General features: G+C 70.5%; 54 protein-coding genes and 1 pseudogene (2 of these 55 running past the window's edge). 11 read left to right on the top strand and 44 right to left on the bottom strand.

From position 1 onward, the window contains the following. The 17 genes and pseudogenes from EAO75_RS47070 to proS form a co-directional block, all read right to left on the bottom strand. On the bottom strand, positions 1–313 hold the beginning of the coding sequence (locus EAO75_RS47070; protein WP_261989160.1) for a tyrosine-type recombinase/integrase. Its footprint begins 2330 nt before the window's first position; 313 of the gene's 2643 nt are visible here — the first part of the coding sequence; the start codon lies at positions 311–313; its stop codon lies off the left edge, out of view. After that, positions 310–1503 (bottom strand): tyrosine-type recombinase/integrase, encoded by a 1194-nt coding sequence (locus EAO75_RS06645; protein ID WP_261989159.1) that lies wholly within the window; start codon positions 1501–1503, stop codon positions 310–312. Before EAO75_RS06645 ends, EAO75_RS47070 begins: the two co-directional genes overlap by 4 nt. A gap of 125 nt (positions 1504–1628) precedes the next feature. Next, positions 1629–2615, bottom strand: a pseudogene (locus EAO75_RS06640) (YifB family Mg chelatase-like AAA ATPase); the annotation flags it as partial. A gap of 1 nt (position 2616) precedes the next feature. Then, positions 2617–2979, bottom strand: a complete 363-nt coding sequence (locus EAO75_RS06635) for a YraN family protein (protein WP_147994025.1) — start codon at positions 2977–2979, stop codon at positions 2617–2619. Positions 2980–3086: 107 nt separating this feature from the next. Then, positions 3087–3395, bottom strand: a complete 309-nt coding sequence (locus EAO75_RS06630; protein ID WP_003965949.1) for a DUF2469 domain-containing protein — start codon at positions 3393–3395, stop codon at positions 3087–3089. A 56-nt stretch (positions 3396–3451) separates the two neighbouring features. Further along, entirely contained in the window at positions 3452–3964 is a 513-nt protein-coding gene (locus tag EAO75_RS06625) for an NUDIX hydrolase (protein WP_147994024.1), read from the bottom strand. Beyond that, complete coding sequence (gene lepB / locus EAO75_RS06620; RefSeq protein WP_147994023.1) at positions 3954–4730, bottom strand: signal peptidase I; 777 nt, start codon at positions 4728–4730, stop codon at positions 3954–3956. Before lepB (EAO75_RS06620) ends, EAO75_RS06625 begins: the two co-directional genes overlap by 11 nt. Positions 4731–5039: 309 nt before the next feature. Then, positions 5040–6005: a signal peptidase I gene (gene lepB / locus EAO75_RS06615; protein WP_147994022.1), complete on the bottom strand. Its 966-nt coding sequence runs from the start codon at positions 6003–6005 to the stop codon at positions 5040–5042. Further along, positions 5893–6984 carry a signal peptidase I gene (gene lepB, locus EAO75_RS06610; protein ID WP_147994021.1) on the bottom strand — a complete coding sequence of 364 codons (1092 nt, stop codon included), beginning with the start codon at positions 6982–6984 and terminating at the stop codon, positions 5893–5895. Before lepB (EAO75_RS06610) ends, lepB (EAO75_RS06615) begins: the two co-directional genes overlap by 113 nt. Beyond that, on the bottom strand, positions 6977–7705 hold the full coding sequence (lepB, locus tag EAO75_RS06605) for a signal peptidase I (protein WP_147994020.1): 729 nt from the start codon (positions 7703–7705) through the stop codon (positions 6977–6979). Before lepB (EAO75_RS06605) ends, lepB (EAO75_RS06610) begins: the two co-directional genes overlap by 8 nt. Positions 7706–7768: 63 nt before the next feature. Continuing rightward, positions 7769–8119 carry a 50S ribosomal protein L19 gene (gene rplS / locus EAO75_RS06600; protein ID WP_147994019.1) on the bottom strand — a complete coding sequence of 117 codons (351 nt, stop codon included), beginning with the start codon at positions 8117–8119 and terminating at the stop codon, positions 7769–7771. 133 nt (positions 8120–8252) lie between these two features. Beyond that, positions 8253–9086 (bottom strand): tRNA (guanosine(37)-N1)-methyltransferase TrmD, encoded by an 834-nt coding sequence (trmD, locus tag EAO75_RS06595; RefSeq protein ID WP_147994018.1) that lies wholly within the window; start codon positions 9084–9086, stop codon positions 8253–8255. Further along, on the bottom strand, positions 9086–9637 hold the full coding sequence (rimM, locus tag EAO75_RS06590) for a ribosome maturation factor RimM (RefSeq protein ID WP_147994017.1): 552 nt from the start codon (positions 9635–9637) through the stop codon (positions 9086–9088). The genes trmD and rimM overlap by 1 nt, the downstream gene beginning before the upstream one ends. An 85-nt stretch (positions 9638–9722) precedes the next feature. Next, positions 9723–9962, bottom strand: coding sequence for an RNA-binding protein (locus tag EAO75_RS06585; RefSeq protein WP_003973401.1), 240 nt, complete (start codon positions 9960–9962; stop codon positions 9723–9725). Positions 9963–9964: 2 nt separating this feature from the next. Next, a complete protein-coding gene (gene rpsP / locus EAO75_RS06580; RefSeq protein ID WP_147994016.1) occupies positions 9965–10384 on the bottom strand; it encodes a 30S ribosomal protein S16 in 420 nt (139 codons plus the stop codon). Positions 10385–10736: 352 nt separating this feature from the next. Continuing rightward, positions 10737–11333, bottom strand: coding sequence for a hypothetical protein (locus tag EAO75_RS06575; RefSeq protein ID WP_147994015.1), 597 nt, complete (start codon positions 11331–11333; stop codon positions 10737–10739). Between the two features lie 261 nt (positions 11334–11594). Further along, positions 11595–13010, bottom strand: coding sequence for a proline--tRNA ligase (gene proS / locus EAO75_RS06570; RefSeq protein ID WP_147994014.1), 1416 nt, complete (start codon positions 13008–13010; stop codon positions 11595–11597). A gap of 199 nt (positions 13011–13209) precedes the next feature. On the opposite strand from proS, the gene EAO75_RS06565 reads away from it, so the two are divergent. Then, a complete protein-coding gene (locus tag EAO75_RS06565; RefSeq protein ID WP_147994013.1) occupies positions 13210–14067 on the top strand; it encodes a class I SAM-dependent methyltransferase in 858 nt (285 codons plus the stop codon). Here EAO75_RS06565 and ftsH read toward each other — a convergent pair. From ftsH to EAO75_RS06535, 6 genes are all read right to left on the bottom strand, one after another. Further along, entirely contained in the window at positions 14064–16001 is a 1938-nt protein-coding gene (gene ftsH / locus EAO75_RS06560; protein ID WP_147994012.1) for an ATP-dependent zinc metalloprotease FtsH, read from the bottom strand. The genes EAO75_RS06565 and ftsH overlap by 4 nt on opposite strands. 121 nt (positions 16002–16122) lie before the next feature. Beyond that, a complete protein-coding gene (ffh, locus tag EAO75_RS06555) occupies positions 16123–17676 on the bottom strand; it encodes a signal recognition particle protein (RefSeq protein WP_147994011.1) in 1554 nt (517 codons plus the stop codon). Positions 17677–17760: 84 nt separating this feature from the next. After that, complete coding sequence (locus EAO75_RS06550; protein WP_147994010.1) at positions 17761–20208, bottom strand: [protein-PII] uridylyltransferase; 2448 nt, start codon at positions 20206–20208, stop codon at positions 17761–17763. A 24-nt stretch (positions 20209–20232) separates the two neighbouring features. After that, entirely contained in the window at positions 20233–20571 is a 339-nt protein-coding gene (locus EAO75_RS06545; protein ID WP_003997576.1) for a P-II family nitrogen regulator, read from the bottom strand. After that, entirely contained in the window at positions 20568–21911 is a 1344-nt protein-coding gene (locus EAO75_RS06540) for an ammonium transporter (RefSeq protein ID WP_147994009.1), read from the bottom strand. Before EAO75_RS06540 ends, EAO75_RS06545 begins: the two co-directional genes overlap by 4 nt. 338 nt (positions 21912–22249) lie before the next feature. Further along, positions 22250–23743, bottom strand: a complete 1494-nt coding sequence (locus EAO75_RS06535) for a hypothetical protein (protein ID WP_147994008.1) — start codon at positions 23741–23743, stop codon at positions 22250–22252. Positions 23744–24200: 457 nt separating this feature from the next. On the opposite strand from EAO75_RS06535, the gene EAO75_RS06530 reads away from it, so the two are divergent. Next, on the top strand, positions 24201–24857 hold the full coding sequence (locus EAO75_RS06530; protein ID WP_147994007.1) for a bifunctional DNA primase/polymerase: 657 nt from the start codon (positions 24201–24203) through the stop codon (positions 24855–24857). Between the two features lie 97 nt (positions 24858–24954). Here the strand turns inward: EAO75_RS06530 and ftsY are convergent, their stop codons facing one another. Next, entirely contained in the window at positions 24955–26166 is a 1212-nt protein-coding gene (ftsY, locus tag EAO75_RS06525) for a signal recognition particle-docking protein FtsY (protein ID WP_147994006.1), read from the bottom strand. Between the two features lie 105 nt (positions 26167–26271). Here ftsY and EAO75_RS06520 point away from each other — a divergent pair, with 105 nt between their 5' ends. After that, complete coding sequence (locus EAO75_RS06520; protein ID WP_147994005.1) at positions 26272–27243, top strand: LLM class flavin-dependent oxidoreductase; 972 nt, start codon at positions 26272–26274, stop codon at positions 27241–27243. A 38-nt stretch (positions 27244–27281) separates the two neighbouring features. Continuing rightward, a complete protein-coding gene (locus EAO75_RS06515; RefSeq protein ID WP_147994004.1) occupies positions 27282–27659 on the top strand; it encodes a hypothetical protein in 378 nt (125 codons plus the stop codon). Positions 27660–27768: 109 nt separating this feature from the next. On the opposite strand, the gene EAO75_RS06510 is transcribed toward EAO75_RS06515, so the two are convergent. The 4 genes from EAO75_RS06510 to EAO75_RS06495 form a co-directional block, all read right to left on the bottom strand. Continuing rightward, positions 27769–29184 (bottom strand): sugar porter family MFS transporter, encoded by a 1416-nt coding sequence (locus tag EAO75_RS06510; RefSeq protein ID WP_147994003.1) that lies wholly within the window; start codon positions 29182–29184, stop codon positions 27769–27771. A gap of 230 nt (positions 29185–29414) precedes the next feature. Continuing rightward, complete coding sequence (gene smc / locus EAO75_RS06505) at positions 29415–32969, bottom strand: chromosome segregation protein SMC (RefSeq protein WP_147994002.1); 3555 nt, start codon at positions 32967–32969, stop codon at positions 29415–29417. A gap of 253 nt (positions 32970–33222) precedes the next feature. Further along, positions 33223–33426, bottom strand: a complete 204-nt coding sequence (locus tag EAO75_RS06500; RefSeq protein WP_030048901.1) for a hypothetical protein — start codon at positions 33424–33426, stop codon at positions 33223–33225. Between the two features lie 382 nt (positions 33427–33808). Continuing rightward, a complete protein-coding gene (locus EAO75_RS06495; protein WP_147994001.1) occupies positions 33809–34090 on the bottom strand; it encodes an acylphosphatase in 282 nt (93 codons plus the stop codon). A gap of 152 nt (positions 34091–34242) precedes the next feature. On the opposite strand from EAO75_RS06495, the gene EAO75_RS06490 reads away from it, so the two are divergent. Next, a complete protein-coding gene (locus EAO75_RS06490; RefSeq protein ID WP_147994000.1) occupies positions 34243–35394 on the top strand; it encodes a CAP domain-containing protein in 1152 nt (383 codons plus the stop codon). Positions 35395–35472: 78 nt separating this feature from the next. On the opposite strand, the gene EAO75_RS06485 is transcribed toward EAO75_RS06490, so the two are convergent. Further along, positions 35473–35823 (bottom strand): hypothetical protein, encoded by a 351-nt coding sequence (locus EAO75_RS06485; protein ID WP_147994313.1) that lies wholly within the window; start codon positions 35821–35823, stop codon positions 35473–35475. A 279-nt stretch (positions 35824–36102) separates the two neighbouring features. Beyond that, positions 36103–36693, bottom strand: coding sequence for a flavodoxin family protein (locus EAO75_RS06480; protein WP_147993999.1), 591 nt, complete (start codon positions 36691–36693; stop codon positions 36103–36105). Positions 36694–36815: 122 nt separating this feature from the next. Here EAO75_RS06480 and EAO75_RS06475 point away from each other — a divergent pair, with 122 nt between their 5' ends. Continuing rightward, positions 36816–37217 (top strand): winged helix-turn-helix transcriptional regulator, encoded by a 402-nt coding sequence (locus EAO75_RS06475; RefSeq protein ID WP_147993998.1) that lies wholly within the window; start codon positions 36816–36818, stop codon positions 37215–37217. Here EAO75_RS06475 and mutM read toward each other — a convergent pair. The 8 genes from mutM to recG all read right to left on the bottom strand — a co-directional run bounded on the left by mutM (position 37190) and on the right by recG (position 44446). Then, the gene (gene mutM, locus EAO75_RS06470) at positions 37190–38050 is read right to left on the bottom strand and encodes a bifunctional DNA-formamidopyrimidine glycosylase/DNA-(apurinic or apyrimidinic site) lyase (protein WP_147993997.1); all 861 of its coding nucleotides are present in this window, start codon (positions 38048–38050) and stop codon (positions 37190–37192) included. The genes EAO75_RS06475 and mutM overlap by 28 nt on opposite strands. A 94-nt stretch (positions 38051–38144) precedes the next feature. Then, complete coding sequence (rnc, locus tag EAO75_RS06465; protein WP_147994312.1) at positions 38145–38930, bottom strand: ribonuclease III; 786 nt, start codon at positions 38928–38930, stop codon at positions 38145–38147. A gap of 19 nt (positions 38931–38949) precedes the next feature. Next, positions 38950–39123, bottom strand: a complete 174-nt coding sequence (rpmF, locus tag EAO75_RS06460) for a 50S ribosomal protein L32 (RefSeq protein ID WP_015657589.1) — start codon at positions 39121–39123, stop codon at positions 38950–38952. 2 nt (positions 39124–39125) lie between these two features. Then, positions 39126–39773: a YceD family protein gene (locus tag EAO75_RS06455; protein ID WP_147993996.1), complete on the bottom strand. Its 648-nt coding sequence runs from the start codon at positions 39771–39773 to the stop codon at positions 39126–39128. A gap of 137 nt (positions 39774–39910) precedes the next feature. After that, a complete protein-coding gene (locus EAO75_RS06450) occupies positions 39911–40978 on the bottom strand; it encodes a cell division initiation protein (RefSeq protein ID WP_147993995.1) in 1068 nt (355 codons plus the stop codon). A gap of 67 nt (positions 40979–41045) precedes the next feature. After that, positions 41046–41555 carry a pantetheine-phosphate adenylyltransferase gene (gene coaD / locus EAO75_RS06445; protein WP_147993994.1) on the bottom strand — a complete coding sequence of 170 codons (510 nt, stop codon included), beginning with the start codon at positions 41553–41555 and terminating at the stop codon, positions 41046–41048. Further along, positions 41552–42139 carry a 16S rRNA (guanine(966)-N(2))-methyltransferase RsmD gene (gene rsmD, locus EAO75_RS06440; protein ID WP_147993993.1) on the bottom strand — a complete coding sequence of 196 codons (588 nt, stop codon included), beginning with the start codon at positions 42137–42139 and terminating at the stop codon, positions 41552–41554. Before rsmD ends, coaD begins: the two co-directional genes overlap by 4 nt. 99 nt (positions 42140–42238) lie before the next feature. Next, positions 42239–44446 (bottom strand): ATP-dependent DNA helicase RecG, encoded by a 2208-nt coding sequence (gene recG / locus EAO75_RS06435; RefSeq protein ID WP_147993992.1) that lies wholly within the window; start codon positions 44444–44446, stop codon positions 42239–42241. A 190-nt stretch (positions 44447–44636) separates the two neighbouring features. Between recG and EAO75_RS06430 the strand changes: the two genes are divergently transcribed. Both EAO75_RS06430 and EAO75_RS06425 read left to right on the top strand, forming a co-directional pair. Next, positions 44637–46472, top strand: a complete 1836-nt coding sequence (locus EAO75_RS06430) for an HSP90 family protein (protein ID WP_147993991.1) — start codon at positions 44637–44639, stop codon at positions 46470–46472. Beyond that, on the top strand, positions 46472–49414 hold the full coding sequence (locus EAO75_RS06425) for a tetratricopeptide repeat protein (protein ID WP_147993990.1): 2943 nt from the start codon (positions 46472–46474) through the stop codon (positions 49412–49414). The genes EAO75_RS06430 and EAO75_RS06425 overlap by 1 nt, the downstream gene beginning before the upstream one ends. Before the next feature lie 13 nt (positions 49415–49427). On the opposite strand, the gene EAO75_RS06420 is transcribed toward EAO75_RS06425, so the two are convergent. Continuing rightward, entirely contained in the window at positions 49428–51116 is a 1689-nt protein-coding gene (locus EAO75_RS06420; RefSeq protein ID WP_147993989.1) for a DAK2 domain-containing protein, read from the bottom strand. 250 nt (positions 51117–51366) lie between these two features. Between EAO75_RS06420 and rpmB the strand changes: the two genes are divergently transcribed. Beyond that, on the top strand, positions 51367–51552 hold the full coding sequence (gene rpmB, locus EAO75_RS06415; protein ID WP_003993230.1) for a 50S ribosomal protein L28: 186 nt from the start codon (positions 51367–51369) through the stop codon (positions 51550–51552). A 99-nt stretch (positions 51553–51651) separates the two neighbouring features. Here the strand turns inward: rpmB and thiD are convergent, their stop codons facing one another. After that, the gene (gene thiD / locus EAO75_RS06410; RefSeq protein ID WP_147993988.1) at positions 51652–52443 is read right to left on the bottom strand and encodes a bifunctional hydroxymethylpyrimidine kinase/phosphomethylpyrimidine kinase; all 792 of its coding nucleotides are present in this window, start codon (positions 52441–52443) and stop codon (positions 51652–51654) included. After that, entirely contained in the window at positions 52440–53408 is a 969-nt protein-coding gene (locus tag EAO75_RS06405; protein WP_147993987.1) for a thiamine-phosphate kinase, read from the bottom strand. The genes thiD and EAO75_RS06405 overlap by 4 nt, the downstream gene beginning before the upstream one ends. Positions 53409–53614: 206 nt before the next feature. On the opposite strand from EAO75_RS06405, the gene EAO75_RS06400 reads away from it, so the two are divergent. Together EAO75_RS06400 and EAO75_RS06395 are read left to right on the top strand one after the other, a co-directional pair. Then, a complete protein-coding gene (locus EAO75_RS06400; protein ID WP_003997603.1) occupies positions 53615–53848 on the top strand; it encodes an Lrp/AsnC family transcriptional regulator in 234 nt (77 codons plus the stop codon). Positions 53849–53868: 20 nt separating this feature from the next. Continuing rightward, positions 53869–54375, top strand: coding sequence for a DUF3515 domain-containing protein (locus EAO75_RS06395; protein WP_147993986.1), 507 nt, complete (start codon positions 53869–53871; stop codon positions 54373–54375). A gap of 15 nt (positions 54376–54390) precedes the next feature. On the opposite strand, the gene EAO75_RS06390 is transcribed toward EAO75_RS06395, so the two are convergent. The 3 genes in view from EAO75_RS06390 to EAO75_RS06380 are tightly spaced (at most 58 nt apart) and all read right to left on the bottom strand, a layout consistent with a single transcriptional unit that may run on beyond the window. Continuing rightward, entirely contained in the window at positions 54391–55548 is a 1158-nt protein-coding gene (locus tag EAO75_RS06390; protein WP_147993985.1) for a D-alanine--D-alanine ligase family protein, read from the bottom strand. A 58-nt stretch (positions 55549–55606) separates the two neighbouring features. Beyond that, a complete protein-coding gene (locus EAO75_RS06385) occupies positions 55607–56617 on the bottom strand; it encodes an NAD(P)H-dependent glycerol-3-phosphate dehydrogenase (RefSeq protein WP_147993984.1) in 1011 nt (336 codons plus the stop codon). Next, positions 56614–56838: the end of a lysophospholipid acyltransferase family protein gene (locus tag EAO75_RS06380; RefSeq protein WP_147993983.1), read on the bottom strand. It continues 558 nt past the right edge of the window; only the last 225 of its 783 coding nucleotides appear in the window; its start codon lies beyond the right edge, outside the window; the stop codon is at positions 56614–56616. Before EAO75_RS06380 ends, EAO75_RS06385 begins: the two co-directional genes overlap by 4 nt.

Below are 56838 nucleotides of genomic sequence, written 5' to 3'. Positions count from 1 at the left end.
GCGTCAACGGCTCGGCCGTGCGCATGAAGTCGACGAGGGTGCCGCCAGCTACGCGGGCCTTGCGCCACTCGATGATGTGGTTGGCGCAGAGCGAGCACGCCGGTTCCTGGGCCCGCTCGCACTGCGGGACCTTGCAGATCCACCCGTATGCCTCGTGCTCCTCCGGGATGCGGATCACGTCCTGGCGGAACAGGGCGGCGTCGAAGCCCGGCGCCGCCATCAGCGTGTGCAGAACCTCCAGGCGATCGCCCGTGGTCCGGCTCGGCTGATCCGGGGTGATGACGGGCAGCAGGTTGCGGGCGGGTTCGCTCACGCCTCCTCACCCCAGACCGCCTTCAGCGCGGAGGTGAACTCCGTGGAGTGCATGTCGGGGTGGCCGTAGACCTCTTCGACGGTCTGCACCGACGCCCAGTTGCCAGCCGCCTTGGCCACCCAGCTGTCGTTGTCCGTGACGTCGAGGATCTTGTTGGTTGTCGTGTGCCGGAACGCGTGCGGCTTGATGCGGCCGGGCAGGTCGGCCCGCTGGCCGGCCCGCCGCAGCATCCCGCGGGCCGCGTCCGCCGTCCACGGCTCGCCGATCCGCGGCCCGGACAACTGGATCAGGAGCATGCCGTGCCCCGTCGCGTACTTCGCGTACTCGCTCGTCATGTACTTGAAGTAGGAGCTGACCATGGCCGGGCTTGCCCGGTAGATCTCGCCGCCGGTAATCACGCCGTCGGTCGTCTGCCAGTCCTCCTTCTTCTTCGCCTTGGCTCGGTTGGGGTTGGTCTGCCGGTGACAGACGTGGACGTGCGGACTCTTGCACTCGCCGCAGGCCGCGTTCTCACGCAGGTGCAGGTCGACCAGGTGCAGGCCAGCCAGGCCGCCGATCCGCAGGGCCGTGTCGGACAACCAGGTCACGACCATCTCGTCGCGGGCGGTGTTCACCGCGCGCATCAACTCCAGCCGGGCATTGTCCGGCAGCATCTTCGGGTGCCGTCGACGGGTGCCTTGCCGTGGTGCCAGCGGATTCGACGGCATCGAGTTCTTCACGTGCCCGAAGAAGGACCTGTTGCGGTCCGCCTTGGTGGGCAGCCGCTCGACGTCCAGCGCCTCACGCAGCTCGTCGTTGATGCCGCGCTTCACGCACTGGTGCAGGTAGAAGCCCTTCAGGACGGTCGCGGAGATCGACAGCGCCGAGGTGCCGTACGGGCGCTTCGGCGGTACCCGCCACGGCGTCCCGTACGGCATCGGCACCTGCGCCCCCACCGCACCCTGATAGCGGTGGAGGTCCATGATCGTGATCGTCTCTGTGGTCAGGCCCTCGCGGACGCGCCACCGAAGGTGGTCAACGAGGTAGTAGGCGTAGGTCTCTTGGGAACCCGAGCCCTCGTAAAGGCGCAGATAGCTCTCCGACTCCTCATCGACCGAGCAATCGGGGCAGACGATCCCGAACGACCAGCTGCCGTCCGTCCGTCTGATTTTCTGCACCCGCAGGTCTTCCAGCACCAATGTGCTTCGCACCAGGCATTCCTTCCGCTTCATCCTGTACAGGGCGAACAGAAGCAAACTGCTAGCTAAAGACCTACGTGACGCGGCCGATGGGCGTCTCAACGAGGGACACGAACACTTCGTTAGTGGTCGCTAAAGTCCAGGAAGAGGACACCACGATGGGCGAGCGACACCGCGCCGGGCCGTGCGACGGCGGGGCCACCGCCGACGAGCGCCTGCATCGTCGCCGAGTGATGCGGGGCGCAGTAGGGGGCCACGTCGATCAAGGGCTTGCCCGGAGGCAGCAGTCCCGCCACCGAGTGCACCGCGGTGACCTCCAGCGACTCCGGCCTGCTGAGCAGGGGCAGGATGGCCGGCAGCCGCTCCGCGAGCATCGTCTTGCCGGCCCCGGGCGGCCCCTCCAGGAACAGATGATGCCCACCCGCCGCGGCGACCTCCACGGCCGTGCGCGCCGAGATCTGGCCCACCACGTCGGCGAGGTCGTGCCCGTGGTCGGACTGGACCGCGCCCATGCTGTGCATGCCCGTGGCCGCGCCCGTCCCCGGTACGCGCAGTCCCGCGAGCAGCGGATCCGGGCGGCCCTGCTCGTCGGGTGCCTCGTCGGGTACGGGTTCGTCGGCGAGAACGGCGATCAGCTGGCGCAGGCTGCGCACGCCCAGGACGGACACACCCGGCACGAGCGAGGCCTCGGCGGCGGCGCACTCCGGGACGACCACCTGCTCGTATCCGGCGTCCGCGGCGGCCAGCACAGCGGGCAGGATGCCCCGGACCGGTCGCACACGTCCGTCCAGGCCGAGCTCTCCGATCATCACGATGTCGGCGAGGACCCTCGGATCGATCCGCTCGGCGGCGCCGAGGACGGCACAGGCCACCGCCAGGTCGAAGCCGCTGCCCGCCTTGGGCACCGACGCCGGGCTGAGCCCGACGGTGAGTTTCTTCTGGGGCCATTCACCGCCCGAGTTGACGACGGCCGCCCGCACCCTTTCCCGGCTCTCCGTCAGACTCTTGTCCGGCAGCCCCACCAAGGTGAACGCCGCCACCCCCGGCTCCAGGTCCGCCTGGACCTCGACGACGACCCCTTCGACGCCCACAAGGGCCACCGAGCACGTACGCGCGAAGCCCATGTCAGGCCACCCCCCGCGCATGCTCGACCACGGGCGCGCCCCGGCCGGGCAGAACGATGCCGACCAGGTCGATGCGCACGCCCCCGGGTGGAGCTCCTCCGTGAGCATGGATCCAGCGTTCCGCAAGGCCTCGCAGACGCTGCGCCTTCTCGGGCGTGATCGCGGCCATCGGATGCTCGAAGCCGCCGGTCCTGCGGGTCTTCACCTCGCACACGACCAGCACGTCACCGTCCATGGCGACGATGTCGATCTCTCCGGTCCTGCCACAGCGCCAGTTGCGCTCGAGAACCGTCATCCCGGACTCGACCAGCCGCCGCGCGGCCAGCTCCTCGCCGTACCTGCCGAGTGCACTGCGTGCGTTCATGTCGGCACCACCTCCGGCGCCAACACTGCAACCCGCTCAGCGAGCTATTGGATCTTGGTGGACAAGTCCGCGACTGTGGATAACTTCCTCACCCCCGCGGGTGAGCGTCATCCGCCCGGGAGCTCCAGGTCACTCTTGTTGAGCTCTTCGATGTTCACGTCCTTGAATGTGAGCACCCGAACCTGCTTCACGAACCGCGCCGGCCGGTACATGTCCCACACCCAGGCGTCCGCCATGGACACCTCGAAGAACACCTCTCCCTGGACCGAGTGCACCTGCATCTCGTAGTCGTTGGTCAGGTAGAAGCGCCGCTCAGTCTCGATCACGTACTTGAACAGACCGACGACATCGCGGTACTCCCGATAGAGCTTGAGCTCCATCTCGGTCTCGTACTTTTCGAGGTCCTCGGCGCTCATGGCATGTTCCCCTTCAGCCGTGCGATCCCACCATTGTGCGCCAGTCCCGTCAGCACCTAGACAATTTCGGGGTCAAGGGTCACGGGCCCGGCGGGGGGACCTTCGTCGAGCAGCCTGCGCAGCAGCTCGGCGAGTCTGGTCGGATACACCGTCTCATGCGCTCGGGCAAGTTCCTGACACGTCCACCAGCGCGCACCGGCGACGCTGCGTCGCTCCAGCTCGGTGAGGCCCACGGCCCGGGTCGCCGTCTGCGTCGTACGCGCCAGGTAGTACCACTCGTCCTGGTCCCAGCGGCGTCCCGCGAACGGGAACGAGCACCTCCGCCTCCACAGCATGGGGCCGAGTTCGACCTCCGTGATGCCGGTCTCCTCGGCGAGTTCCCGCAGCGCGGCCTCTTCGCGCGTCTCGTCGCCCTCGAGGCCCCCGCCGGGCGTGAACCACCAGTCGTCGGCCGGATCCTCCGGCTCATGGCCATGCAGGAGCAGGATGCGGTCGTCGGGGTCGAGCAGTACGACCCGGGCGACCTTGCGCAACCCTTCGTCCTGCCGCTGCGCCGCCTCAGCGGGCACTCGCGGGCTCCGTCCGCGCGCGGGAGCGGCCGCCGAGCCGCTGTGCGACCGGGCCGTACGCTCCGCCGGCCAGGACCAGCACGCCGCCCACCACGATCAGCGCGAGAACCGTCCGCAGCGGTCCGGGCGTCGACAGCGCGCCGAGCTGCTCGAAGCTGGTGGGGCGCTCCAGCATGCCGTCCATGGGCCATACGACGGCGTCCACCCTGGCCGAGACGGCACTGCGCGCCACGGTGCCGCTGGCGGCGTCCGTGAGGTGGGCGGCGGAGTCCAGCGAGCCGCTGCGCTCGTCACCGAGCAGGAAGAGCCTGCCGTTCGGAACGGTCACAGTCGGGAAATTCTGGATCTCGGCCAGGCTGTCCTCGGCCAGATACGGTTCGTCGATCTGCTTGCCGTTGACGGTCAGCTTGCCGTCCGTGCAGCAGCCGACCGTGTCACCGCCGACCGCGACCACGCGCTTGACGACGGGCGCGTTCGTCACCCAGGTCTTGTCGGTGAAGACGACGACATCGCCACGGCGAATCTCGTCGCCGTCGACGCGCTGGGCCAGCACCCGGTCACCGGCTCCGATCGTCGGTGCCATCGAACTGGTGGGCACGGTGTACGGCCGGTAGAGCACCGCTCCCCAGGCGAACCCGCCCAGGAACAGCACCAGGCCCAGCGCCACGGCCAGGCCGGACAACCGCTGCCCGGTCCGGCTGCCCGCCGGGCCCCTGCTCGCGCCACCGTCACGCGGCGCCGTACGTGTACTGCTCTCGCCACCCATGGATCCGCACCCTACCCGGCGGTACCGACACCGGGCAGCCCCTCCCGGGCACCGAGACCACCGGCTCGGCAAAGCTTTCGCCAGCGCGGGACGCCAGGCGGAGCCGGGTGCTGGGCGAGACGACAGCCCGCCTCTCGCCACTCGGTGACGGCCGGCCAGGGAAGGCGCCTCCTGAAAGGCCCCGCCCGGACGAGCGCGCCCGGAGCGGTCGGTTCAGGAAAGCGCGTCCCGCAAGGCACGCCCGCAGGAGCCGGGTCCGCAAGAGGCCCCGCCCACGCAGGCGCGCCCTTGGAGACCCGCGTCCGGCGGTCAGCGCGTCTCAGCCGCCGCGACCCGGCGCCGCCGCCACAGCACCAGCGGCACCGCACCCGCAAGGGCAAGCCCCTGCGGCGCGACCGTGAGGGCTGCGGAGCGGGCGTTCAGGTTCTGCTCGAAGGTGTCCGGGACCGGCAGGGTGTCCCAGCGGTTGATCGGCCAGGCGATCACGATGGCGCGGCCGACGACCTTGTCGACGGGGACCATGCCGTGGTTCGTGTCGGCCTGGTTGTAGCGCGAGTCCCGGGAGTTCTGCCGGTGGTCGCCCATGACCCAGATGAAGCCCTCGGGGACCTTCACCTTGAACTGGCCGCCCTGATCGTCCTGGCTGCACGGCGTGTTGCCGGGGTAGACGTACGGCTCGTTCAGCGCCTTGCCGTTGACCTTGAGCGGGCCCGTGCCCTTGCACTCGACGGTGTCGCCGCCGACGCCGACGACGCGCTTGATGAGGTCCTTCTCCTCCGCGGACGGCATCAGACCGATCCAGCTGAGGAAGGTCTGCAGGGCGTTGGGATCCGGAGTGGGCTCGCCCGCCAGCCAGTTGTCGGGGTCGTGGAAGACGACGACCTCGCCGCGATCGGGCTCGGAGCCGAACCAGGGGGTGAGCTTGTCGACCAGGACGCGGTCACCCTGCTGGAGGGTGTTCTGCATCGAGTCGGAGGGGATCGAGAACGCCTGCACCAGGAACGTCTTGATCAGCAGCGCGAGGACCAGCGCGATACCGATCAGGATGGGCAGCTCCTTCCAGAAGGAGCGTTGCTTCTTCGGCTTGGGGGCAGCCCCGGGCCCCTGGCCGTCGGTCGGCGGCTGCCCGCCGGACCCTGTGCCGTCGCCGGCCGCTCCGGGGTCATTCCCGGAGGTCACGGCGCCGTCCGCGGCCGGGTCGGCTGCTTCCACGGGGTGTCCGCGGTGCTCCTCGCCGTCGTGCCCGGACCGTGCGCCAACCGCCACATCCCCCACGCCAACTCCTCACTCTGTGCCGCTGCCTGCCCCATAGACGACGCAGGCCCACCACTCCCATAACGAGCGGGAGTTCCGCAGGGCTCGGGAGCTGGATCGTTCCGTTCGAATCGTCGGGAGCAACCCTATGCGACAGCTGGGGAGCGGCGGTCGACCCGGTCGCCGAGTCGGAGACCGAAGCGTAGGTATTCGGCTCCTCCAGGTCGGTCATGTGACCGAGCGGCCAGGCGATCCACATCGCCCGTCCGACCACCTCGTCCTCGGAGACCGTGCCGCCGTAGTCCTGGTTCTGGTGGGCGCGGGAGTCCGCGGAGTTGGCCCGGTGGTCGCCCATCACCCACAGCCGGCCCTGCGGGACGGTGATGTCGAACTTCGCCTCGGAGGGGGCGTTGCCGGGGTACAGATAGTCCTCGTTCAGGGGAACGCCGTTGACGGTGACCCGTCCCTGCGTGTCACAGCACTTGACCCGGTCGCCGCCGACGCCGACGACGCGCTTGATCAGATCCTTCTCGTCGTCCGACGGCAGCAGGCCGATGAAGGTGAGCGCCTCCTTGACCTGCTTGACGACGACGGGGTCCTCCTTCTTCACCGTCGTCTGCTCGTCCTGGAGCCAGCCGCCGGGGTCCTTGAAGACGACGACGTCACCGCGCTGCGGCTTGGAGCCGAACCAGGGCGTGAGCTTGTCGACGAGGACACGGTCGCCGATCTGGATCGTCTGCTCCATGGAGCCGGAGGGGATCACGAAGGCCTGGACGAGGAAGGTCTTCAGCACGAGCGCTATGAGGACCGCGACGCCGACGAGAAGGGGTATCTCCTTGATCGCGGAGCGCCTGCGGCGGCGCTTGACCTTGCGCTGGAGCTTGCGCCGCTCCGCGCGCGTGCGACCGCCGGCGGGGCTGGCGGCGCGCCGGGAACCGGTGGGCAGCAGATCCTCGGCGGGGCTGCTCGGGACGCCGCGCGGTTTGCCACGGTTACCCATGGACCCCCTCCGCTGCGGGCACGCGCGCGTAGGCGTCGGGACGGTGCAGTCGGGTCCAGTGCGCGGTCGGCCATACGATCCAGTCGGCGCGGCCGACGACCTCGCCGACCGGGATCATGCCGCCGCCGGGCGAGCCCAGATGGTCGCGGGAGTCTCTGGAGGCGCTGCGGTGGTCGCCGAGGACGAACAGGGACCCGTCGGGTACGACGACGTCGAAGCGCACCGTGGACGGGCTGTCGCCGGCGTACAGGAACGTCGACTCGTCGACCGACCGGCCGTTCACCTGGATCCTCCCCTCGTTGTCACAGCAGACCACGTGGTCTCCCCCCACACCCACAACGCGTTTGATGTAGTCGGCATCCCCGAAATACCCGGTTCCGTCGAACACCACAACATCACCGCGCCGTGGATCGGCACCGAAACGGTACGCCAACTTATTTACGAGAACGCGGTCCCCGATCCTCAATCCGGACTCCATGGATCCGCTGGGAATCTCGAACGGCCGTACCACGAACGTGTTGAGCAGCAGCAGAAACACCAACAGGACCAGCAGGGTCAGACTGATCCGTCCGCCCGGCAGCCACTCGGTGATGCGCTCCGTGATCCGCGACACCAACGCGAAGCGCGACCGTCCCTCCTGGCCCTCCGGGTCCGAGATCGCCTCGGAGTCGGAAGGGCGGGAGGAGCGGTCGCGCTCCGTCGGCTGTGCTTCGGTGTCCATCGAGGCCAGATGCTATCCGGCCCCGCTGTGGACCCCGCGGGGGCGAGCCCCCTGAAGGCGCGCTCAGTTCTCGCGCTTCTCCTTGATCTTCGCCGCCTTGCCGCGCAGCTCGCGCAGGTAGTACAGCTTGGCGCGGCGAACGTCACCCTTGGTGACGAGCTCGATCTTCTCGACGATCGGAGTGTGCACCGGGAAGGTGCGCTCGACGCCGACGGAGAAGGAGACCTTGCGGACCGTGAAGGTCTCGCGCACGCCGGCACCCTGGCGACGGATCACAACGCCCTTGAACTGCTGCACACGGGAGCGGTTGCCCTCGATGACGCGGACGTGGACGTTGACCGTGTCGCCGGGACGGAAGGCCGGGACGTCGCTGCGCAGCGACGCGGAGTCGACGATGTCGAGCAGGTGAGACATTTCGTCTGCTTTCTTCGCCCATGCCACAGGTCAGAGGCGGGAGGTAGGTGTTCGTGAGGATGCTGTCCGCGTCGGGGCGGGCGTCGTGTCCCCCTGTGGCAKGGGCGCACGCCGGACGGCGCACAACAGCGGCCTATTCTTCCATGCCCTCGGTCCTGCGCCAAAATCGGCCGAACCGCTCCCCCTCCGGGTCGGGCATCCAGCCCAGGATGGAGAGCATCTCGCGGTCCTTCTTGTCGAAGGCCTTGGGGTCGCAGCGCTCGATGAGGTCGGGCCGGTTGGCCGTCGTACGCCGCAGGGCCTCGTCGCGGCGCCACCGGGCGATCTTGCCGTGATGACCGCTGACCAGCACCTCCGGGATGTCCCGGCCGCGCCACTCGGGCGGCTTGGTGTAGACGGGGCCCTCCAGGAGGCTCGCCATCGCGCCGGGCGCGAAGGAGTCGTCCCGGTGGGACTCGGCGTTGCCCAGGACGCCGGGCAGCAGGCGGGCCACGGCCTCGGTGATRACCAGTACGGCCGCCTCCCCGCCGGCGAGGACGTAGTCGCCGATGGACACCTCGTGGACGGGCATCCGGGTGGCGTACTCGTCGATGACGCGGCGGTCGATGCCCTCGTAGCGGGCCGGCGTGAAGATCAGCCAGGGCCGCTCGGACAGTTCGACGGCGAGTTCCTGGGTGAAGGGGCGGCCGCTGGGGGTGGGGACGATCAGGGTGGGCGCGCCGGAGCCGCTCTCGTAGCCGTCGGCCAGGACGGAGTCCAGCGCCTCGCCCCAGGGGTCGGTCTTCATGACCATGCCGGGGCCGCCGCCGTACGGGGTGTCGTCGACCGTGTTGTGGCGGTCGTACGTCCAGCCGCGCAGGTCGTGCACCTGGACGTTCAGCTGCCCACGCGCGCGTGCCTTGCCGACCAGGGAGACGTTCAGGGGCTCCAGGTACTCGGGGAAGATCGTGACGACGTCGAGCCTCATCAGCTCTCGTCCTCCGCGTCGCGCGCCGAGGCGATCTCCGCGCGGTCGTCGATCAGACCCGGGGGCGGCGTGATGACCGCGCGCTGCTGCTCCAGGTCGATCTCGGTGACGATCGCCTCGACGAAGGGGATCATCACCTCGCTCCCGTCGGGCCGCTCCACGATGAAGAGGTCCTGCGAGGGCAGGTGCGAGATCTCGGTGATGCGGCCGACCTCGACTCCGTCCTTCGTCACCACGTCGAGGTCCATGAGCTGGTGGTCGTAGTACTCGTCCTCCTCCTCCGGCAGCTCCTCCGGATCGACCTCGGCGATGAGGAGGGTGTTGCGGAGGGCCTCGGCGCCGGTGCGGTCCTTCACACCCTCGAAGCGCAGGAGAAGGCGTCCGCTGTGGACGCGCCCGGTCTCGATGGTGAGGGGGCCCGTGGCGGCGGGGTCCGTGAGGAGGACGGCGCCCGGGCCGAGCCTGAGTTCCGGCTCGTCCGTACGTACCTCGACGGTGACCTCGCCCTTGATGCCGTGGGCGCGGCCGATCCGTGCGACTACCAGCTGCACTGTGCTTGCTCTCCTGTCGGACGACTACGGGCCGGGGACGGCCCAGTGGCCCTCCCCGGCCCGAGCCGGTGCTGTGTGTTCGGCGTCAGCGGACGTGGTCCACGTCGACGAGGTCGACGCGGACACCGCGGCCGCCGATGGCGCCCACGACGGTGCGCAGAGCGCGTGCGGTGCGGCCGTTGCGACCGATCACCTTGCCGAGGTCGTCGGGATGGACCCGGACCTCGAGCACGCGTCCGCGGCGCAGGTTGCGGGATGCGACCTGCACATCGTCAGGGTTGTCGACGATGCCCTTCACGAGGTGCTCGAGAGCCTCCTCGAGCATGCTCAGGCCTCGGCCGACTCGGACTCGGCCGCAGCCTCGTCCTTCTTCTCCGCCTTCTTCTTCTGGGTGATCGCCTCACCCTTGCCCTCGTCCTCGCCGCTGAGGGCCTCGAACGACGGGCGCGCCTTCTTCGGCTCGGCAACCAGCAGCGGAGCCGGGGCGGGCTCGCCCTTGAACTTCTGCCAGTCGCCGGTCTTCTTCAGAATGGCGAGGACGGGCTCGGTCGGCTGCGCGCCGACACCCAGCCAGTACGCCACGCGCTCGGCGTCCACCTCCATGACCGACGGGTTGTAGGTCGGGTGGTACTTGCCGATCTCCTCGATCGCACGGCCGTCACGGCGGGTGCGGGAGTCGGCGACGACGATGCGGTAGTGAGGCGAACGGATCTTGCCCAGACGCTTCAGCTTGATCTTGACTGCCACGGGAGTGGGTTCTCCTGGTTTTGACGTGGTTGGGCACGGCGAGACTGCCGCGTGGGGTTGCGGTACCCGAGTGCCCGATGGACGCGTCAGCCGGAGGCGAGAGGGTTCCTGTGCGGCTGTCGAGTACAGCTAGCCATTGTGCCACACCCTGCGGGTCACTCTTGGCCGAGGGGTACGGCAACTGCGCCTGGGCATCACTGAGGGGCACCCGGCGCGAAGGGTGCCCTCGGCGGGTTGCGCGCCCCGGCGCGACGGGGTGCCGTCTCACATACGAGTCCGCGACGGCACCCTCGCCATCGACGCCACGTGCCGAACCGGCAGCCACGAGATGCCGGTGTCCGACGGGACGCCGCTACGCCGCTCCCACGACCTCCGGGATCCGGAACGGCTTGCCGCAGCCGCCGCACACGATCGGGGCCTGGGCCAGGACCGAGGGGACGACGCGGACGTTGCGGCCGCAGTCGCAGACCGCCTTGACCCGGACGCCGCCGCCGGACGAGCCGTGGCGGGCGGCCGGGCCACGGAAGGTCCGGCTCGTGTCGGCGGAGGTCGCCGCGGTGTGGGCCTTCAGGGCGCGCTGGAGGCGTTCGATGGTCGGGCGGTACCGGCGCTTGGCTTCGGGGTTGAGCGTGACCAGGGAGAAGCCGCTGCTCGGGTGCGGCTCCTCGGGGTGGTCGAGGCCCAGCTCCTCGGCGATCGCGAGGAATCTGCGGTTGTGGTAGCGGCCGGCCCGGGAGGTGTCGCGGACGCCGCGCGAGGCGGCGACGCCATGGACTGCCTCATGAAGCAGTCGCTCGAAGGAGAGCTCGTGACCGCAGGCGGACGACGACTCCCCGATCAGGGACTCTGGCGCGGCGAGATCCGGCAGCTCGGGGTGGTACCGCTGAATATCGGCCCACGCCTGCGCCAGTTCTGCGGCGAGAACAGGTGGTGTCTGTGTCGTGCTCACGTAATGACAACGAGCCGGAGTGCCGCTGTGTTCCGATTCCGGGCCATCCCAAATAATTTGCACGTACCCGTCAGTTGCGAATGATGCGCCCGGACGAGGGCGGGTGCGCTGATCTGCGGAGAAGCCTCACAGCTCATACCAAGCCGGTGCGTAGTCTGACGTACGCCCCGGCACGTACGCCCTGTCCACGCGCCGGTGTGGCTGTGGTCCGCGGATGCGCAAGAGGCGTTTCGGTCGCTCTCGTTCCACACAGGCGTCATCTCAATAAGCGCGCGCGACGACGGCGACGTTACCGGGTGCGTCGTCGGCGTCCGGCACCGACCCGTCCTCGGCGACCAGACACCGTACGGTCACGGCCTGCTCGGCCAGCCTGGCCTCGCCTTCTTCGCCGAGCGTGGCCCACGGGACGCGTGCCCAGCCGCCGGCGGCCGCCGCCTCGAGCGCTTCCTCGACCGTCGACACGTCCGACGTACGGGATTCGCGGCGCTCGCGGGACTGACGCAGCAGCAGCGCCTGGTCCTCGTCGAGGATCGTGGGGAGCAGCCCGGTCAGTGCGTCGAGCGGGACCGGTTCCTTGCCTCCCGGGATCCGGCGGGCCAGCATCGCCGTGCCGTTGTCCAGGTCACGGGGCCCTACCTCGATCCGTACGGGCACGCCCTTGAGTTCCCAGTCGACCGCGCGGCGCCCGAACGGCGTGTCCGTGCGGTCGTCGACCTGGACGCGGATGCCCGCCGCGGCCAGCCGGGCGCCGATCTCGCGGACCTTGGCCAGAACCGGCTCGTCCCCCTTGATCGCCAGGACGACGGCCTGGATCGGCGCGAGCCGCGGCGGCACGCGTAGTCCGTCGTCGTCGCCGTGCGCCATGATCAGGCCGCCGACCATGCGGGTGGAGGAGCCCCAGGAGGTCTGCCAGACGTACTCCTCTCGGCCCTCCTTCGACAGGTAGCGGGTGTGGAAGGCCTTGGCGAAGTTCTGGCCGAGCTCATGGCTCGTGCCCATCTGGAGGGCCTTGCCGTCGCCCATCATCGCTTCGAGGGTGAGGGTGTTGACGGCCCCGGCGAAGCGCTCACTGGCGGTCTTGCGGCCCAGGACGACGTCGATGCCGAGGACGTCGACCATGAAGTCGGCGTACACCTCCTTGTGGATGTGCGCGGCGTAGTCCCGGGCGTCCTCGTAGGTGGCGTGCGCGGTGTGGCCCTCCTGCCAGAGGAATTCGGTCGTGCGGAGGAACACGCGCGGGCGCATCTCCCAACGCACCACGTTCGCCCACTGGTTGATCAGCAGCGGCAGGTCGCGGTAGCTCTGCACCCACTTGGCGAAGTAGTCGTTGATGATCGTCTCGGAGGTGGGCCGGACGACGACGGGCTCCTCCAGCTCCTTGCCGCCGCCGTGCGTGACGACGGCGAGTTCGGGGGCGAAGCCCTCGACGTGCTCGGCCTCCCGCGTCAGATACGACTGGGGGATGAAGAGCGGGAAGTAGGCGTTAGCGGCACCGGCCTGCTTGATGCGGGCGTCCATCTCGGCCTGCATCCGCTCCCACAGCGCGTACCCGTACGGCCGGATCACCATCGTGCCGCGCACCGGACCGTTGTCGGCGAGCTCGGCCTTGTTGATCAGGTCCTGGTACCAGCGCGGGAAGTCATGTGCCCGTGGCGTAAGAACGAGTGCCTTTGCCATGGCCAGATGGTACGGGCCCATGTTGCCGGAATGTGAATTTCCGCCACGGACGCAGAGAACCCACAAGCCGGGCCCCGAGACCCCTGGACGCGACGTCGGGTGCGGAGTTTCCTGGCATACGGGGGAGCGTGAGCGCCTCGTCACAGGGCGCTACGACATCGGGCACAGTGACAACTCTCGTCGGAATGGGGCGCTTTACATGACACCTACGCTCGTGCGGCAGCACCCACCTCACGCGGGCGCGACGCCCCGTGTGGACCTGTGTGCACGCGCGCGTGACTGGTCCGAGATCCAGGAGCGGATGCTGGTTCCGCTCTACGAGGCCGTCTACGAGCGACTGGAGGTGGGCCCGGGCACCCGGCTGCTGGGCCTCGGCTGCGGCAGCGGACTCGCCCTTTTGATGGCGGCGTCCAGAGGCGCGGCCGTCACCGGCGTCGAGTCCGACTCCCCCGAACGGCTGAGGCTCGCCCGGCAGCGGCTGCTGCCCGAGGCGTGGGGCACACGCGCGCGTGCCGAGACCCGGCTCGTCGAGGGCTCGCCCGGGGACGCGTCCGACGCACGGACACCCGCGTACACGCTGGTGACCGCGTTCGAGCCCATCGGGTGCCTCGCGGGTGACTCGGAGGGCCTCGGTGAGACGCTCGCGGCCGTCACTGCGCTCGCCGAGCGGGGGGCGCCGGTGGTGCTCGCCGGCTGGGGTCCGCCGGAGCGCTGCGCCACGTCGTCGGTGCTGCGCGTCGCCACCAAGCTGGCCGATCCCCTGCGCAGCACGGGCAGTTGGCGTCCGGCCCTGCGTGACGACCTGGAGGAGGTCGCCCAGCGTGCGGGCCTCAGGCCCGACGGTTCCGGGCGGGTGGCCTGCCCCTTCGGGTACGCGGACGTCGACAGTGCCGTACGGGGCCTGCTGTCGACGGGGTTGTTCGACGCGGCGGTCTCCGCGACCGACCAGGCCCAGGTCGACAAGGAGTTGACCGAGGCACTGCACCCGCACCAGCGGCAGGACGGCACGGTGTGGATGCCGAACGTGTTCCGGTACCTGATCGCGCGGGTCCCCTAAGCCTCCGTGTCCTTGGCCAGCCTTGTGATCCCCGCGATCCGGTAGGCGTCCACCTCCTCCAGGGTCTCGTTCTCCAGCAGGGCCTCCGCCAGCGCGTCCAGCTTCCCGCGGTGGTCGCGGAGTTTGCGGCAGGCCTCCTCGTAGCAGGCGTCGACGATCCGGCGCATCTCGGAGTCGATGACGTCGAGGGTCTGCGGGGCGGCGGAGAGTCCGTACGCCTGCTGGGCGTCGCTCGGCAGGGCGGACAGCCGGCCGACGCGCTCACTCATGCCCCAGCGGGCCACCATCCCGCGCGCGATGTTGGTGACCTGTTCGAGGTCGTTCTCCGCTCCGGTGGTGACGACCCCGTAGACCACGTCCTCGGCCGCCATACCGCCCAGCGCCCCGATGATCCGGCCGCGCAGGTACTCCTCCGAGTGCGCGTACCGCTCCACCTCGGGGGTCGACATCGTCACGCCGAGTGCCCGGCCGCGCGGCACGATGGTGATCTTGCGGACGGGGTCGGCGCCCGGCTGCAGCATGCCGAGGAGGGCGTGCCCGCTCTCGTGGAACGCGGTGCGGCGGCGGTCCTCCTCGGGCATCACGAGGGTGCGTTCGGCGCCCAGCTGCACCTTCTCCAGGGCCTCGGAGAGGTCCGCGGCGCTCACCTGTTCCTGGCCCCTCTTGACCGCCAGCAGCGCCCCCTCGTTGGCGAGATTGGCCAGATCCGCGCCTGTCATGCCCGGGGTCTTGCGGGCGAGCTGGATCAGGTCCACGTCCTCGGCGAGCGGGATGTCGCGGGTGTGGATCCGCAGGATCGCCTCGCGTCCGCGGCGGTCCGGCGGGGAGACGTTGACGACCCGGTCGAAGCGGCCGGGCCGGGTCAGTGCCGGGTCCAGGATGTCGGCGCGGTTCGTCGCCGCGATGACGATCACGCCCTCCGAGCCGGAGAAGCCGTCCATCTCGGTGAGGATCTGGTTCAGGGTCTGCTCGCGCTCGTCGTGACCGCTCACCGACGCGCCCCCGCTGCGCACCCGTCCGATGGTGTCGATCTCGTCGATGAAGATGATCGACGGCGCCACCTTGCGGGCCTCGGCGAACAGCTCACGGACGCGGGAGGCGCCGACACCGACGATCATCTCGATGAACTCGGACGCCGAGGCGGAGAAGAACGGCACGCCCGCCTCGCCCGCGACCGCACGCGCCAACAGGGTCTTGCCGGTGCCGGGTGAGCCCGCGAGCAGTACGCCGCGCGGCATCTTGGCGCCCATCCTGCGGTAGGCGTCGGGGTGCTCCAGGAAGTCGACGACGTCGTCCAGTTCGCCCTTGACCTCGTCGATGCCGGCCACATCGGCGAACGTCGTACGGTCCTTGCCCGGCAGCAGCTCGACCGGCTTGGGCGGCGCCTTGCGCCCGAACATGCCGCCCGCGCCGCCGCGGCCCCCGGCGAACCGCCGGGCGACGAAGATCCAGACCGCGACGATGATCACGAGCGGTGCCAGCGAGATCAGCAGATTGACGAGGAGACCGCGCTGCTTGACGACCGGCTCCGCGGTCACCGTGACGTCGTGACTGCGCAGCTCCTGCCAGAGCTCGTCGTCCGCGAAGGCGGGGCGCTGCGTCTTGAACTTGGTGTAGTCGCCGTCGCCGTCGGGCTTGTCCCTGGCGCTCTTGAGCTCGCCCTGGATGGCGTCGCCCTTGGAGTAGATCTTGGAGACGTTGCCCTCGTCGACCTGCCTGCTGAACTCGGTGTAGGAGATCGTCGGCTCGTTGCCCTGGTCGAGGTAGGTCAGTCCGATGTACGCCAGCAGGAACACGATCACGGCGGTGAGGAGCAGGCTCCACCAGCGACCGCGTAGGCGTCGGCCACCGGACTTCCTGGGCGGCTCGTCCGGGGTGCCCTCGGTGCGCCACGGCTGGTCAGGGGCCTTGCGCGGTGGCGCGGCATTGCTCATATCTGGACGTTACGGCAGACAGCGGGCCATGGCACGCGCAGAGGGCGCCCCCCTTGGCGAGGGGCGCCCTCTGTGACGTACGGGACGAGACGGTCGTACGACAGAACCGTCCGGAGAACCGTCAGCCCATGAACTTCTTGAACTCGTCCGGCAGCTCGAAGTCCTGCGCGGCCTGCTGACCCGGCAGCCCGAGGGCGCCTCCGGCCTGAGCGGCGGCGGCGCGGCGGGCGGCCTCGTCCTGCTCCTGCTGCTTGCGCTTCATCGGGTTGCCGGAGCGCTGCTTGCCCTTGGCCTTCTTCGGTTGCTTCTTGGTGCGGCCCGGACCGCCACCCATGCCCGGCATCCCCGGCATACCGGGCATGCCGCCGCCCTGGGCCATGCGGGACATCATCTTGCGCGCCTCGAAGAACCGCTCGACGAGGTTCTTGACCGCGCTGACCTCGACGCCGGAACCCTTCGCGATACGGGCGCGGCGCGAGCCGTTGATGATCGTCGGCTCCTGGCGCTCGCCCGGCGTCATCGACTTGATGATCGCGGCGGTGCGGTCGACGTCGCGCTCGTCGAGGTTGTTGATCTGGTCCTTGATCTGGCCCATGCCCGGGAGCATGCCGAGCAGCTTGGAGATGGAGCCCATCTTCCTGACCTGCTCCATCTGGGCCAGGAAGTCGTCGAGGGTGAAGTCCTGGCCCTTCTTGGAGGCCAGCTTCTCGGCCATCTTCTGGGCTTCGGCCTGGTCGAAGGTCTTCTCCGCCTGCTCGATCAGGGTGAGCAGGTCACCCATGTCGAGGATGCGGGAGGCCATCCGGTCCGGGTGGAAGGCGTCGAACTCGTCGAGCTTCTCGCCGTTCGACGCGAACATGATCGGCTTGCCGGTGATCTGCCGGATCGACAGGGCGGCACCACCGCGGGCGTCACCGTCGAGCTTGGAGAGCACCACGCCGTCGAAGCCGACGCCGTCGCGGAAGGCCTCGGCGGTGTTGACCGCGTCCTGACCGATCATCGCGTCGACGACGAACAGGATCTCGTCCGGCGAGACCGCGTCACGGATGTCCGCGGCCTGCTTCATCATCTCCTGGTCGATGCCCAGGCGGCCGGCGGTGTCCACGATCACGATGTCGTGGACCTTGGCCTTGGCGTGCTCGATGGAGTCCTTGGCGACCTTGACCGGGTCGCCCACGCCGTTGCCCGGCTCGGGCGCGTAGACCGCGACGCCGGCGCGCTCGGCGACGACGCTGAGCTGGTTCACGGCGTTCGGGCGCTGGAGGTCACAGGCGACGAGCAGCGGCGAGTGGCCCTGCTCCTTCAGCCAGTGGCCGAGCTTGCCCGCGAGGGTGGTCTTACCGGCACCCTGCAGACCGGCCAGCATGATCACGGTCGGCGGCTGCTTGGCGAAGCGCAGGCGGCGGGTTTCGCCACCGAGGATCGTCACGAGCTCGTCGTTGACGATCTTCAGGACCTGCTGGGCCGGGTTCAGCGCCTTGGAGACCTCTACGCCGAGCGCGCGCTCCTTGACGTTCTTGATGAACGTGCGGACGACGGGCAGTGCCACGTCCGCTTCGAGAAGCGCGATGCGGATCTCGCGCGCTGTCGCGTCGATGTCCGCCTCGGAGAGCCGTCCCTTGCCGCGCAGGTTCTTGAAAGTCGCTGAGAGGCGATCGGAAAGAGTATCGAACACGGCGCTCGCGGTCCTCGGGGTCGGTGGCGGCTGGCAATCGCCCTCCAGGGTATCCCGGCGGCGCGGTTTGCTGGGATCCCCCGTTCAGCCCCGCAACGTCTCCTCCAGCTTGCGTGCCACGGCTGCCGCCTCCTCGCCGGGCAGCGGCGCTCCCCCGGGCCCTGTGACATAGAACGCGTCGACGGCGTTGGCGCCCGGTGTACTGACATGCGCGCTGCGCACCCGCACACTCGCGTCCTCCAACGCCCGGCCGATCCGGAACAGCAGCCCCGGTGCGTCCTGGGCCCGGACCTCGATGACCGTGGCCAGCCGGGAGGCGGCCGGATGGACCGTCACCCTCGGCGGCGGTGCCACGACGCCCCGGCGACGCGGATAGGCCGCGTCCCGCTCGGCGAGACGGCCCGCGATGTCCAGGGAGCCGTCCAGCGCCCGGACCAGGTCGGCTCGCAACCGGGCGGCCTGCGGCAGGGAGCCGTACTCGGCGGCGACCCGCCAGTTCAGCAGCAGGACGGAGCCCTCGACGCCGTCCGGCAGGTCCAGGGCGCGCAGTTCCGCGGTGCGCACGGTCAGGCGGTGCATCGCCAGGACGCCGGCCACCGCGGGCAGCACACCCGGCTGGTCGGGGACGGCGATGAGAAGCTCCACGCCGAGCGGCTCCGGGTCGCCCGAGGGCTGTTCCACGGTCGGCGGCTCGGTCTGGGCGCGCAGCGACAGTACGGGGCTGCCGGTGGCGATCGCCTCGATGGCGAGGCGCTCCTGCTCGGCGGTGGGCGCGGCGGCCTCGGGCTCGTCCGGGTCGTCCCCGGCGAGCACGGCACCGACCCGTTTCACCAGGTCGGCGACGAGTGACCCGCGCCAGGACGACCACGCCGCCGGGCCGGTGGCCAGCGCGTCCGCCTCGGTCAGGGCGTGCAGCAGCTCCAGGGTGCCCTGCGAGCCGACCGCCTCGGCGACCGAGCGCACGGTGGCCGGGTCCTCCAGGTCGCGCCGGGTGGCCGTGTCGACGAGCAGCAGGTGATGGCGTACGAGGGTGGAGAGCACGGCCACGTCGTCGCGGTCGAAGCCGATGCGCGCGGCCACGTCCTTGACGATGATCTCGCCGGCCACCGAGTGGTCGCCGGGCCAGCCCTTGCCGATGTCGTGCAGCAGCGCGGCGACCAGCAGGAGGTCCGGGCGGTGGACCCGGCGGGTGAACTCGGAGGCGCGGACGGCCGTCTCGATGAGGTGCCGGTCGACGGTCCAGATGTGCACGGCGTTGCGCTGCGGGCGGCAGCGCACCCGCTCCCAGTCGGGCAGGAAGTGAGTGATCAGCCCTTCGGCCTCCAGCGCCTCCCACACCTCGACCGTCGGCCGCCCGGAGCCCAGCAGGGTCACGAGCTGTTCGCGCGCCTCGGCGGGCCAGGGGGTGGGCAGCGGCCGTGCGCCGGCCGCCATGCGCCGTACGGCGTGCAGGGAGAGCGGAAGTCCCGCCTGCGCGGCGGCGGCCGCGGCGCGCAGGGGCAGTACGGAGTCACGGTCGGGACGCGCGGCGCGGGCGAGCACCACCTCGCCGTCCTGCTCCACGACGCCCTCGGCGAGCGGGGAGCGCTCTGCGGTCGGCTTCGCGCCGCCCAGCATGGCGCGCAGACGTGGCCGCACGGCGCGCGCCCGCAGCACACGCCCCACTTCACGCCAGGTGACATCACTGGCGTACGAGATGACGCGCGCTGCCTCGTACACCTGCCGCAGCAGCGTGTCGGCGTCGAGGAGCCCGAGCTCGGCGGCGACCTGGTCCTGCTCCTGGAGCGCCAGCCGGTCGGTCGCCCGTCCGGTGGACAGGTGCAGGGCGTCGCGTACGTCGAGCAGCCGGCGCCGGGCGTCGTCCAGGCCCTCACGCGGGGCGTCGGCGAGCCAGGACGCGGCCACGGCGCGCAGGATGGTGGCGTCCCGCAGGCCGCCGCGCGCCTCCTTCAGGTCGGGCTCCAGCAGGTACTGCAACTCGCCCTGGCGCTCGGCGCGTTCGACGGACAGCTCCTGGAGTTCGGGCAGCCGCTTGGGCGCCTGGTTGCGCCAGTCGGCGAGCACCGACGTGCGCAGTGCGGCCGTAAGTCCCAGGTCGCCCGCGATGTGCCGGGCGTCCAGCAGGCCCAGCTGGACCTTGAGGTCCTCGCCGGCGGTCTTGCGGGCCTCGGCGGGCGTGCGCACGGAGTGGTCGAGGGCGAGACCGAGGTCCCAGACGGGGTACCAGATGCGGTCGGCCAGCGCGGCCACCGCCTTGCTGTCGCCGCCGTCGTGCAGCAGGAGCAGATCGAGGTCGCTGCGCGGGGACAGCTCGCCGCGGCCGTATCCGCCCACGGCGACCAGGGAGACGCCCCGCATCCCCTCGGCGCCGGCCGCGAACAGGCCGGTCAGCCACTCGTCGGTCAGCTCCGCGAGGGCGGCACGGCGCGGCGGCCCGGACCGCGCCCCCTCGGTGAGGAGACGCAGCCGGGCCGCCGCGTAGCCGCTGGGTCCCGAGTCCTCTGCTTCGTTACGCACGTCCGTACTCGACACCCAGCAGCTCCTGTTCTTCTTCTGTCAGAGCGCGTCGGGTCCGCGCTCGCCGGTCCGGACCCGTACGGCCGTCTCGACCGGCAGGGACCAGACCTTGCCGTCACCGATCTTGCCGGTGCGGGCGGCCTTGACGATGACGTCGATCAGCTGCTCGGCGTCGTCGTCCTCGGCCAGGACCTCGATGCGGATCTTCGGGACCAGGTCGACGGTGTACTCGGCACCGCGGTAGACCTCGGTGTGGCCCCGCTGACGACCGTAGCCGCTCGCCTCGGTGACCGTCAGACCGTGTACTCCGAAGGCCTGGAGGGCTTCCTTGATCTCGTCGAGCCGGTGGGGCTTGACGACTGCGGTGATGAGCTTCATGCGTCCACCTTCTTGCTCGCGGCCGCGGCGGCCGGAGCCGGGGCGGCGGTCCGGGCGGCGCCGCCACCGGCGCCACTGAAGTCGTATGCGGTCTCGGCGTGCTCGGCCTGGTCGATGCCGGCGACCTCGTCGTCCTCGGAGACCCGCATTCCGATGGTCTTGTCGAGGATGAAGGCGAGGAGCGCGGAGACGACCAGCGAGTAGGCCAGGACGGCGAAGACACCGGCGCACTGCTTCCAGAACTGGTCGAGGCCGCCGCCGTAGAAGAGGCCCTTGACCTCGGACTGGCCCTTGCCGCTGGCGAAGAAGCCGATCAGCAGGGAGCCGACGACACCGCCGACCAGGTGGACGCCGACGACATCGAGCGAGTCGTCGTAGCCGAGCTTGTACTTCAGGCCGACGGCCATGGCGCACAGCAGACCGGCGATGGCACCGACGGCGATCGCACCGAGCGGGGAGACCGCGCCGCCGGACGGAGTGATGGCGACCAGACCGGCGACCGCGCCGGAGGCGGCACCCAGCGTGGTGAACGCGCCGTGCCGGATCTTCTCGTAGATGAGCCAGGCCAGCATGGCGGCGGCGGTGGCGACCTGCGTGTTGACGAACATCAGCGCGCCCACGCCGTCGTCGTTGCCGAGCCAGGAGCCGGCGTTGAAGCCGAACCAGCCGAACCACAGCAGACCGGCGCCGAGCATGACCAGCGGGAGGCTGTGCGGACGCATCGGGTCCTTCTTGAAGCCGACGCGCTTGCCGATGACGAGGATCACGCCGAGCGCCGCGGCACCCGCGTTGATGTGGACCGCCGTACCACCGGCGAAGTCGATCACGCCGAGCTCGAAGGCCCAGCCGCCGGAGCCCCAGACCCAGTGCGCGACCGGGAAGTAGACGACGGTGACCCACAGCGCGACGAACAGCGCCCACGCCGTGAACTTCACACGGTCGGCCAGGGCACCGCTGATCAGGGCGGGCGTGATGATCGCGAACATCAGCTGGAAGACCATGAATACGAAGATCGGGATGGTGTAGCCGTCCCACAGCTCCGTCAGGCCGATATTGCTGAGGCCGACCCAGTCGGAGTTCCAGCCGATGAGGCTGCCGGAGTCCGTACCGAAGGCCAGGGAGAAGCCGTACAGCACCCACAGGATGGTGACGATCCCTATGCTGATGAAGCTCATCATGAGCATGTTCAGCGTGCTCTTGACGCGGACCATGCCTCCGTAGAAGAAGGCAAGGCCCGGGGTCATGAGCAGGACCAGGGCGGAACAGATAAGCATGAAGCCTGTGTTGGCGGACGACAGCGTGGGTGCGTCCGCCGCAAGCGTGATGGCGGCTGATGCCATCGGCGTCTCCTCGTCATTGGTACGGCCCCGTGCGGGCGAAGCCTGAGCGGAATGAGGGGTGGGCCGGTTATGCGCCATGAGATTGGCGCAGCGCCGTTTCGGTCGAAGCCCCTCGTTGTTTCGCCACCGTGACGAAGGCGCCCTGCGTGTTACGCCTCGATGAACTGCCGGATGTGCGGCTGCCGGATCGTTATCGTGGCGCAACCTTCACTGAAGGAAGAAAAGGACCGGCCGCGGTCGGCCTTCCGATGACCTGGCATGGGGGAGCCGAGTCGGGCAGTTCGGGAGGGCCGGCCGCGGCCGGGGTTCTGGGGTTTCCGCGGGATTCGCCCGCGGCGTCAGACCGCCTCCGCGGTCTCCGGGAGCTCGACGGCGAGCTTGTCCGTCAGGTCCACGACCTCGGCGAGATCCCCGAAGTCGCGGACGGCCGTGTCGACCGTCTTTCGAATACGAGTGTTGACGCGCTCGGAGCGCACCTTCTTGGCGACGAGCATGGCCTGCTCGGCACAGGCCGCGCTCTGCTCGGGCTCGCGCCGCAGCAGATGGACCGTGGCCACCCCGATGAGGTTCAGCGCATACGACCGCTGGTGCTCGCCGTCCTTCGCGAACAGATCCACGGCCTGCTGCATCAGCGGCTCGGCCAGCGAGGCGTACGTCGGGCTGCGGCCGGCGACATAGGCGAGGTCGCGGAAGGAGTGGGAGTTCTCGCCGTACAGCTCGGCCTCGGAGAAGAAGCGGATCCAGTCGGGGTCCGGGTCGTCCCAGTCCTCGGCCTCGGAGAAGGTGTCCTCGGCCATCCGGACCGCCCGCTTGCACTTGCCGGGCTGGCCCATGTTGGCGTACGCGCGAGCCTCCATCGCATACAGCATCGACTGGGTGCGCGGGCTCGCGCAGTCCCGGCTGCCGTACTGCGCGAGATGGATCAGCTCCAGCGCGTCGTCGGGCCGGCCGAGGTGGATCATCTGGCGGCTCATGCTGGACAGGACGTACGAGCCGAGCGGCCTGTCGCCGGCCTCCTTGGCGGCGTGCAGCGCGAGGACGAAGTACTTCTGCGCGGTGGGCTGGAGCCCGACGTCGTACGACATCCAGCCGGCCAGCTCCGCCAGCTCGGCGGCGACCTTGAACAGCTTGCGGGTCGTGGATTCGGGCTGGGGCTCCTGGAGCAGGTCCGTCACCTCGTGCAGCTGGCCCACGACCGCCTTGCGGCGCAGGCCGCCGCCGCACTGGGCGTCCCACTGCCGGAACATCACGGTGGTGGACTCCAGCAGGTCCAGCTCGGGCTTGGACAGCCGGCCACGCGCGCGTGAGGACGGGACGGGCCGGGTCTCCTGGTACGGGGCGGGCGGCGCGGGGACCAGCCAGCGCTGCATCGGCTCGATGAGCGCCGGGCCCGCGGACAGGGCCAGCGAGCTCCCGAGGAAGCCGCGCCGCGCCAGCATCAGGTCGCTGCGCGAGAACTCGCTGAGCAGGGCCACCGTCTGCGGGGCCGTCCAGGGCAGGTCGACGCCGGACACGGAGGGTGACTGGCGGGCGGCACGCAGGCCGAGGTCCTCGACGGAGACGACGCAGCCGAACCGCTCGGAGAACAGCTCGGACAGGATCCTGGGGATCGGCTCGCGGGGGTTCTCGCCGTCCAGCCAGCGGCGCACGCGGGAGGTGTCGGTGGAGATGTGGTTGGCGCCCAACTGGCGGGCCCGGCGGTTCACTTGGCGGGCGAGTTCGCCCTTCGACCAGCCGCTGCGCACGAACCAGGACGTGAGAAGCTCGTTCGGGCGCTTGTCAGCGTGCGATGCGCCACCGGCACTCGTACCGCTTCCGCTGTTGCCGCTCACTGGAACGCCCCCATCCCTTGGACCACTTGTCACCGAGTGCGCCAAGCCCTATCAGAATGCCGGTAAATACGGTCGGCCGTCCGGCGGTTCTCACCCTTCGAACGGAAAGCCGACTTGCCCCCGGCATACCCACGAGCGCATGTGCCCCGAAGCTTCGTGCACTCACGGTAATCCTACGATCACTGCTCCAGCCATGGCGATCCCTGAATCGCCACCATTCGCCACCCCTTCGAATGAACTCACGGTCGCCTCCACGCGATTCACTTGACATAGGACGGCCGGAAGTGGGCGGAGCGAAGCACTCAGGGGCGCGTGTTGCCCGGCCCACAACCCGGAGCACTTCCAAGCGCCGCGTGGACCGAGCGACGCCAAGGGGTACCCGGCCGCCGAGGAACACACAGGGTCACGTTCCGCTATCGCGTCGTAACCACCGGCGCACTGGACCGTTGGAGGGGGCATGGGCTTCACGATCGGCGGCATCCGGGAGATGCGATCCGGCTCGCGGCGACGCGGCCGCTCCTCGGAGTGCACCGCCGTCGCCGAGTTCACCGGACTGTGGGGCTGGGACGCGGTGCCCGGCGCACGCGCCGCCGCGGGCGCCTGTTCGTGCGGCCGCTCGGACTGTGACGCGCCCGGCGCGCACCCCCTGGACTTCGCGCCCCAGATCCCGGCGGGGGCCACGCTCGACGAGGTCACCAAGACCTGGTCGGAGTTCCCGGGCGCCGCGGTGATGCTGCCGGTCGGGCGGGCGTTCGACGTGATCGAGGTGGCCGAGCCCGCCGGACGCCGCGCGCTGACCCGGCTCGAACGCATGGGCCTGCCCCTCGGCCCGGTCACCGCCACCCCCGACGGCCGCGCCCACTTCTTCGTCGCCCCCGGCGCCGCCGCCGAGCTCCCCGAGATCCTCTACCGCATGGGCTGGGACGACCCGACCCACCTCGACCTGCGCGGCCTCGGCCCCGGCACGCACCTCACGGCCCCGCCGTCCGACCGGGGCGGCCAGGGTCCGGCACGCTGGCTGCGCCCGCCGGCGCTGGACACGGCGACGAAGCCACCGGCGGCCCGGCTGCTGCTGGGGACGCTGGCCTATGTGGCCCACAGGTCGCGCGCATAGACATACACCTAGACGTACACAGCGAAGCGCCCGACTCCCAACTGCACCTTGGGAGGCGGGCGCTTCTTCGAGCACATACCAAATTCGGCAGGTGGGGTCACTCTCCGATAAGGGCGTCAACGAACGCCTCCGGCTCGAACGGCGCCAGATCGTCGGCGCCCTCCCCCAGCCCGATCAGCTTCACCGGGACGCCCAGCTCGCGCTGCACCGCGACGACGATGCCGCCCTTGGCCGTGCCGTCCAGCTTGGTGAGCACGATGCCGGTGATGTCGACGACCTCGGCGAAGACGCGGGCCTGCACCAGGCCGTTCTGCCCCGTGGTGGCGTCCAGCACCAGCAGCACCTCGTCCAGCGGCGCGTGCTTCTCGACGACCCGCTTGACCTTGCCGAGCTCGTCCATGAGGCCGGTCTTGGTGTGCAGGCGCCCGGCGGTGTCGATGAGGACGACGTCGGAGCCCATCTCCTTGCCCTCCTTCACCGCGTCGAACGCGACGGAGGCGGGGTCGCCGCCCTCCGGCCCGCGCACGGTGTAGGCGCCGACGCGCTCACCCCAGGTCTGGAGCTGGTCGGCGGCGGCGGCACGGAAGGTGTCGGCGGCGCCCAGGACCACGCTGCGGCCGTCGGCCACGAGGACCCGGGCGAGCTTGCCGGTGGTGGTGGTCTTGCCGGTGCCGTTGACGCCGACGACCATCACGATGCCGGGCTTGCTGGCCTCGGGCTCGGTCTTGACCACGCGGTCCATGTCGGTGCCGACCAGCTTGAGGAGCTCCTCGCGCAGCAGGCCGCGCAGCTCCTCGGGGGTGCGGGTGCCGAGGACCTTGACGCGCTCGCGCAGGCCGTCGACGAGTTCCTGGGTGGGCGCGACGCCGACGTCGGCGGTGAGCAGGGTGTCCTCGATCTCCTCCCAGGTGTCCTCGTCGAGGTGCTCGCGCGACAGCAGCGTGAGCAGCCCCTTGCCGAGGGCGGTCTGCGAGCGGGAGAGCCGGGCACGCAGACGGATCAGGCGGCCGGCAGTGGGCTCCGGAACCTCGATCTCGGTCGGCGGGAGCTCTTCGACGACGGGCGGTTCCTCGACGGCGACCCCGGTCGAGCCGTCGGGAAGATCCACCTCCTCTATGGTCCGGCGCGGTTCGTCGCGCGGTGTCTCGGCCTCGTCGCCGACGTGCGGCTCGGCCGGAGGGGCGGTGATGTCGGGGGCGGCGGGCGGCGGCGGGGGCAGCTGCTTCTTACGGCGACTGCCGACGATGAGCCCGCCGAGCGCGCCGAGCACGACCACGGCGATGACTACAGCAAGGATGACGATTTCCATAACCCGTCCAGTATCGGCCATGGAGTGCGGCGACACCCCTCTGGATGTCTGACACACCGTCAGCTAACGTCCGCCTTCACACCCGCCCGGTGAAGGGGGACCCCCATGCCCGTCACGGTCGTACGTTTCAACCTCGTCGAGCCCGACGCGACCCCCGCCTCGCTCGCCGCCCGCTACCGGGCGGCCCTGGAGATGGCCGCGTACGCCGACGAGCACGGCATCACCACAGTTCAGACGGAGGAGCACCACGGCGCCGACAACAACTGGCTGCCGTCGCCGTTCGCCTTCGCGGCGGCCGTCTTCGGCGCTACGCGGCGCCTCGCGGTCACCGTCTCGGCGATCATCGGGCCGCTGCACGACCCGCTGCGGCTCGCCGAGGAGATCGCCGTTCTGGACCTGCTGAGCGGCGGGCGTCTCGTGACGGTCGCCGGGATCGGGTACCGGCCCGAGGAGTACGCCCTGTTCGACGTCGAGTGGAAGCGGCGCGGCAGGCTCCAGGACGAGCTGCTGGAGACGCTGCTGAAGGCGTGGACGGGTGAGCCCTTCGAGTACCGGGGCCGTACGGTACGGGTCACCCCGCGCCCGTTCACCGACCCGCACCCCCTGCTCCTGGTCGGCGGCTCCTCGAAGGCCGCCGCCCGCCGGGCCGCCCGGCTCGGCCTGCCGTTCTTCCCCAGCGCGCATCTGCCGGAGCTGGAGGCGTACTACAAGGAGCGGCTGGTCGAGTACGGCACCGAGGGCTGGACCATGATGCCGGCCGCCGAGACCCCCCTGCTGCACATCGCCGAGGACCCCGACCGGACCTGGGCCGAGCACGGCCGGCACTTCCTGCACGAGGCCCGCACCTACGCCTCCTGGCAGTCCGGCGACATCCGTTCGGCGGTGAAGTCGGCGGCCACGACGGTGGAGGAACTGCGTGCCGAGGGCGTGTACCGGATCGTGACGCCCGAGGAGTGTGTGGCGCTGGGGTTCGACAACTACGTGCTGCACCCCTTGTCGGGCGGGATGCCGGTGGAGGAGGGGTGGCGGAGCCTGCGGCTGTTCTGCGAGCGAGTGCTACCGGCGATGGAGGGCTGACCTGGCCCGGTCGGGTACCGGAGTGGTGCACTGGGCGCATGAGTCTGTGCGTGGATGTGTTCGTGCGTGAGGCGGACGGAAAGTGGCGGGTCCTCGACGTGCCGGAGGGGTGCGACGACTCGGCCGGATTCGAGGTCTGGCGCGAGACGGTGTGGGGCTCCGCAACGGTGCGCTCGTTGGGCGCCCGGTTCCTGCCCGTGCTCGCCGAGAACGATCTGTACGTCGAGGCGCACGAGGTGCGCGCCTTCCGGGACGAGGTCGCGCTGCTGCGGGCGAACCTGGAGCTGATAGCCACCACCACGCGGCGCCCGCGGGAGATCACGGAGCACAGGCTTCAGATCGAGACGCGGCTGGAGAACATCGAGGCGGCCGCCCTGCGCGCCCAGGAGCTCGGAGCCGGCGTCCTGATCTGGTGACGTACCAAGGCCGCCGCCCCGGCTCGGGCAGTGGCCGAGCCGGGGCGGCGGCGGGTTACGGGGAGAGGGGCAGCGGGGACTTGGCCCTTCCCCCCGAGTCCGGGGGCGGTCAGCCCATCTCCTCCAGCTTCTTGCCCTTGGTCTCGGGCACGAACTTGAGGATGAACGGGATGGAGAGGAAGGCGAACACCGCGTACATGACGTAGGTGAGCGACAGGTTCCACTCCGACAGGTCCGGGAAGGTGATCGTGATGACCCAGTTGGCGATCCACTGGGCCGACGCGGCCACGCCCAGGGCGGCGGCGCGGATCTTGTTCGGGAAGACCTCGCCGAGCATGACCCAGACGACCACGCCCCAGGACAGGGCGAAGAAGAGGACGAAGGCGTTGGCGGCGATCAGTGCCACGTAGCCCTGCGCGGTCGGCAGCGGGTCGCTGCCGTTCTGGAAGGAGAAGGCCCAGGCGGCGGCCGCGAGCGAGATGCCCATACCGATGGAGCCGATGAGGGCCAGCGGCTTGCGGCCGATGCGGTCGACGAAGATCATCGCGATCACGGTGCCGATGATGTTGATGATCGAGGTCTCGAACGAGTAGAAGAACGAGCTCGACGGGTCGACGCCCACGGACTGCCACAGCAGGTTCGAGTAGTAGAAGATGACGTTGATGCCGACCAGCTGCTGGAAGACGGAGAGGCCGATACCGATCCACACGATCGGCAGCAGGCCGAACCGGCCGCCCATCAGGTCCTTGAACGTGGACTTGTGGTCGCTCTTCATCGCCTGCTCGATCTCGGCGACCCGGCCGTCCAGATCAGCGCCGCCCTCGACGTCGGCGAGCACCTTCTTCGCGTCGGCGAAGCGGCCGACGCTGATCAGGTAGCGCGGGGACTCGGGGATCGCGAAGGACAGCAGGCCGTAGATCACGGCGGGTACGAGCATCACGCCGAGCATCCACTGCCAGGCCTCCAGGCCCGCGATCGTGCCGCGCTCCTCGCCACCGGCCATGTTCAGCAGGGCCCAGTTGACCAGCTGGGAGATGGCGATACCGATGACGATGGCGGCCTGCTGGAACGAGGCGAGCCGGCCACGGTACGCGGGCGGGGCGACCTCGGCGATGTAGGCCGGGCCGATGACCGAGGCCATACCGATGGCGATGCCGCCGAGGACACGCCAGGCGGCGAGGTCCCACGCGGCGAACGGCAGTCCGGAACCGACGGCACTCACAGCGAACAGCACCGCCGCGATCTGCATGACGCGGATCCGGCCGATGCGGTCGGCTATGCGGCCGGCGATGGCGGCGCCGAGGGCGCTGCCGAGCAGGGCGCTGGCGGCGACGGTGCCGGTGACGCCGGAGCTGAGGTCGAACCGGGCCTGGATGCCGCCGTTGGCCCCGTTGATGACGGAGCTGTCGTAGCCGAACAGGAAGCCGCCCATGGCAGCCGCGGCGGTGATGAAGATGACGTGCCCGAGATGTTCGGGGTGAGCCGTCCTGGCTCCTGATGTGGACGCCTGCGCTGTGCTGGTCACGTGTACTCCTGAGGCACCGGCAACGCTGCCGGGTGGGGGTCAGCCGTTTCAGGCAGTGATACCTGAAGTTAAAAGCAACGTTGCAGACCTTATTCCTTCAAGTATCGAAGTCAATAGGGGGGCTGCTGTGAATTTGAAGACGCAGTCAGGTGACGTGTGTTCACTTCTTGAAGTGAAGGTGAAGAAGTGAAGGCCGACCGGCTGATCCGCCGAGATCGTCGGCCCCGGCGTCAGCGAAGCTTCTGGCTGATGACCTTGGACACACCGTCGCCCTGCATGGAGACGCCGTACAGCGCGTCGGCGACCTCCATCGTGCGCTTCTGGTGCGTGATCACGATCAGCTGCGAGGCCTCCTGCAGCTCCTGCATGATGCGGATCAGCCGCTGGAGGTTGGTGTCGTCGAGGGCGGCCTCGACCTCGTCCATGACGTAGAACGGGCTCGGCCGGGCCTTGAAGATCGACACCAGCATGGCGACCGCGGTGAGTGAGCGCTCACCACCCGAGAGCAGGGACAGCCGCTTGACCTTCTTGCCCGGGGGCCGTGCCTCGACGTCCACGCCAGTGGTGAGCATGTTGTCGGGATCGGTCAGGATCAGCCGTCCCTCGCCACCGGGGAACAGCCGGCTGAAGACGCCCTCGAACTCCCGGGCCGTGTCCCAGTACGCCTCCGTGAAGACCTGCTCGACGCGCTCGTCGACCTCCTTGACGACCTGGAGCAGGTCGGCGCGGGTCTTCTTCAGGTCCTCCAGCTGCTCGCTGAGGAACTTGTGCCGTTCCTCCAGCGCCGCGAACTCCTCCAGCGCGAGCGGGTTGACCTTGCCGAGCTGCTGGTAGGCGCGCTCGGCGGCCTTGAGCCGCTTCTCCTGCTCGGCCCGGACGAAGGACTTGGGCTGGTTGCGGGGATGCTCGGGGTCCTCCGGGAGCTGCTCGCCCTCGGCGGCCAGGGAGGGCGGCACGAGCTGGTGGGGGCCGTACTCGGAGACGAGCCCGGCGGGCTCCACGCCCAGCTCCTCCAGGGCCTTGGTCTCCAACTGCTCGATCCGCATCCGCTTCTCGGCGCCGAGGACTTCGCCGCGGTGGACGAAGTCGGTCAGCTTGTCGAGCTCGGCCTTGAGGTCGCGGCCCTCGCTCCGGGCGGCCGTGAGTTCCTGCTCGCGGCGCGCCTTGGCGGCCTCGGCGGCGGTGCGCTCCTCGTCGGCGCGGGCGAGGGAGACCTCGACGTGCAGGAGGAGTTGCCGGGCACCGGAGGCGACGGCTTCCGCGACGGCCGCCTCGTGGCGCAGCCGCGCCCGCCGCTGCTCGGCACGCGCGCGTGCCTCTCGTTCGGCGCGGGCGGCCCGGTCGAGCGAGTCGGCCCGTCCGGCCAGCCCCTTGACCCGCTCCTCGTGCGTACGGACCTGGAGGCGGGCCTCCATCTCGGTCTGGCGCGCGTTGGCACCGTCGGCGGCGAGACGGTCCCGTACGGAGGTGTCGGGTTCCTCCTCGACCGGCATCTCCTCGGCGACGGCCAGCCGCTCGGCCAGCTCCTCGACCTCCGTCAGCGCCTTGTCGAGCGCCTCCTGCGACCGCGCGGCGGCGGCGACGGACCGCTCGGCCTCGCCCGCGGCACCGCGCGCCTGCCCGGCGAGCCGGCCGAGCTGCTGCGCCACGGAGGACTTCTCCCGGTCGGCCGCCCTGCGGCGCTCCCCCAGCTCCTCGACGAACGCGGCACACTCCTTGCGCCGCTCGCCCGCCGCGTGCTGAGCCTCGCTCAGCTCCTCGCACCGCACGGCCAGCTCTTCCAGCTCGGCCGCGGCCTCGTCCACGGAGGCCTGCACTTCGAGCAGGCTCGGCGCCCCGGCGGACCCGCCGTGCGCGAAGTGCGCCCCGAGCAGGTCGCCTTCGGCGGTCACGGCGGTCAGGTCGGGGTGGGCGTAGACGAGGTCCTCGGCGTCCTCGAGGGTGGCGACGACGACGATGCCCCGCAGGAGGCGGCGTACGGCGGGCATGAGCTCGTGGGGACCCCGGACCAGGTCGGCGGCGTGCGGCGGCCCGTCCGGCCTCGGTTCCTGGCCCGCTCCGTCGGGGGTACCGCTCAGCAGCAGCGCCGCCCGTCCCCCGTCCTGCTTGCGCAGCAGCCGGATCGCCTCCGCCGCCGCGGCCGGTGACGTCACCGCGATCGCGTCCGCCGCGGCGCCGAAGGCAGCCGCCAGCGCCACCTCGTGGCCCGGCGACACGGTCAGCAGTTCCGCGGCCGGACCCAGCAGACCGGTGAGGCGGTCCTTCGCGCCGAGCAGCGCGCCCGTGCCGTCCTTGCGGCGCAGGCCGAGGGCCAGGGCCTCGCGGCGGGCCTGCGTCGCGGCGCGGCTGCGCTCCGCCGCGGTGGCCGCCTCGCGGGCCGCCGTCAGGGCGGCCTCCGCCTGCGTGAGCTGCGCCTTCGCCGCGTCGTGCTGCTCGGCGAGCTCCACATCCCCGGCGTCCAGGCCGTCGACCTCGGCCTTGAGTGCCTCGTACTCCTCCTGTGCGCAAAAGGCCCGCTCCTGGGCCTCGTCCCGTGCGGCTGCCAGGCGCTCTATCTCCGACTGGGCGGCGGCGGCACGCGAACGGGCCGCGTTGACCTGGCCGTTCAGCCGGGCCAGACCTTCGCGCCGGTCGGCGATGGCGCGGGCGACATCCTTCAGCCGGCGCTCTTCGAGGGCGAGCTCCCGCTCCAGTTCGGCGCGGTGGGCGACCGTGTCCTCCAGAGCCCGCTCGGCCGCTTCGAGCGCAGCCTCCAGCTCGGCCTCCTGCTCGCGGATGCGGGCGGCCTCACGCTCCATGTCCTCGGGGTCGCGACCCCGACGCTCCTCCGGCGGCGCGGACGTCGCGCTCTTCACCCGCGCGTCGGCCAGCGAGATCGTGCCGCGCACCCGCTCGGCCAGCTGGGACAGCTCGTACCAGGTCTGCTGGGCCCGCTGGAGGCGCGGCGTGAGTCTGCGCACCTCTTCCTCCAGGAGGGCCTCGCGCTGGAGCGCCTTCTTCAGATCCTGCTCGGCGGCCTCCTTGCGCTCCTTCAGCGCGGCCTCGTCGGCGACCTCGGCCTGCAGCGCCTCGCGCAGCCGTACGAGGTCGTCGGCGAGGAGGCGGAGCCGGGCGTCGCGCAGATCCGCCTGGATGACGGCGGCCCTGCGGGCGACCGCCGCCTGGCGGCCGAGCGGCTTGAGCTGTCTGCGCAGTTCGTCCGTCAGGTCCTGCACGCGCGCGAGGTTGGCCTGCATCGCGTCCAGCTTGCGCAGCGCCTTCTCCTTGCGCTTGCGGTGCTTGAGGACGCCCGCGGCCTCCTCGATGAAGGCGCGCCGGCCCATGGGGTCCGCGTGCAGGACGGAGTCGAGCTGGCCCTGGCCGACGATGACGTGCATCTCGCGGCCGATGCCGGAGTCGGAGAGCAGCTCCTGGATGTCGAGGAGGCGACACGTGTCGCCGTTGATCTGGTACTCGCTGCCGCCGTTGCGGAACATGATCCGCGTGATGGTGACCTCGGAGTACTCGATGGGCAGTGCCCCGTCGGAGTTGTCGATGGTCAGCGACACCTCGGCGCGGCCCAGCGGCGGGCGGCCGGTGGTGCCGGCGAAGATGACGTCCTCCATCTTGCCGCCGCGCAGCGACTTGGCACCCTGCTCGCCCATGACCCAGCTGAGCGCGTCCACGACGTTGGACTTGCCCGAGCCGTTCGGACCGACGACACACGTGATGCCCGGCTCGAACCGGAGCGTGGTCGCCGAGGCGAACGACTTGAACCCTCGGAGGGTCAGGGCCTTGAGGTGCACGCCGGTGGACTCTACCTCCCGGGGAAGTCTCGCTCCATGAACCCACGGTTTCACCGGTGAACGTGCAGGGCACACCAGACGTTAAAGAGGGTGAAAGGATGCGCGGGGCAGTAAACAGGGGGCAAGAAAGAAGGGACGCCGAAGCGTCCCTTGCAACTTCTGATGTCCGGCAAGCCGGACGTCTGACAACTACTTAGCGGTTGGATACAGGCCGCCCAACCACTGCTTGTGCTGTCGTGGAGCGATGCAGTGATCAGGTGAGCGCAGGCTCCGCCTGGTGTGCGTCGATGCTCTCCATGATCCTGTCGTGAGAAGCGGCAGCCGTCAGCGCGTCGTTCTCGGCCTGAATCCGTCCGAGCTCGGATTCGAGGTCCTGGACACGCTGCTGGAGCCGTCGCATCTCGGCGAGGAGTCGAGGGTCGGAGCCGCCGACGTAACCGAGAAGCGCCTTTGCCATGATGGATGGTCCTCCACACTGAGTGACCGACCGAAGCGGTGTGGGTCGTGAGGGATTCGCACCCGCGGTTGCTTGGCAGGCCTGGACTTGTTCTGCCGTTCAGCCACGCCAAACAGCTAAGGTGCGCGGGGCTTTTAGCGTCTCACCAAAAAGTTTGACGGTCAACACGATCACGCCCCGTATTGGCGGGCAAACCCGGGTGCACACGGCCGCAGACGGCTGCGCGGCGACTCCTGCGGGCCCCGCGGGGCGTGGCGATCATCCTTAAGTGCGGAGCCTGCCACCGCGCGCCGTTCTTGGCAACCACCTGCTCATTTCTGCTCGGGGCAGTTGCCGGTGGCAGGTCCCTCCGCTTGCTACTGGGCCTGTTTACAGAATCGGCTCAGCGGATGGCGAAGCCGTCGTAACCCCCGCGAGGTGTGTCCCAGATCTCGGTGACACCGTCCACCCGCCCGGGCGTGTCGGCGCCCTGGAGCCAGTCGAGCAGCCCCTCGCAGCCGCCCCGGGGGCCCTCCGCGACCACTTGGACCCGGCCGTCGTCCAAATTGAGAGCAAAACCACTCAGGTCGCCGATCTCGAGGGCCTTGGCCCGCGTGAACCAGCGAAAACCCACACCTTGGACGCGTCCCCGCACCCAGGCGACCAACCGCACATCCTCGCTCATGACTGCAACCTAACGGGCCAATGTCTCTCGGGGCACTCCCTCCTCTGGCGCCATGCGGTACCGTCCCGACCCAATGAATCTCATATGAAACTCACTCGATCGTGTGAGTTCTGTGAGGACGTTCAGACCGCAGGGACGAGGAAGGCCAGTACATGGGACGCCACCGACGCTCCGCCGCCGGACGCGCCGCCACCGGCCGCGCCACGGGGGTCACACACACGGACGGCTCTTATACGGAGGGCCACGACCCACGGGACTCGTACGCGAGCGAACGCCCCGCGAGAGGCATCGCGCCCTATCTGAATCCGGAGGCGTACGCCGAGGCCTACGCGATGAGCGACGCCTACCTCTTCGCCACGGAAGAGGACTACGACCGGATCACCGACCCCACGACCTTCCCGAGCGACGACGCCACGGCCACCGCGGTCTTCCACAGTGACGGCTTCACGCCCGACGGCGGCTCCCGGCGGCCCGGCACGCACCGCCGCCGTAAGAAGAAGGCCGCGGCTCCGGTGAAGACCGGGCTGCTCGGCGTCTCCGCGGCGGTGGCCATCGGCACGGTCGCGGTGGCCACGGGCGTGGTGCCCGGCATCGACAACTACCAGCTCGGCGGCAGCAACGGCACGGACCGGGTGCAGGCCGCCGACAGCCCGACCAACTCCCCCGCCGAGCAGGGCGGTACGTCCGGCAGCGCCGACCGGGACGACAGCGGCGAATCGACGAGCCGTGACATCGAGCGGCCGACCACTCCGGCCCCGTCGACCTCGTCGGCCGCGCCGACGAAGACGCCGTCGAAGAAGCCGTCGGCCACGCCCAGCAAGAAGCCGAAGGAGACTCCTTCGCGGACGGCCACCAAGGCGCCGCAGAAGGACAAGAAGCCCGAGCAGGGCCAGGAAAAGACCACCCCGCCGGTGACGGTGTCCGCCCAGGCCGCCGCCGCTGCCGAGGTACTGAGGCTCGTGAACGACGAGCGCGCACAGGTGGGCTGCAGCCCGGTCGCCGCCAACAGCTCGCTGGCCGATCTGGCGCAGGACTTCAGCGAGGACATGGCCCAGCGGGGCTTCTTCGACCACACCGACCCGAACGGCGCCTCCCCGTGGGACCGGGCCGCGAAGGCCGGCATAGCCGACCTCGGCGGCGAGAACATAGCCCGCGGCCAGGCCGACGCGGCCGCCGTGATGGAGGCCTGGATGAACAGTCCCGGCCACAAGGCGAACATCCTGAACTGCGACTTCAAGACCCTCGGGGTCGGTGTGCACATCGGCGCCGGCGGCCCTTGGTGGACGCAGGACTTCGGCTACTGAGACAGCCGCAGGTCACCTTGCGCGGCTCGGGCCGAGGCGCCTGAACGGATCGAGCCCCGCACGGAAGTGATGTCCGGGTCAGGCCGTCCGGCCGTCGTGGGCCTCTCTGTGCATACCCGTGCACAGGGCCCAGACGATGAAGATGTTGATGGCGACCAGTGCCAGGGCCCATAGAGGGTAGTACGGCACCCACAGGAAGTTGGCGAGCGCGCCCAGGCCGCCCACGAGCACGCCGAAGAAGCGTGCCCACAGCGCTCCGCCGAGTACGGCGCAGCCTGCAAGGACAGTGACGATTCCCAGAATGAGGTGGACCCAGCCCCAGCCCGCCAGGCTGAAGTCGAACACGTAGTGACGTGTCGCGAGGAACAGGTCGTCCTCGGCAACGGCAGCGACACCCTCGAAAATCGCCATTGCTCCGCCGAAGATCATCAGTGCAGCGGCGAAGACGGTGGTACCGGACGTGGGCCCGTGCCAGGGGCGCGGGTCGACGTTGGCCCATTCGGGTTGAGGGGCGTCACGGGCCATGCCGGCCTCCTTGGGTCGCAGAGCCATCCGGTCAGCCGAGTTTCCCGGACTGACTCGATCCCTGATCTCAGCCTGGCACGACGGCACTCCGTCGGCATTCCGACGCCGTGGCGCCGACCACATGGGGGCTCCCACCCGGTGACGAACACCGGCTGGGAGCCCCTCGTGCGTGTTCGCCCGCGCCTACGCGGCGACCGCCGAGCGGCCGAGGGCGAACACCTTCGCGGTCTCGGTCACCCGGCGCCCCAGGTGCTCGGCCGTGGCCACGTCGGCCTTGTGGACGGCCTCCGGGCCCTGGTCGGCATTGGTCTGGGCGGCGGCGCCGGTGAAGACGCCGAGGCGGTTGAGGTCGTTCTCGGAGCCGGCGCTGTTGTTCCAGCCGGGCAGCAGGCCGAGGTTGATCCAGTGCATGCCGAGCTGGCCGGCCAGGATCTGGAAGAACTGCAGGGTGTGCAGCTTGTCGCCGCTCTTGGAGGCGGAGTTGGTGAAGCCGGCGGCCAGCTTGTCCGTCCAGGCCTGCTCGGCCCAGCGCTTCGAGGTGGCCTCGGCGAAGACGTGGAAGGCGCCGGACGCGGTGCCCATGTAGGTCGGCGAGCCGAACACGATGGCGTCCGAACCGTCGAGGATCGTCCACTGCTCCTCGGTGATCTCGTCCACCTTGATCAGATGCACCTCGGCACCGGCCTCGACGGCACCGGAGCGGACGGCCTCGGCGATGACGGCGGTGTGGCCGAAGCCGGAGTGGTAGGCGATGGAGATGACGGGGGTGGTCACGTAGGCACTCCTGAAGTAGGCAGCTGGGTATTGGCCAGCTCACTGGCAATGACGAAAGGAAAGCACTAACTTCCAGTTAGTGCAACCTGCCGGTTAGCGCTGCGTTCGAGTACGCTTCAGATATGGACATCACGCAGGAGCGCACGGAGGAGCAGGACCTCCCGTACAACGTGTTCGCCAAGGCCTGCCCCTCGCGCGGCACGCTGGAGCACGTCACGGGCCGCTGGGGCGGGCTCACGCTCGGCGCCCTGTACGAGGGCTCGCTGCGCTTCAACGAGCTGCGCCGGCGGATCGACGGCGTCAGCGAGAAGATGCTGTCCCAGACGCTGCACGCCCTGGAGCGGGACGGCCTGGTCCACCGCGACGCCCAGCCGACGAACCCGCCGCGGGTCGACTACGAGCTGACGCCCCTCGGGCGCGGGGTGGCGGAGCGACTGCTGAGCCTCATCCACTTCGTGGAGGGGCAGATGGACGACGTGCTCGAAGCACGCCGGAGCTACGACGAGACGCGCGGCGCCCTCTGACACTTCGGGCAGAAGTAGCTCGACCGGTTCATCCAGGGCCGCCTGCGCATCGGCGTACCGCACCGCTTGCAGGGCAGCCCCTCACGGCCGTACGCGTCGAGCGAGCGGTCGAAGTAGCCCGACTCGCCGTTGACGTTGACATAGAGGCTGTCGAAGCTGGTGCCGCCGACCGCGAGGGCCGCGTTCATCACGTCCCGGACATGGCCCAGGAGTGCGAGGCTGCGCGGGCGGGTGAAGGTGCCCGTCGGGCGGTCGTAGTGCAGACGGGCGCGCCAAAGGGCCTCGTCCGCGTAGATGTTGCCGACTCCGCTGATCAACGACTGGTCGAGCAGGGCCCGTTTGATGGTCGTCCGCTTGCGGCGCAGGGCCTGGTGGAAGGCCTCGTCGTCGAAGAGCGGGTCGAGGGGGTCGCGGGCGATGTGCGCGATGACGTCGGGCAGGCCGTCCGCAGTCGTGTCGTGCAACGACAGGCCGCCGAAGGTGCGTTGGTCCACGAACCGCAGTTCGGTGTCGACCGCGTCCGCGAACCGCACCCGGATCCTGAGGTGCTTCTCGTCGGGCGCGGTGTGCGGCTGGACCAGCAGCTGACCGCTCATGCCGAGGTGGGCCAGGATCGACTGACCGGTGTCCTCCAGGGGCAGCCACAGGTACTTGCCGCGGCGGCTGGCGACACCGACGCGATGACCCTTGAGGCGGTGCGCGAAGTCGTCCGCGCCGGCGATGTGGCGGCGTACGGCACGCGGGTGCAGCACCTCGGCGTCGGCGACCGTACGGTGGGCGACCCACCGCTCCAGGCCACGCCGCACGACCTCGACCTCGGGCAACTCGGGCATGGGATCTCCCGTACACACCTTGCGGGTATGGGCCGAGCGCCCGCCCACGACCAATTACGGGGCCGGGACGGGCGCTCGGATCGCGCTTGTTCGGTCAGGCGGAGGCCGACGCGTCCGCGTCGGGCTCGGCGGCGTTCGCTGCCGCCTTCTTGGCGCGCTCCTCCGCGGCGGCCTTGATGGCCCGCCACGCGGATTCAGCGGCCTGCTGCTCCGCCTCCTTCTTGCTGCGGCCGGTGCCGGTGCCGTACGAGACGCCTCCGACGCGGGCGGCAGCAGTGAAGGTCTTCTCGTGGTCGGGGCCGGTCTCCGTGACCAGGTACTCGGGCACGCCGAGCCCTTCGGTCGCGGTGAGCTCCTGGAGACTGGTCTTCCAGTCCAGGCCGGCACCGAGGTTCGAGGACTTCTCGATCAGGGGGTCGAACAGGCGGTGCACGAGCTCCGCCGCAGAGTCCAGGCCCTGGTCGAGATAGACCGCGCCGATCACCGCTTCCAGGGTGTCGGCAAGGATGGATGCCTTGTCCCGGCCGCCCGTGCCCTCTTCACCGCGGCCGAGCCGGATGAAGGAGCCCAGGTCGAGCCCGCGGCTGACCTCCGCCAGCGCACGCGAATTGACCACCGCGGCCCGCAACTTGGCCAGCTGGCCTTCGGGCAGGTCGGGGTGGGTTCGGTACAGCGTGTCCGTGACGACGAGGCCCAGGACGGAGTCCCCGAGGAACTCCAGGCGCTCGTTGGTCGGCAGACCGCCGTTCTCGTACGCGTAGGAACGGTGCGTCAGCGCACGCACCAGAAGGGCGGACTCGAGCTTGTACCCGAGCCGCCCTTCCAACAGCGTGTGGGACGAGGCCGTGGTCTCCGCAGAGTTTTTCTTCGGCGTGGACACAGTGCCTCTCACCAGCCGCTCAGACCTCGAGGACCTGGCGCTTGTTGTAAGTGCCGCAAGACGGGCACGCGATGTGCTGCTGCTTGGGCTCGTGGCAGCGCTCGCACGCAACCAGGGGGGTGACCGCAGCCTTCCACTGCGACCGGCGGTGGCGCGTGTTGCTGCGCGACATCTTCCGCTTCGGAACAGCCACGGCTACTTCTCCTGCTTCTCGTCGGCGTGCGCTGATGGAAGCGCGCCGCCGCTCATCTCGTCCTTCTCGCCGTCCGTCATGGTCTCGGCGAGTCCCTGCAGTGCCGCCCAACGCATGTCGACGGCGTCATGGTGGTGGTCCGGGTCGTCCGCAAGGCGTGCACCGCACTCGGTGCACAGTCCTGGGCAGCCTTCCTGGCACACCGGCTGCATCGGCAGTGCGAGCACCACCGCATCACGCAGCACGGCTTCGAGGTCGAACATGCCGTCCTCGAGAAAGAGCCTGTCCTCGTCGTCCTCGGCGTCGTCGCCCGGTTCCGCGTGGTGGCGGCCCCGGTCGTCGGCGTCAGGGTACGAGAACATCTCCTGGAATTCCGCTTCGACGTCGAGCTGAAGCGGCTCCAGACACCTTACGCACTCCCCCTCGGCCTGTGCACGGGCGGTGCCTGTGACAAGCACCCCTTCCATGACCGACTCGAGCCGGAGTCCGAGCTCCACCGGGGCGCCTTCCGGCACTCCGACGACCCCCTGGATACCGAAGTCCTTGGGGGCGGCGACCGTACGGGTCAAGCGCTGCAGCGCACCGGGCCGCCGACCCAGCTCGTGCGTGTCGAACACGAGAGGGTTGCGGTGGTCGAGGCGGGCTGTCACGCCATTCCTGCTTTCGATCTGCTGAGCTCAGGGGGTCACTGCCCGCGGTGTTCCTGGGCAGCTTTGATCGCGGACGTACACGCGACCGAAGAGCCAGGATACTGGACCTTTCGCTCACGGCCCAATCCGGTGGTCCGTTACTGGCCGCGCCCCTGCTCGTACGCCCGCAACTGCTCCGGAGTGATCATGCCCGTGTCGAAGAGACTGGTCTCGTCGAGGGCGTACGACTGGTGGACCTGCTGGGGCTGCTGGGCCTGCTGCTGGTCGTAAGCCGCCTGCTGGCCGTCGTAGCCCTGATAGCCGTAGGGATCGGCCTGCTGGTAGCCGTACGGGTCCTGCTGCTGGGCGTAGGCCTGCTGCTGCGGGTAGCCGCCGTAGGTGTCCTGCTGCTGGTAGCCGTACGCCGGCTGCACGGTCTGCGGGTCGTACTGCGGCTGTGCCGGTACGGCCGCCGGCTGCTCGGGCGGGGCCGCCGGGGCGTCCTGCTCGGCCAGCGCCACGAGGTCGGCGAGGTAGTCGGCGTCGCTGGAGTGCTGGGCGGTGCCGATGTCGTCGCCGAGGGCGCCGAGGTCGTCGGTGGCGATCCGGCCGTGCAGCTTCTGCCGGCCGCGGCCGACGGCCTCCAGGGTCTTGGCGAGGACGGCCTCGAAGGCGCCGAGCTTGGCGTCGACGTACTGGTCGGCCGTGCGGCGCAGGGTCTCCGGGTCGTGGCTGCGCTCGGGGGCGTCCTCGTCCTCGTAGCCCTGCTCGTCGAGGCCCGGGCCGGTGCCGAGGAGCTTCTCGCGGCCGCGGCCGACCGAGCCGAGGGTCTTGGTGAGGACGACCTCGAAGTTGGCGAGCTTGGAGTCGACGTAGTCGTCGGCCTCCGCGCGGACGTCCTCGGCCTCCTGGCGGGCCTCGGCGAGGATGCGGTCGCCCTCGGCCTGGGAGCGGCGGGCGACCTCGGTGTCGGAGATCAGCGAGCCACGCTCGGCGTGCGCACCCTGGATGATCCGGTCGGCCTCCTGGCGGGCCTGCTCGACCATCTGCTCGCGGTCGCCGATCAGCTCCTGGGCCTGGGCGAGGGAGCCGGGCAGGGCCGCACGGACCTCTTCCAGCAAGGAGAGCAGTTCGGCGCGGTTGACCACGCAGGACGCCGACATCGGCATCGACCGGGCACCTGAGACCGCCGCGACGATCTCGTCGAGCTTGTTCTGTACGTCCACCGTGTGCTCGCCACTCTCTACAGCTGTGATGGAGACGGACGGGACGACTGTAGCCGCCGTTGCCCGTTCAGCCTTGGCGCAGACGCTTGTTGAGGGCCTCCAGCACCACCGGCGGCACCAGGTGGGAGACGTCGCCGCCCCAGGTGGCGACCTCCTTCACCAGCGAGGACGACAGGAAGCTGTAGGTCGGGTTGGTCGGCACGAAGAGCGTCTCCACGCCGGACAGACCGTTGTTCATCTGCGCCATCTGCAGCTCGTAGTCGAAGTCGCTGACCGCGCGCAGGCCCTTGACGATGGCCGGGATGTCGCGTTCCTTGCAGAAGTCGACGAGGAGGCCGTGGAAGGCCTCGACCCGGACGTTCTCGAACTCCGCAATGACCTGGTGGATCAGGTCGATCCGCTCGTCGATCTCGAACAGGCCCCGCTTGGACTTGTTGATCATGACTGCGACGTAGACCTCGTCGTACAGCCTGGAGGCGCGGGAAATGATGTCGAGGTGTCCGTTGGTGATCGGGTCGAATGACCCGGGACATACGGCGCGGCGCACTTGTGATCCCTCGCTCTCCGGTCCGGTCATCGTGCGTCTTCGCACGTAGAGGCGGCGCGACCGTACCAAAACGTTCCCTCGCCGTAACGACGGGCCCGGATCGCTTCAAAACCTTCGGGCCACCGGAATTCTCCGCCTCTGGTGCTGCGCTCCACGGTGACGAGCGCCTCGCGCGCGAGCCAGCCCCCTGAGCGGAGTGTGAGGAGAATCTCGCGAAGATCGTCGTCCGTGACGGCGTAGGGCGGGTCCAGGAAGACGATGTCGTACGGCTCGGTCGGCGCCGGGGTCTGGATGATCTGTTCGGCTTTGCCCGATCTGACCTCGGCGCCGGGGAGGCCGAGACTCTTGACGTTCTCGCGGATGACGCGGGCGGCTCGGGCGTCGGCCTCGACGAGGAGGGTGTGGCCGGCGCCTCGGGAGAGTGCCTCCAGGCCGACCGCGCCGGATCCGGCGTAGAGGTCGAGGACGCGGTCGCCCTCCAGGGGGCCGCCGAGGAGGGCCTGCCAAGTGGAGAAGAGGCCCTCGCGTGCGCGGTCGGAGGTGGGGCGGGTGCCGGTCCCTGGCGGGACTGCCAAGCGGCGTCCACCTGCCGTGCCGGCGATCACGCGCGTCATCTTGGGTCCTTGTTCGGGGGTGGTTACGGATTCAGTGTGGCAGCAGGTTCGTCGTGGTTGCTCGCGCAGTTCCCCGCGCCCCTTCAGGGGCGATCCCGCTCACCCCTTTTCCAGGAACTGCTCCCTTTCCTCGTCCAAAAGGGCGTCCAGGGCCGTCTTGAGGCCGGGAAGTCCCGTCAGCTCCGGATCGGCCGCCACCAGCGTCACCGCCTCCTCCCGCGCCTCCGCGATGATCTCCTCGTCCTCGATGACCGCCAGCATCCGCAGGCTGGTGCGGGCGCCGGACTGGGCCTGGCCGAGGACGTCGCCCTCGCGGCGCTGTTCGAGGTCGATGCGGGAGAGTTCGAAGCCGTCGAGGGTGGCGGCGACGGAGGCCAGGCGCTGGCGGGCCGCGGCGGCCTCCGGCATCTCGGTGACCAGGAGGCAGAGGCCGGGGGCGGAGCCTCGGCCCACGCGGCCGCGCAGCTGGTGGAGCTGGGAGACGCCGAAGCGGTCGGCGTCCATGATCACCATCGCGGTGGCGTTGGGGACGTTCACACCGACCTCGATGACCGTCGTGGCGACCAGGACGTCGGTCTCGCCGGCGGCGAAGCGGCGCATGACGGCGTCCTTGTCGTCCGGAGCCATACGGCCGTGCAGGACCTCCACCTGGAGGCCGCTGAGCGGGCCCTTGGAGAGCTGGTCGGCCACGTCGAGGACGGCGAGCGGCGGGCGCTTCTCGGCCTCGTCCTCGGGTGACTTCTTCTTCCCGGACTTCTTCGGGTCGTCCTCCTCGTCCCCGATCCGGGGGCAGACGACGTAGGCCTGATGGCCGTTGCCGACCTCCTCGCGCACCCGCTCCCAGGCGCGGGACAGGAAGTGGGGCTTGTCGGCGGCCGGGACGACATGGGAGGCGATGGGTGAGCGACCGGCGGGGAGCTGGTCCAGGACCGAGGTCTCCAGGTCGCCGAAGACCGTCATGGCGACCGTGCGCGGGATGGGCGTGGCCGTCATGACGAGCAGGTGCGGCGGCTGCTTGCCCTTGCCGCGCAGGGCGTCGCGCTGCTCCACGCCGAACCGGTGCTGTTCGTCGACGACGACCAGGCCGAGGTCGTGGAACTGGACCTTGTCCTCGATCAACGCGTGCGTGCCGATGACGATCCCGGCCTCCGCGGTGACGAGATCGAGCAGCGCCCGGCGGCGGGCGGCCGCGCCCATGGACCCGGTGAGCAGCACCACCTTGGTGGCCTGATCCGCTCCGCCCAGCATCCCGCCCTCGGCCAGCTCACCCATCATCTCGACGATGGAGCGGTGATGCTGCTGGGCGAGCACTTCGGTGGGCGCGAGCATGGCGGCCTGTCCGCCGGCGTCGACCACGGCGAGCATGGCGCGCAGCGCCACCATGGTTTTCCCGGATCCGACCTCCCCCTGGAGCAACCGGTGCATCGGATGCTCCGTCGCCAAGTCGTCGAAGATCTCCTTGGAGACCTTCTGCTGGCCCTCGGTGAGGGTGAAGGGGAGGCGGGCGTCGAAGGCGGTCAGGAGGCCGTCGGGCTTGGGTTTGCGGGCGACCGCGGGGAGTTGGGCGTCGGCGTGGCGGCGGCGGGCGAGGGCGACCTGGAGGACGAAGGCCTCGTCCCACTTGAGCCGGGAGCGGGCGTCCTCGATGTCGGCCTTGGTGTGCGGACGGTGGATCTTGAGGAGGGCCTCGGGGAGGGCGACCAGGCGGCGCCCCTCGCGGAGGGTGTCCGGGAGCGGGTCGACGGCCTCCTGGGCGCTGGGCAGGACCGTCTGGATCGCCTTGCCGACCTTCCAGGACTCCAGCTTGGCGGTGGCGGGGTAGATCGGGATCAGGGCGCCGGCCCAGGTCTCGACCGCTTCCTCCGAGTCGCCGCGCAGCAACTCGTAGGCCGGGTGCGCCAGTTGCAGGCGGCGGTTGAAGACCGAGACCTTGCCCGCGAACATCGCGCGTGTGCCCGGCAGGAGATCCTTGTGGGGCTTGTGAACGCCGTTGCCGAAGAAGACCAGTTGGAGGCGGCCGCTGCCGTCGGTGATGGTGACTTCGAGGCGCTGGCCCTTGCCGCGCGGCGCCTTGCTGGAGGCGAAGCTGTGCAGGCGCGCGTCGGCGACCATGGCGACCACCGTGACGTGCTCGTCCATGGGGAGGTCGGCGAGGTGGGTGAGCTGGCCGCGCTCCTCGTATCTGCGCGGGTAGTGGTGCAGCAGGTCGCCCACGGTGTGCAGGCCGAGATGCTCGGCCATCACCTTCGCGGTGGGAGGGCCGAGCACTTTCTTCAGTGGTTCTTCCAGTGCGGGCACGAGATCCATTCCACACCACGGCACTGACAATGCCGTAGAGGTCACGGCGTCCGTCCCGGTAAAACTCCCGGAAACCCCTGGTCAGGCGGCTCGCTTCGGCCCTAGGATGGCGCGCTCCGGCCATCCCTTCGCGGTCACCGCCTCACCGGGGCCGCCCGACCCCGCGCCGTCGCCAAGTCCCCCCAACGGCGCTGCGACGATGGACTCCCAGACCTCACAGTCATCCCAGGCACCTCAGCCATCCCCGTCACCTCATACGTTCCAGGTCGACCTGCGCGGTCTGGTGGACCTGCTCTCCCACCACCTCTACTCCAGTCCGAAGGTCTATCTGCGCGAGCTGCTGCAGAACGCCGTCGACGCCATCACCGCCAGACGCGCCGAGGAGCCGGGCGCGCCCGCCGCGGTGCGGCTGTACGCCGAGTCGGGCACCCTGCGCGTCGAGGACTCCGGGATCGGGCTGACCGAGGCGGACGTGCACAGCCTCCTCGCGACCATCGGCCGCAGCTCCAAGCGCGCCGAGGGGCTTCAGGAGGCCCGGTCCGACTTCCTGGGGCAGTTCGGCATCGGTCTGCTGGCGTGTTTCGTGGTCGCCGAGCGGATCCGGGTGGTCAGCCGCAGCGCCCGTACGCCGGACGCGCCGCCGGTGGAGTGGACGGCGACGGACGACGGTTCGTACACCGTGCGGACGCTGCCGGACGACGCCCGCCCCGAACCGGGCACGACCGTGCACCTGGTGGCGCGGGCGGGGGCCGCCGAGTGGCTGGCCGAGGACCGGGTCCTGGCGCTGGCGCGGGACTTCGGCTCACTGCTGCCGTACGACGTACGGGTCGGCGGCGAGGCCGTCACCGATCTGCCCGCGCCCTGGGACCGGTCGTACCCCTCCCCCGCCAACCGGAGGGTGGCCCTGGCCCGGCACTGTCAGGACCTGTTCGGCTTCACCCCGCTGGACTCGATCGAGCTGGACGTGCCGCTCGCCGGGATCCGCGGGGTCGCGTACGTGCTGCCGGCCGCGGTCAGCCCCGCCCAGCGGGCCGGTCATCGCGTCCACCTCAAGGGCATGCTGCTGACCGAGCGGGCCGAACAGCTGCTGCCCGACTGGGCGTTCTTCGTGCGCTGCGTCCTGGACACCGACAGCCTGCGGCCGACGGCGTCGCGCGAGTCGCTGTACGAGGACGAGACGCTGGCGGCCGTACGGGAGGCGCTGGGGACAAGGATCCGGTCCTGGCTCACGGGCCTCGCGGCCGGGGATCCGGAACGGCTGGCGGCGTTCCTGTCCGTGCACCACCTGGGCGTGAAGTCCCTCGCGCGGCACGACAAGGAGATGCTGCGCACGATGCTGCCGTGGCTGCCCTTCGAGACGTCCGACGGACGGCTGTCCCTGGAGGAGTTCGCGCAGCGGCACGCGGTGGTGCACTTCACGCGGACCGTCGAGGAGTACCGGCAGGTCGCCCCGATCGCGTCCGCGCAGGGCGTCGGGGTGGTCAACGGCGGCTACACGTACGACAGCGAGCTGATCGAGGCGCTGCCGTCGGTGCGGCCGGGGACGGTCGTCGCCGAGCTGGACGCGGAGACCGTGACCGCCCATCTGGACTCGGTCGACCCGGCCGAGGAGCTGGCCCTGTCGGGCTTCCTGGCGGCCGCGCGGGCGAAACTCGACCCGCTGGGCTGTGACGTCGTCCTGCGCGCCTTCCATCCGCTGTCCGTGCCCGCGCTGCACCTGGACGACCGGGCGGCCCGGCACGAGCAGGCGCGCGCGCAGGCCGAGGAGCAGGCCGACGACCTGTGGGCGGGCATCCTCGGGTCCCTGCGCGGCAGCGCGCCACGCGCGCGTCTGGTGCTGAACCACCTCAACCCGCTGATCCGGCGGATCGGTTCGCTGGGCGATCCGGAGCTGATCGGCACCGCCACCGAGTCGCTGTACGGGCAGGCCCTGCTGATGGCGCAGCGTCCGCTCAGGCCCGCCGACTCGGCGCTGCTGAACCGGGCCTTCATCGGTCTGCTGGAGTGGGCCACGAACGGCGAGGGAGGCCGCTGATGAGCGAGATCACCGACTTCGACTCGCTGCGCCGGGCGATGGCGGAGAACGGCGAGGAACCGGAGGGTCCGGCCCGCAACGCGCGCGCGGAGCAGCTGCTCGCCGAGGCGGAGAAGCTGAACGTCCCGCTGGCCGTGATCGAGGCGCTCGGGCACCAGCTGAAGGTCTACAACTACAGCTCCGAGAAGGGCAAGATGTTCGTCCCCTTCGCGCGTCTGCTGCGCATGTGGGACGAGCGGCCCGAGGACTTCGACGAGTACGAGATCCATTCGCTGCACTGGGTCTTCAAGTGGATGTCGTCCGGCATGCTCGACCAGCCGCACGTCCCGCTGGCCTCGATCGAGAAGTGGCTCGGCGAGATGGAGCACCGCTACCGGCTCGCCGGGCACTCCGAACGGGCCGTGCGCGGCGCCGAGTTCAGCGTGGCCGCGCATGTCGGAGACGTGGCGCGGGCGGAGCGGGCGTACGGCGCCTGGCTGGGCGCGGACCGCGACAGCATGGCCGACTGCCACGCGTGCGAGCTGCACGGGCAGGGGTGGTGGCAGGCGGAGCGGGGCCAGGACACCGAGGCGCTGCGGCTGTGGGCGCCGGTCCTGGAGGGCGAGTTCACCTGCGCCCACGAGCCGCACACGGTCCTCGCGTCCTCCCTGACGCCGCTGCTGCGCCTGGGCCGCGTGGACGAGGCCCGCGCCAACCATCTGCGGGGCTTCAGGCTCGTGCGGGCCATGGAGAGCATGCGCGGGGCGTACGCGGACCACGTCGAGTTCTGTGTGCTGACCGGCAACGAGGCGCGCGGCCTGGAGCTGCTAGCGGAGCGGCCGGCGTACTTCACGGACGACGGGCATCCGCGCAGCAAGCTGGAGTTCATGTCGGTGGTGGCCCTGCTCATGGACCGCCTGGGCGCGCTCGGGCTGGGCGCGCAGCAGGTGCCCGGTCCGGCAGGCCGCACCTGGACCGCCCGCGAACTCGCCGCCCACGCGCGCGAGGAGGCCCTCGCCCTGGCCGCGCGCTTCGACGAGCGCAACGGCACGACGCACATCAGCGAGCGGGCACGCGCGCGTATGGAGCAGCGCCCGCTGGTGGAGCGGCTGCCGCTGGGGGTGCGTACGGCGGCACGGCCGACACCGTCGGTGCCCGCGCCCGCCGCGTCGAACGCGCCGCAGGACCCGGGCCCGCGGCCCGGCCTGCCGGCGCTGATCGCCGAGGCACGGCGGCTGTCGGACACCCTCCAGCCAGGCGCCGTCGAGGCGTGGGCGGCCGTCTCGCGGGCCGCCGAGGGCGTCGAGCTGGACGCCCGGGACCGCGCGGAGATCGCCGACCACCGGGCGATGGACCTGGGCCCCGAGGGCGTCGCCCTGTTCGAGGAGGCGGCGGGGCTGTACGCGGAGGCGGGCGACCCCGGTGAGGCGCTGGCGGCACGCGCGCGTGGAGCGTACGTACGGGCGCTCCAGGGCGAGGTGTCCGAGGCCCTCACGGCGATCGCCGACCTGTACGACCGGGTCCTCGCGCTGTACGCCGAGGACGGCACGGGCCTGCGGCAGACGGCGGCCGTGCTGATGAGCCGGGCGCGGATCCTGATGCGGCAGGTGCACGAGGCCGAGGACGCGGCGCCGCAGTCGGCGGCCGGCGCCGAGATCGCCGCCCGTGAGGTGCTCGCGCTCGTCGACGGGCAGTCCCGGGACGACGTACGGCTCGCCGCACGGATCGCTGAGGCGCAGGCGATGCTCGCGGAACTGGCGGCGCTCGCGGGGAACGTGGAGGGGGCCGCGGAGCTGTTCGCGCGGGCCGCGGCGGCGTTCGTCGGGGCCGGGCTGCCGTGGTTCGCGGTGGAGTACGAGGCCCGGCTGGCCGGGCTCGCGCACCATCTCGGCGACACCGCGCAGGCCGAGCGGGCGCTGCGGGCGGCCCTGGAGCACGGCGGGCCGCACCTGGAGGCCGCGGGGCGGGCGCAGCTGCACCTCCAGCTGGCCGAGGTGCTCGGCGGCCGGGGGCTGTCCGAGGAGGCCGCGGAGCACGCCCTGGAGGCCGCCCACTGGGCCGACGAGGCGGGCGAGAGCCGCACGCTGGGCGCCTGGGCGCGGCAGCAGCTGGGCGGGTTCCTGCTGCGGCAGGGACGGTTCGCCGAGGCCGCCGAGGTGCTGGAGTCGGCGCTCGTCGACCTGTCCGCCGAGACGCACGGCGACGGGGCGGTCGTCCAGACGCAGTGGTGGCTCGGCGACTGCCTGAGCGAGCTCGGCGAGCACCGCGAGGCGGCCGAACGCCGGCTTCAGGCCGCCGAGATCGCCCGGCACTGGCCCGAGCAGCACGACCACGCCACCCTCGCCCACCTCGCAGCCGAGTCCCTGGGCCACGCGGGCCTGCACGCCGAGGCGGACCAGGCGTACGCGCGCGCGGGCACGCTGTGGCGCTCCGTCGGCAATGTCCACGGCCTGGTGCGGTCCCTGCGCGCCCGCGCGTGGCTGGCGCTGGGCGAGGAGGACGTGGAAGGCGGGCAGGACACGGCTCCGGCGCTGATGGCGAGCGCGGTCGAGGAGTGCCGGGCGGCGCTGGAGGCGGTCGACGACGAGGAGGCCCGCGAGCGGCTCGTCGCCGAACTCGGCCACACCCACCGCCAGTTCAGCGACCTCCTGGCGCGTTCCGCCGCGGAGGATGCCGAGGACGAGTCGATCCGCGGCGCGCTGGAGGAGGCCCTGTCCCAGGTGACGCAGGCCGTCGCGGTCTTCGCCGCCCTCGGCGACGACGCCCTGCACAGCCGTACCGGCGCCGAGCTCGCCGCGGGCTGGCTGGAGGCCGACCTGAGCCGTCCGGCCGAGGCGGCGGCACGCGCGCGTGCCGTGCTCGCGGCGTACGACGGCGTCGACGAGGCCGACGAGGCGGCGCGGGAGCGGCGCGCGGAGGCCGGGCAGATGCTCCAGGTCGTGGAGGAGCAGGACGAGGCGTAGGTCCCGGCCGGGCTCACTCCACGCCGATGAGCAGCAGCGCCCCCTGCCGCCCGCCGCGGTACACCACCGTGTCGACAGCGAGGTAGGACTCACGCACGCGTGCTTCGAGGTGCTCGGCGATCGTCTCGGGCGCCTCGTCACCGAGGACGAGGGTGACGAGCTCGCCGCCTGCGGACAGCATCCGGTCGAGGACGCTCTCTGCGGTGGCGGTGACGTCCGTGCCGATCACTGCCACGTCGCCGTCGATGAGGCCCAGGACGTCGCCGGCCTGGCAGATGCCGGCCATGGTCCAGGACTGGCGTTCGGCGACGGCGACCTCGGCGTAGCGGGTCGCACCGGCCGCCGACGTCATCGACACGACGTCCTCGTCGAAGCGGCGGTCCGGCTCGTGCACGGCGAGCGCGGCGATGCCCTGGACCGCGGAGCGGGTGGGGATCAGCGCCACGCGGATGCCCTCCACGCGGGCCTGCTCGGCCGCGGCGGCCGCGGTGTGGCGCAGTTCGGCGTCGTTGGGCAGCAGCACGACCTCGCGCGCGTGGGCCCGCCGCAGGGCCTCGACCAGCTCTCCGCTGGCGGGCGGCTCGCCGGGGCGGGCGAGGACGGTGGTCGCGCCGGCCTCGCCGTACAGCCCGGCCAGGCCCTCGCCGGGCACGACGGCGACGACGGCCCGCTGGACCCGCTCCCGGGGCAGCCGCTCGCCGGTGGTGTGCGCGTCGCCGGCCCCGAAGTGGGTGATCCGGATCCGGTACGGCCGCCCGGCCTCGACGCCCGCCTCCACGGCGGCCCCCGCGTCGTCGACGTGCACATGGACGTTCCACAGTCCGTCACCGCCGACGATCACGAGCGAGTCCCCGAGCCCGTCGAGCCGTGCCCGCAGCCGCGCCACGGCCGCGTCCTCGGCCTCCAGGAGGTAGATCACTTCGAAGGCGGGACCGCCGGCCTCCGGCACGTCGGCGCAGTCCTCGGCATCGGCGAGCAAGGCGCCGTCGGCGGCCGGGGCCCCGGGCGAAGCGCTCGCCACGCGCGCGTGCCCGCCGGGGGCCGCGGGCACCGCCTCCCCCGTGAACGTCTCCACCAGCGCGCCCAGCACCGCCAGCAGCCCACGCCCGCCGGCGTCGACCACCCCCGCGCGCTCCAGGACGGCCAGCTGTCGGGGCGTAGCGGCGAGCGCGGCACGCGCGCCCTCGTAGGCCGCCCGCGCGACGCTCCCGCAGTCGTCGCCCGCGGCACCGTGGGCCGCGTCGGCGGCGGCTGAGGCGACCGTGAGGACGGTGCCCTCGACGGGGTGGGCCACGGCTTCGCGGGCGGAGTCGGCGGCCCGCCGCAGGGCGTCGCGCAGACCGGAGCCGTCGGTGTGAGCCGTCTCACCGTCGTCGGCGAGCACCTGGGCCATGCCCCGCAGCAGCTGGGCGAGGATCGTCCCGGAGTTCCCGCGGGCACCTATGAGGGCGCCGTGCGCCATCGCGCGGGCGGCGACCGCGAGGCTGGGCTTGCCCACGTCGTAGGCGGTGAAGACGGCCTCCACGGCCGCCACCGACGACTCCACGGTCAGATACAGGTTCGTCCCGGTGTCCCCGTCGGCCACGGGGTAGACGTTGATCGCGTCGATCTCCTCACGCGCGCGGCCGAGCGACTCCAGCGCGAGACCGCACCAGGTGCGCACCGCGAGAGCATCGAAGAATGTCTGCGGCACCTGCGCCACCTGCGCCTCCTTGAGCTGCCGGACGTGGCACGCAGCGTAGACCCAGGGCCGGTGGGCGCCGGAAGAGGGCTGGGAGCGGGCCCCTGAGCAGCCATGGTAGTTTCGTTCCACTGGCGCAGTCGTTGTATGCTGCTCCGGTTGCCCGATGCAGATCGGGCCGTTCCCCTGGCAGCGCCACTTCAGATCATTGATCTCGATCCCGGCATGCCGGGATTATCCGTAAGTGCATCTGAAGTCTTTGGAGTGACCCGTGGCTGCCAACTGCGACGTCTGCGGCAAGGGGCCGGGCTTCGGCAACAACATCTCGCACTCGCACCGCCGTACGTCCCGTCGCTGGAACCCGAACATCCAGCGCGTCCGTACCGTGGTCGGCGGGACGCCGAAGCGCGTGAACGCTTGCACCTCGTGCATCAAGGCCGGCAAGGTCTCGCGCTGACGCCCACAGCTTCGCGCGCGGCCACTGCTGGTTCGCTGTAAAGAGCCGGTCCACCTTTCGGTGGACCGGCTCTTTGCTGTGCCCGCGGCCGCCGGAGGGCTACGCGCCGACGCGGAAGCTCCACCCGTGATCCACGGGACCGATCCCGCCGCCCAGCGCGAACCCGGCCTTGATCGCCCCGGTGACGTACTCCTTCGCGGCGGTGACCGCTTCCGGCACGGACTGTCCCTTCGCGAGCCCCGAGGCGATCGCGGAGGCGAGGGTGCAGCCGGTGCCGTGGGTGTGCCGGTTGTCGTACCGGGGAGCCCGCAGCCAGTGCTCCTGGGAGCCGTCGGTGAGCAGATCCACGGCGTCCCCGGGCAGATGACCGCCCTTGATCAGCACCCAGCGCGGCCCGTACGCCAGCACGGCCGCCGCTGCCTCCCGCAGCTGCTCCTCGGACTCGACGTGCACGCCGGTCAACTGCGCCACCTCGTCGAGGTTCGGCGTAGCCACGGTGGCCACCGGCAGCAGCTTGGTGCGTACGGAGTCCAGCGCGGAGGCCGCCAGCAGCGGGTCGCCGTGCTTGGAGACGCCGACGGGGTCGATCACGCTGGGCGCGTCCGTCTCCCCGATCAATTCGGCCACCGCCTCCACGAGTTCGGCTGACGCGAGCATGCCGGTCTTGATCGCCTGGACGCCGATGTCGTCGACGACGCTGCGGTACTGCGCCCGCACCGCCTCCACCGGCAGTTCCCAAGCGCCCTGCACACCGAGGGAGTTCTGGGCGGTGACCGCCGTGATCACGCTCATGCCGTGCACGCCGAGCGCGAGCATCGTCTTCAGGTCGGCCTGAATGCCCGCGCCGCCACCGGAGTCGGAACCGGCCACCGTGAGAACGCCCGGGATCATGACTCGATGTCCCCGCCGAAGTGGTCCCAGCCGCCCTTCCTGGTCCACGGCGCCCCGTCCACCGTGACCTGGGGCAGCGCCGAGGGGTTGAGGACCTCGCCGATGACCTTCCAGCGGGCCGGCAGTTTCACGTCCGGCGGGAAGGTCGCCACGATCGCGTGGTCCTCTCCCCCGGTCAGCACCCACTGGATGGGGTCGACGCCGACGGCCTGCCCGATGTCGTTCATCTGCGTCGGGATGTCGATCGTGCCCGAACGGATGTCGATGCGGACCTTGCTGGCCTCGGCGATGTGCCCGAGGTCGGCGATCAGTCCGTCGCTCACGTCACACATGGCCGTGGCGCCGAGCCCGGCGGCGGCCGGACCCGCGTGATACGGCGGCTCGGGGCGCCGATGCGCCTCCACGAAGGCGCGTGGCGAGCGGAAACCCCGGGAGAGTACGGCGTATCCGGCGGCGGACCAGCCCAGCCAGCCGGTCACGGCGACGATGTCACCGGGCTGCGCGCCGGCCCGCGTGACGGGCTCCTGGTTGCGCAGATCGCCGAGCGCGGTGATCGACACCATGATCGTGTCGCCGCGTACGACGTCGCCGCCGACCACCGAGGCGCCCGCGACCTGGCACTCGTCGCGGATTCCGTCCATCAGCTCGCTGGGCCAGGTCACCGGGAGTTCGGCCGGTACGACCAGGCCGAGCAGCAGCGCGGTCGGCACGGCGCCCATGGCGGCGATGTCCGCGAGGTTCTGCGCGGCGGCCTTGCGGCCGACGTCGTAGGCCGTGGACCAGTCGCGGCGGAAGTGCCGTCCCTCCAGCAGGATGTCGGTGCTGGCGACCACCCTGCGGTCGGGCGCGGCCACCACCGCGGCGTCGTCGCCCGGGCCGACCCGGACCGCCGGGGTGGTGGTGAGACGGGAGGTGAGCTCCCTGATGAGCCCGAACTCACCGAGCTCACCAACAGTGCCCTTCATTTCCCTTACGCCCCTTCTGTCCCTGTCCGCACCCGGTCGCGCGTCCCTACTGTGCTCGCTACGGTCGAGGTGTACGTCAACTTCCGTGGTCCGTGCACCGCGGCGCGGGTGCCCTGGCCAACGAGGGTCTCCCCGTGACGAGCGGTGACGCGATACCGTGGCGTTCCTTTTCCCCACATGATCCTCGTGGCCGCCCTGGAGGTTCCGTGGTACAGGCGTACATCCTGATCCAGACGGAGGTCGGCAAAGCGTCGACCGTCGCCGAGACGATCAGCAAGATCCCTGGAGTCATCCAGGCCGAGGACGTCACCGGACCGTACGACGTCATCGTGCGCGCCCAAGCCGACACCGTCGACGACCTGGGTCGCATGGTGGTCGCGAAGGTCCAGCAAGTGGACGGCATCACCCGCACCCTGACCTGCCCGGTCGTACATCTGTAGCCCCCGTCTACCCTTGGCCGGTGAACTCTTTCCGTCACCGGCGCTTTTCTGTCATCGGGCTGCCCGCGTTCGTCCTGCTGGTCACCACCGCGGGCTGCTCATCAGCAGACGGCAGCGCGTCGGCGGCGGTTCCCAGCCCCGGTGCGAAGGCCACGAAGCTGTGCCAGAACCTCGACAAGAAACTGCCGGCCGAGGTGGACGGTGCCGACCGTGAGGATCCCTCGCCCGCGTCCACGCTGACCGCGGGCTGGGGAGACCCGGCGATCATACTGCGGTGCGGTGTCGTACGACCGCCGAAGATGAGCGACCCCAAGGTGGCCGAGGGCCGGGACCAGGACGCGGTGGCGGGCGGCGTGAACGGCGTCAGGTGGCTGATGGAGCGGCAGGGCGACGGTTACCGGTTCACCACCGCGCTGCGGCGCGCATATGTCGAGGTCACCGTGCCGGAGGGCCGGGACAGTTCGGGTGTGCTGATCGACCTGGCCGCGGCCGTCAAGAAGGCGATCCCCGAAGGGATCGCCGACTGAAAACCGTGACGGCTCCTACCTGAGCCCGGTCGACCGCCGCAGCGCCGCCTCGATCAGCAGGTCCACCAGGTCCGGGTAGCTGATTCCGCTGGCCTGCCACATCTGCGGGTACATCGAGATCGGCGTGAAGCCGGGCATCGTGTTGATCTCGTTGATCACGAACTCCCCGTCCTCGGTGAGGAAGAAGTCCGCGCGCACCAGGCCCTCGCAGGAGGCCGCGTCGAAGGCGTCCACGGCAAGGCGCTGCACCTCGGCCGTCTCCTCGGGCGTCAGCGGCGCCGGTACGACGCCGGGCGTGGAGTCGATGTACTTGGCCTCGAAGTCGTAGTACGCGTGCGCGTCCGGCGGCGGGATCTCGGCGGGGGCGGAGGCGCGCGGGCCGTCCTCGAACTCCAGCACCCCGCACTCGATCTCCCGGCCGCGCAGGGCCGCCTCGACAAGGATCTTCGGGTCGTGCCGCTGGGCCTCGGCGATCGCCTCGTCCAGGCCGGACAGGTCCTCGACCTTGGTGATGCCGATCGACGAGCCCGCGCGCGCGGGCTTCACGAAGAGCGGCCAGCCGTGGTCGCCGGCGAGGTCGATGATCTTCTTGCGGGCGGCGGACTCGTCCTGCTCCCACTCGCGCGGCCGGATCACCACGTACGGGCCCACCTTGAGCCCGAACGAAGTGAACACCCGCTTCATGTACTCCTTGTCCTGGCCGACGGCCGAGGCGAGCACGCCGGAGCCGACGTACGGCACCCCGGAGAGCTCCAGCAGGCCCTGGAGGGTGCCGTCCTCGCCGTAGGGGCCGTGCAGCACCGGGAAGACCACGTCGATCTCGCCGAGCGCCTTGGGCACCGATCCGGGCTCGGTGTAGACGACTTCACGGTTCGCGGGGTCGACGGGGAGCACCACGCCGCCCTCGCCGGAGTCGGCAAGCTGCTCGACGTTGGGCGTACGGCGCTCGGTGATCGCCATGCGTTCCGGTTCGTCGGCGGTGAGCACCCAGCGGCCGCTCTGCGTGATGCCGATCGGCAGGACGTCGTACTTCGTCCGGTCGATCGCGCGCAGTACGGCGCCGGCGGTGACCATGGAGATCCCGTGCTCGGAGCTGCGGCCGCCGAACACGACGGCCACACGCGGCTTGCGCTGCGGCTGGTCAGGGCTCTGGGGGAGGTTCTCGGTGCTCATATCGCGATGAGCGTACCCGCCCGTAGGGGCCGAGTCAGCGTCCGGAGGGTCGGTTCGCTCAGCGTCGTTCGGGCTTCGCGCTGCGCGACATCAGCTCCTTGAGGGCGACCACCGGGGGCTTGCCCTCGTGCACGATGTCCACGACCGTCTCCGTGATCGGCATGTCGACACCGTGCCGGCGGGCCAGATCCGCCACGGACTCGCAGGACTTGACGCCCTCGGCGGTCTGCTTGGTGACCGCGATGGTCTCCTGGAGGGTCATGCCCTTGCCGAGGTTGGTGCCGAAGGTGTGGTTGCGCGACAGCGGCGAGGAGCAGGTCGCCACCAGGTCGCCGAGTCCGGCCAGTCCGGAGAACGTCAGCGGGTCGGCGCCCAGCGCCATCCCGAGCCGGGTCGTCTCGGCGAGCCCGCGCGTGATCAAGGACCCCTTGGCGTTGTCGCCGAGGCCCATGCCGTCGGCGATGCCCACGGCGAGACCGATGACGTTCTTCACGGCTCCGCCCAGTTCGCAACCCACCACGTCCGTGTTGGTGTACGGGCGGAAGTACGGCGTGTGGCACGCGGCCTGGAGGCGCTGGGCGACGGACTCGTCGGTGCAGGCGACGACGGCCGCTGCGGGCATGCGGGAGGCGATCTCACGGGCCAGGTTGGGGCCGGTGACGACGGCGATGCGGTCGTGGCCGACCTTGGCGACGTCCTCGATGACCTCGCTCATCCGCATGGTGGTGCCGAGTTCGACGCCCTTCATGAGGGACACCAGGACCGTGCCCGGCGCCAGCATCGGCGTCCACTCGGCGAGGTTGGCGCGCAGGGTCTGGGAGGGGACGGACAGCACCGTGAAGTCGGCGCCGGCCATGGCCTCGGCGGGGTCGGTGGTGGCCCGGACGCCCTGCGGGAGCTCTACGCCGGGGAAGTAGTCGGGGTTCGTCCGCGTCGAGTTGATGGCCTCGGCGACCTCGGGGCGGCGGGCCCACAGGGTGACGTCGCAGCCGGCGTCCGCGAGGACGATGGCGAACGCCGTGCCCCACGAACCGGCACTCAGGACTGCCGCCTTGACGGGCTTGCTCACGTGCCCTGCCCCTCTTCCTGCTCGGCCTTCGTCTGCCCATTGTTCTGCGCGGCCGTCCTGCGGCGCTGCTCGATGCGCTCCTGGCGCGGGTCGTACGTCGTCCCGGGCGCCTTCTCGCCGCGGATCTCCTCCAGATGGTGGGTGATCGCGGCCATGATGACCTCGGTCGCCTCCTTCAGCAGGTCCGGGGACATCTCCTTGTCGTAGAAGCGCGTCAGGTC

Source organism: Streptomyces sp. UW30 (assembly GCF_008042075.1).
Taxonomy (GTDB): domain Bacteria; phylum Actinomycetota; class Actinomycetes; order Streptomycetales; family Streptomycetaceae; genus Streptomyces.
The sequence above is the reverse complement of the archived record's forward strand: the minus strand, read 5'-3'. Positions and strand labels throughout refer to the sequence as shown.

What these genes read in the sequence shown, in the direction of transcription:
- EAO75_RS06635 (WP_147994025.1), bottom strand. Translation starts at nt 2,979, where the DNA reads ATGAACGCACGCAGTGCACTCGGCAGGTACGGCGAGGAGCTGGCCGCG.
- EAO75_RS06630 (WP_003965949.1), bottom strand. Translation starts at nt 3,395, where the DNA reads ATGAGCGCCGAGGACCTCGAAAAGTACGAGACCGAGATGGAGCTCAAG.
- lepB (WP_147994023.1), bottom strand. Translation starts at nt 4,730, where the DNA reads ATGGGTGGCGAGAGCAGTACACGTACGGCGCCGCGTGACGGTGGCGCG.
- lepB (WP_147994021.1), bottom strand. Translation starts at nt 6,984, where the DNA reads ATGGGTAACCGTGGCAAACCGCGCGGCGTCCCGAGCAGCCCCGCCGAG.
- lepB (WP_147994020.1), bottom strand. Translation starts at nt 7,705, where the DNA reads ATGGACACCGAAGCACAGCCGACGGAGCGCGACCGCTCCTCCCGCCCT.
- rplS (WP_147994019.1), bottom strand. Translation starts at nt 8,119, where the DNA reads ATGTCTCACCTGCTCGACATCGTCGACTCCGCGTCGCTGCGCAGCGAC.
- EAO75_RS06585 (WP_003973401.1), bottom strand. Translation starts at nt 9,962, where the DNA reads ATGCTCGAGGAGGCTCTCGAGCACCTCGTGAAGGGCATCGTCGACAAC.
- proS (WP_147994014.1), bottom strand. Translation starts at nt 13,010, where the DNA reads ATGGCAAAGGCACTCGTTCTTACGCCACGGGCACATGACTTCCCGCGC.
- EAO75_RS06565 (WP_147994013.1), top strand. Translation starts at nt 13,210, where the DNA reads ATGACACCTACGCTCGTGCGGCAGCACCCACCTCACGCGGGCGCGACG.
- ftsH (WP_147994012.1), bottom strand. Translation starts at nt 16,001, where the DNA reads ATGAGCAATGCCGCGCCACCGCGCAAGGCCCCTGACCAGCCGTGGCGC.
- EAO75_RS06545 (WP_003997576.1), bottom strand. Translation starts at nt 20,571, where the DNA reads ATGAAGCTCATCACCGCAGTCGTCAAGCCCCACCGGCTCGACGAGATC.
- EAO75_RS06540 (WP_147994009.1), bottom strand. Translation starts at nt 21,911, where the DNA reads ATGGCATCAGCCGCCATCACGCTTGCGGCGGACGCACCCACGCTGTCG.
- EAO75_RS06530 (WP_147994007.1), top strand. Translation starts at nt 24,201, where the DNA reads ATGGGCTTCACGATCGGCGGCATCCGGGAGATGCGATCCGGCTCGCGG.
- ftsY (WP_147994006.1), bottom strand. Translation starts at nt 26,166, where the DNA reads ATGGAAATCGTCATCCTTGCTGTAGTCATCGCCGTGGTCGTGCTCGGC.
- EAO75_RS06520 (WP_147994005.1), top strand. Translation starts at nt 26,272, where the DNA reads ATGCCCGTCACGGTCGTACGTTTCAACCTCGTCGAGCCCGACGCGACC.
- EAO75_RS06515 (WP_147994004.1), top strand. Translation starts at nt 27,282, where the DNA reads ATGAGTCTGTGCGTGGATGTGTTCGTGCGTGAGGCGGACGGAAAGTGG.
- EAO75_RS06500 (WP_030048901.1), bottom strand. Translation starts at nt 33,426, where the DNA reads ATGGCAAAGGCGCTTCTCGGTTACGTCGGCGGCTCCGACCCTCGACTC.
- EAO75_RS06495 (WP_147994001.1), bottom strand. Translation starts at nt 34,090, where the DNA reads ATGAGCGAGGATGTGCGGTTGGTCGCCTGGGTGCGGGGACGCGTCCAA.
- EAO75_RS06490 (WP_147994000.1), top strand. Translation starts at nt 34,243, where the DNA reads ATGGGACGCCACCGACGCTCCGCCGCCGGACGCGCCGCCACCGGCCGC.
- EAO75_RS06485 (WP_147994313.1), bottom strand. Translation starts at nt 35,823, where the DNA reads ATGATCTTCGGCGGAGCAATGGCGATTTTCGAGGGTGTCGCTGCCGTT.
- EAO75_RS06475 (WP_147993998.1), top strand. Translation starts at nt 36,816, where the DNA reads ATGGACATCACGCAGGAGCGCACGGAGGAGCAGGACCTCCCGTACAAC.
- mutM (WP_147993997.1), bottom strand. Translation starts at nt 38,050, where the DNA reads ATGCCCGAGTTGCCCGAGGTCGAGGTCGTGCGGCGTGGCCTGGAGCGG.
- coaD (WP_147993994.1), bottom strand. Translation starts at nt 41,555, where the DNA reads ATGACCGGACCGGAGAGCGAGGGATCACAAGTGCGCCGCGCCGTATGT.
- rsmD (WP_147993993.1), bottom strand. Translation starts at nt 42,139, where the DNA reads ATGACGCGCGTGATCGCCGGCACGGCAGGTGGACGCCGCTTGGCAGTC.
- recG (WP_147993992.1), bottom strand. Translation starts at nt 44,446, where the DNA reads ATGGATCTCGTGCCCGCACTGGAAGAACCACTGAAGAAAGTGCTCGGC.
- EAO75_RS06430 (WP_147993991.1), top strand. Translation starts at nt 44,637, where the DNA reads ATGGACTCCCAGACCTCACAGTCATCCCAGGCACCTCAGCCATCCCCG.
- EAO75_RS06425 (WP_147993990.1), top strand. Translation starts at nt 46,472, where the DNA reads ATGAGCGAGATCACCGACTTCGACTCGCTGCGCCGGGCGATGGCGGAG.
- thiD (WP_147993988.1), bottom strand. Translation starts at nt 52,443, where the DNA reads ATGATCCCGGGCGTTCTCACGGTGGCCGGTTCCGACTCCGGTGGCGGC.
- EAO75_RS06405 (WP_147993987.1), bottom strand. Translation starts at nt 53,408, where the DNA reads ATGAAGGGCACTGTTGGTGAGCTCGGTGAGTTCGGGCTCATCAGGGAG.
- EAO75_RS06390 (WP_147993985.1), bottom strand. Translation starts at nt 55,548, where the DNA reads ATGAGCACCGAGAACCTCCCCCAGAGCCCTGACCAGCCGCAGCGCAAG.